Below are 57,671 nucleotides of genomic sequence, written 5' to 3' on the forward strand. Positions count from 1 at the left end.
CGCTGCGGGCCGCGCTGGCGGACGTGGTGGAACGGCACGAGAGCCTGCGCACCGTCTTCGCCGAGGACGGACACGGCCCGCACCAGATCGTCCTCGGACCGCGGCGGGACGCGCCCGGCCTGAAGGTGGTCCCCACCACCGAGGAGAACCTGCGGGCCGACCTGGAGGCCGAGGCCGCCCACCCCTTCGACCTCGCGCGGACACCCCCGGTGCACGCCCGTCTTCTCGCCCTCGACGAACGCACGCACGTCCTGCTGCTGGTGGTCCACCACATCGCCATGGACGGCTGGTCGGTCCGCCCACTGGTGCGCGACCTGGCCACCGCCTACGCCGCCCGGCGACGCGGCGCGGCCCCGGAACTGCCCGCACCGCGCGTGCAGTACGCCGACTACACCCTGTGGCAGCACGGAGAACTCGGTTCCGAGGACGACCCGGACAGCGCGATCGCCGCTCAGCTGGCCTATTGGCGGGAGGTTCTGGAGGGGTCGCCGGAGGAGCTTGTGCTGCCTGCCGACCGGCCTCGTCCCGCTGTTGCCTCGCATCGTGGGGACAGTGTGCCGATCCTGGTGCCGCCGCGGGTGCACCGGCGGGTGGCGCAGTTGGCGCGGGAGCACCGGGCGACTCCCTTCATGGTGGTGCACGCGGCGCTGGCGGCGCTGCTGACGCGGTTGGGTGCGGGCACGGATGTGCCGATCGGGTCTCCGGTGGCGGGGCGTACCGACGACGCGCTGGACGATCTGGTGGGGTTCTTCGTGAACACGCTGGTGCTGCGGACCGACACCTCGGGTGATCCGAGTTTCGCGGAGTTGCTGGAGCGGGTGCGGGCCGTCGATCTGGGGGCCTACGCGCACCAGGACCTCCCCTTCGAACGACTGGTGGAGGTACTCAACCCGGCACGCTCACTGGCCCGCCACCCGCTGTTCCAGGTGCTGCTGGCCTTCAACAACGGCACGGTGCACGCCGACGTCCCCGCCGACCGGGCCTCGGACGTCCTGGTCCGGCCCATGACGGTAGAGACCTCGGCGGCCAAGTTCGACCTGTCGCTGTCCTTCAACGAGGACCGGGCGGCCGACGGCTCGGCGGCGGGCATCCGGGGCGTGCTGGAGTACAGCACCGACCTGTTCGACGAGGACACGGCCCACAGGATCGTCCGGTACTTCCTCCGGCTGCTCGGCGCGGCGGTCGAGCGGCCCCACACACCGCTGACCGGGATCCCGGTCCTGAGCGAGCGGGAGCGGAACGAACTGCTCGTCCGGCGCAACGACACGGCTCGCGCACCGTCCCGGGTCCCGCCGCTGCGGCGCTTCGAGGAACAGGCCGCCCGGACCCCGCACGCCACGGCCCTGGTCGACGGCGAGGAGCGGATCGACTACGCCGGACTCGACGAGCGGGCCAACCGGCTGGCCGCACTGCTGTCGGAGAACGGCCCGGCACGGCGCGGACCGGTCGCGGTCGCGCTGCGACGCGGCGCCCTGCTGCCGGCGGTGCTGCTCGCCGTCTGGAAGGCGGGGCTGCACTACCTGCCCCTGGACCCCGGACATCCCAAGGACCGGCTGGCGGACATCCTCGCCGACTGCGCGCCGGGGTGCGTGGTCACCACCGCGGACCTCGCCGGGGACCTTCCGGCCGGCCCGGCCCCGCTGCTCGTCCTGGACGACCCGGACACCGCCCGGCGGCTGGCCGCCCTGCCCGGCACCCCACCGGCCGGGGCCGCCCATGCCCGGGAACACCCGGAAGAACTGGCCTACACCATCTACACCTCCGGTTCCACCGGCCGGCCCAAGGGCGTCATGGTGACCAGGGCCGGCGTGGCCAACTTCCTCGCCGACATGACCGAGCGGCTGGACATGGGGCCGAACGACCGGCTGCTGGCGGTCACGACGGTCTCCTTCGACATCGCCGTCCTGGAACTCCTCGCCCCCCTGCTCACCGGCGGCTCGGTCGTCCTGGCCGACGGCACGGCCCAGCGCGACCCCGCGGCCGTGAGATCCCTGTGCGCCCGTGAGGGCGTGACGGTCGTACAGGCCACCCCCGGCTGGTGGCACGCCATGGCCGTGGACGGAGGCCTGGACATCACCGGCCTGCGGGTGCTCGTGGGGGGCGAGGCCCTGCCGGCCTCCCTGGCCCGCGCCCTCCTGGAACCCGGCCGCGCGCCGTCGGACGGACACCTGCTCAATCTCTACGGGCCGACGGAGACCACCGTCTGGTCCACCGCCGCCCGCATCACCACCGAAGCGCTGGACGCGCGCGGCGGATCGGTGCCCACGGGAACACCGATCGCCAACACGGCCGCCTATGTGCTGGACGCCGCGCTCCAGCCGGTGCCGGACGGAGTGCCGGGAGAGCTGTACATCGCCGGCGCGGGCGTGGCCCGCGGCTATCTGGGGCGGCCGGGGATGACCGCGGAGCGGTTTTCGGCCTGTCCGTTCGGGGGGCCGGGGGAGCGGATGTACCGCACCGGCGACCTGGCCCGCTGGCGGTCCGACGGAAACCTGGAGTACCTGGGCCGGACCGACGACCAGGTCAAGGTCCGCGGCTTCCGCATCGAGCTGGGCGAGGTCGAGAGGGCGCTGGCGGACGCTCCCGGGGTCGGCCGGGCCGCCGCGGCCGTGCGCCCGGACCCGGCCGGCTCCGCACGTCTGGTCGGTTATGTGGTGCCGGCGGCCGGGGTGGGGGAGCTGGACCGGGGTGCGGTGTCGGCGGCGGTGGCGGGGGTGCTGCCGGAGTACATGGTGCCTTCCGCCCTGGTGGTGCTGGAGGGCTTGCCGTTGACGGCCAACGGCAAGCTGGACCGGGCGGCGCTGCCGGTGCCGGAGTTCACGGTGGGGCGGGGGCCGGGGCGGGCGCCGCGGGGGCCGCGCGAGGAGATTCTGTGCGGGCTGTTCGCCGAGGTGCTCGGGGTGCCCGAGGTCGGTGTGGACGACGACTTCTTCGCCCTGGGCGGACACTCCCTGCTGGCCACCGGGCTGGTCGCACGTGTCCGCGGCACGCTCGGCGTCGAACTGGGCGTCCGGGAGGTCTTCGAGGCGCCGACGGTGGCGGGCCTGGACGCGGCGCTGTCCCGGGCGGAAGGCACCGGGGCCCGGCTGCGGCCGGCCGATCCGCGGCCCGGACGGCTGCCGCTGTCCTACGCCCAGCAGCGCCTGTGGTTCGTGCAGCAACTGGAGGGGCCCAGTGCCACGTACAACATCCCGCTGGCGCTGCGGCTGACCGGGCCCCTGGACGTGGCCGCGCTGCGGGCCGCGCTGGCGGACGTGGTGGAACGGCACGAGAGCCTGCGCACCGTCTTCGCCGAGGACGGACACGGCCCGCACCAGATCATCCTGCCCACCGCCGGCCACCCGGCCCCCTCCGTCGAACCGGTCCGCACCGACGAGGGGGAACTCCCCCGGATGCTGAGGGAGGCGGCCGACCACGCGTTCCGGCTGGACAGCGAACCACCGCTGCGCGCACACCTGTTCGCCACGGCACCCGACGAGCACGTCCTGCTGCTGGTCATGCACCACATCGCCACCGACGCCTGGTCACAGCGGCCGCTGATCACCGGCCTGGCCACCGCCTACGCCGCGCGCCACGCCGGTGAGGCGCCGGCCTGGCGGCCGCTGCCGGTCGGGTACGCCGACTACGCCCTGTGGCAGCGGGCCCGCCTGGGGGACGAGCGGGAGGCCGACAGCGAGCTGGCCGCTCAGCTGGCCTATTGGCGGGAGGTTCTGGAGGGGTCGCCGGAAGAGCTTGTGCTGCCTGCCGACCGGCCTCGTCCCGCTGTTGCCTCGCATCGTGGGGACAGTGTGCCGATCCTGGTGCCGGCGCGGGTGCACCGGCGGGTGGCGCGGTTGGCGCGGGAGCACCGGGCGACTCCCTTCATGGTGGTGCACGCGGCGCTGGCGGCGCTGCTGACGCGGTTGGGTGCGGGTACGGATGTGCCGATCGGGTCTCCGGTGGCGGGGCGTACCGACGACGCGCTGGACGATCTGGTGGGGTTCTTCGTGAACACGCTGGTGCTGCGGACCGACACCTCGGGTGATCCGAGTTTCGCGGAGTTGCTGGAGCGGGTGCGGTCCGTCGATCTGGGGGCCTACGCGCACCAGGACCTCCCCTTCGAACGACTGGTGGAACTCCGCGACCCCGAGCGCTCACTGGCCCGCCACCCGCTGTTCCAGGTGGCACTGAACTTCGACACGGCCGAGACGGCCGGAGCGCGCGAAGCCGCACCCGGGCCGGACGGGCTGGACGGACTGACGGTGAGCAGGGAACGGCTCGGGGTCACGACGTCGAAGTTCGACCTCACCTTCGCGCTCACGGAGGCACGCACCCGCGACGGTCGCGCCGACGGGCTGCGGGGGGTGCTGGAGTACAGCACCGACCTGTTCGACCGGAGCACCGCCCAGCGGCTGGTGGAGCGGTTCGTCCGCCTGCTGGAGGCCGTCGCGCAGGCGCCCGGCACCACCCTCGGCGAGATCGACGTCCTGCTGCCGGGCGAGCGCGAACTCCTGGAAGGAGCGTGGAGCGAACCCGACCCCGAACCGGAGACCGCCGGGCCCGTCCGGAGCGGTGCCCACTTCCCGGAGCTGTTCGAGAAGCAGGCCGCCCTCACCCCGCACGCGCCGGCGGTCCGGGACGGCGACCTGGAGGTCACCTACGCCGAACTGAACGCCCGGGCCAACCGGCTGGCCCGACTGCTCGCCGCAAGGGGAGCCGGGCCCGAGACCACCGTCGCGGTCCTGCTGCCGCGCGGCGTCGAGCTGATCACCGCACTGGTGGCGGTCCAGAAGGCCGGGGCCGCGTACGTCCCCATGGACACCGGGCTGCCCACCGAGCGGATCGCCCACATGCTGGACGACGCCGGCCCGGCGCTCGTCGTGACCCTGGCCGGGACGCGGGAGGCGCTTCCGGCCGGACCGGTCCCCGTGCTCTGCCTGGACGCCCCGGACACCGGGACCGCGCTCGCCGGCCTCGACGCCGCCGACCGCCGCGTGCCGGCCGGGGAGCGCAACCCGGCCTATGTCGTCTACACCTCCGGGTCCACCGGCACACCGAAGGGCGTCGTGATCGAGCAGCGGTCCCTGGCGGCCTTCCTGGTTCGCTCGGCCGCCCGGTACCGCGGCGCCGCGGGAACCGCGCTGCTGCACGGCTCCCCGGCCTTCGACCTCACGGTGACCACGCTGTTCACCCCGCTGATCGCCGGCGGCCGCATCGTGGTGGCGGACCTGGACGCGGCGGAGGACGACGCCCCGGACAGGCCCGACCTGCTGAAGGTCACACCGTCCCACCTCGCGTTCCTGGACGGCATCGCCTCCTGGGCGGCTCCCACCGCCGATCTGGTCGTCGGGGGCGAGCAGCTCACCGCAGCGCGACTGGCCCGGCTGCGCCGGGCGCGTCCCGGAACGCGGGTCTACAACGACTACGGGCCGACCGAGGCGACCGTCAGCTGCGCGGACTTCGTCCTGGAACCGGGGGCCGAGCCGCCCGCGGACATCGTGCCGATCGGACGCCCCCTGGCGGGCCACCGGCTGTTCGTTCTGGACGCCGCACTCCAGCCGGTGCCGATCGGCGTCCCCGGAGAGCTGTACATCGCCGGCGTGGGCCTGGCCCGCGGCTATCTGGGGCGGCCGGGGATGACCGCGGAGCGGTTCGTGGCCTGTCCGTTCGGGGAGCCGGGGAAGCCGGGGGAGCGGATGTACCGCACCGGCGACCTGGCCCGCCGGCGGCCCGACGGAAACCTGGAGTACCTGGGCCGGACCGACGAGCAGGTCAAGGTCCGCGGCTTCCGCATCGAGCCGGGAGAGATCGAGGCGGCGCTGCTCGAACGCCCGGAGGTCGGCCGGGCCGCCGTCGTCCTGCGGGAGGAGCGGCTGGTCGCCTACGTGGAGGTCCCACCGGCCGCGTTCGACGAGGCCGCGCTCCGGGAACGGCTCGTCGCCCGGCTGCCGCGGTACATGGTCCCGTCCGCGATCGTCCGGCTGGACGGCCTGCCGCTGGCTCCCGGCGGGAAGCTCGACCACAAGGCGCTGCCGCAGCCCCCGGCGCCCGCGGACAAGGACCCGCACGGCCACCGGGCACCGCGGGACGCCTGGGAGCGGGTGCTGTGCGAGGCGTTCGGGGAGGTGCTCGGCGTCGCGCGGGTCGGCGCGGACGACGACTTCTTCATGCTCGGCGGCGACAGCATCGGCTCCATCCAGCTCGTCGGCCGGGTACGCAGGGTGGGCGGCCGTATAACCGTCCGCGACGTCTTCGAACGGCGTACGCCGGCCGCGCTCGCCGACCGCTCCCGGGAGAGCGCCCCGGCCTCCGGCGTCCTCGGCGGCCGGGCCGACGGCCCGGTGCCGCCGACGCCGGTCAGCTCCTGGCTGGCCGAGCGGGGCGGCGCGGTCGAGGGCTACAACCAGTCCGTGCTGCTGCGTGTGCCGGCGGAATCGCGCGAGACCGTTCCGGCCGGTGCCCTCCAGGCGCTGCTGGACCACCACGACGCGCTGCGGATGCGGGCCGAACCGGCGGCCGGACACTGGCGGATGGAGATCGGCGAGGCGGGCGGCGTGGACGCGGCCGCCCTCCTGGAGCGGGTGCCGGCCGCGGACGTCCCGCAGGAGGAACTGGACCGGCTGATCCGCGCGCGCTGCGCCGCGGCCCGCGAACGGCTCGCCCCCGGCGAGGGCCGCATGCTGCGCGCCGTCTGGTTCGACAGGGGGGCGCAGGAGCCGGGGTACCTCGCGCTCGTCGCCCACCACCTGGTCGTGGACGGGGTGTCCTGGCGCATCCTCACCGCCGACCTCGGCGAGGCGTGGCAGGCCGTCGCCGACGGCCGGGAGCCCCGGCTCGACCGGGTGGGCACCCCGCTGAGGATCTGGGCGCAGCGGCTGTCGGAACTCGCCGGCGACCCGCGCCGCATCGAGCAGTGCGCCTACTGGGAGGAGCAGTCGGCGCGGCCCTGGGAGGCCGGGAGGATCGACCCGGCCGTGGACGACAGAAGCACCGAGGGGGCGCTCTCCCTCACCCTCCCCGCCGAAGCCACCCGGGCCGTGCTGGGGCCGGTGCCCGCCGCGCTGGGCACCGAGGTGACCGCGGTCCTGCTGGGGGCGTTCGCCGCCGCCGTGCGGCGGTGGCGGCCCGCGGAGGCGACGGACGCAGTCACGGTGGGGCTGGAGGGCCACGGCCGCGAGGAGGAGATCGTCCCCGGGGCCGACCTCTCCCGCACGGTCGGCTGGTTCACCGCCGCCCACCCGGTCCGGGTCCCGGCCGCCGGGCCGGACGACGAGCGGGCCGGCGTACTGCGGTCGGTCGGCGAGGTACTGGACCGCGTACCGGACGCCGGCCTCGGCTACGGCATGCTGCGGTACCTCAATCCGCGGACCCGGGAACGGCTCGCCTCCCGCCCCGCACCGCGCTACGGCTTCAACTACCTGGGGCGGTTCGGCGGATCGGGCGGCGGCAGGGACGGGGCGGACGAAACCGCGGAGACCTTCGACTGGTCACCGGTGGGCAGCGGCGTCGCGGGCCAGCCCGGCGGACTCCCGCTCGCTCACGAGATCGAGGTCAACGCGGTCGCCGCGGACGGCCCCGGCGGCCCCCGCCTGATCGCCACCTGGTCCTGGGCCGGCCGGCTGCACCGGGAGGAGGATGTCCGCGAACTGGCGGAACTGTGGTTCCGGGAACTGCGCGAACTGGCCTCCGCCGAGTGGACCCCGGCCACGCCCCGGCTCCCCGCGTCCCGGCCCCCGGCGGCCGCGGAACCGGAAGCCGCCGGCCCTCTGGTCGAACTCTCCGACACCGAACTCGACCAGCTCGAAGCAGAGTGGAAGGCACAGTGATGAGCCGATCCCTGCAGGACGTCCTGCCCCTTTCCCCGCTGCAGGAGGGGCTGCTCTTCCACAGCGAGTACGTCGGCGACGAGGCCGTCGACGTCTACACCGTCCAGAACGAGGTGGAGCTGCACGGCCCGCTGGACGTGCCGGCGCTGCGCGCGGCCGCCGAGGCGCTGCTGCGGCGCCACGACAACCTCCGGGCGGGCTTCGCGACCCGCGCCCTGAAGGACCCGGTGCAGTTCGTCCCCAGGGAGGTCGACCTCCCCTGGGAGGAGGCCGACCTGCGCGCGGCCGCCGACCCGGAGGCGGAGGCGGCACGACGGCTGGACGAGCACCGCTGGCGCCGCTTCCGGCCCTCCAAACCGCCGCTGGTGCGGTTCCTGCTGCTGCGCACGGCGGAGGACCGCCACCGGTTCGCCCTCACCAACCACCACATCCTGCTGGACGGTTGGTCGATGCCGATGCTCCTGCGCGAACTCATGCTGCTCTACCGCACCGGCGGCGACACCTCCGTCCTGCCGCCGGTGCGCCGCTACCGGGACTACCTGGCCTGGCTGGGCCGGCGGGACGAGCGGGCCGCACGGGACGCCTGGCGGCAGGCGCTGGAGGGGCTGAGCGAGCCCACCCTCCTCGCCCCGCGGGCCGAGCGGGCCGCGGAGGCGCCGCGGTGGCTGGACTTCGAACTGCCCGCGGCGGTCTCGGCCGGGCTGACGGAGGCCGCCCGCGGCGCCGGCCTCACCCTCAACACCGTCGTACAGGGGCTGTGGGCGCTGGCCCTCGCCCGCACCACCGGCAGCCAGGACGTGGTGTACGGGGTGGTCGTCTCCGGCCGGCCGCCGGAGCTGGACGGCGTCGAGTCCATGATCGGCCTGTTCGCCAACACCCTCCCGCTACGGGCCCGGATGCCCGTGGACGAACCACTGACGGACTTCCTGCGGCGGTTGCAGCGCGAGCAGAGCGCCCTTCTGGACCACCAGCACCTGCGGCTGGCCGACATCCAGAACCTGGCCGGCCGGGGCGAACTGTTCGACTCGATGATGGCGTTCGAGAACTACCCGGCCGGGCCCGCGGAGGAACCCGCCGGCGGATTCCCCGTCACGCCGCAACGCGTGCGCGTGGCGGCCTCGAAGATGCGCGACGCCATGCACTACCCGCTCGGCCTGCTCGCCTCCCCCGGCCCGCCGATGCGGTTCCGCATCGGCCACCGGCCCAGCGCGGTGACGTCCCGCCGGGCAGCCGCCCTGCGCGATCGCCTGCTGAAGCTCGCCGACGCCTTCCTGGAGACGCCGAACCTGCCCCTGGGCCGGCTCGACGTCCTCGACGACGCCGAGCGAACCCTGGTGCTGGAGAAGTTCAACGACACCGCACGCGAGGTCGAGGACACCACCGCCACCGAGCTGTTCCTCGGGCAGGCCGCCCGCACCCCCGAACGGATCGCCGTGGAGACGGCCGACCGCGGCATCGACTACGCCCGGCTCGCCGACCACTCGGGACGGCTGGCCCGTCTGCTGGTGGAGCGCGGAGCACGGATCGAGCGCTTCGTCGCACTGGCACTGCCGCGCTCGCCGGAACTGGTCGAGGCCGCGCTGGCGGTGTGGCAGACCGGTGCCGCCTACATACCGATCGACCCCGGCCATCCGGCCGACCGGCTCGCCCGGCTGCTGCGGGAGGCCGAGCCGCTCCTCACCGTCACCACCGCGGACCTGGCCGGCCGGCTGCCGGCCGGTCTCCCGCTGCTGATCCTGGACTCCCCGGAGACGGCCACCGCGCTGGAGGCGCTGCCCGGCGGCCCGCTGGGCGACGGCGAGCGCCCCTCGCCGCCGGATCCGGGGAACGCCGCGTACGCCATCTACACCTCCGGCTCGACCGGCCGGCCCAAGGGCGTGGTGGCCACTCACCGGTCCCTCGTCGGCTACCTGCTGCGCGGGTCCGAGGAGTACCCCGCCGACGGGCGCTCCCTGGTGCACTCGCCGGTCTCCTTCGACCTCACGGTCGGAGCCCTCTACGTTCCGCTGGTCAGCGGGGGCACGGTCCGCCTCGCCTCACTGGAGGACGAGCCGGTCCTGCGTCCCGGCGAGACGCCCCCGGACTTCATGAAGGCGACCCCCAGCCACCTTTCGATGCTCGAGGAACTGCCGGAGGCGGTGAGCCCGGCCAAGGCGATCACTTTCGGCGGCGAACAGCTCACCGGCCGGCACCTGCGGCACTGGCGCGCCGGCCGCCCGGACGTCACCGTCTACAACGTCTACGGGCCCACCGAGACGACCGTGAACTGCTCCGAGCACAGAATCGCCCCGCACGAGCCGGTCGGCGACGGCCCGGTGCCCATCGGCCGGCCGCTGTGGAACACCCGCCTGTACGTCCTCGGCCCCGGCCTGGTCCCGGTGCCGGTCGGCGTCCCCGGAGAGCTGTACGTCGCCGGCTCCGGCCTGGCCCGCGGCTACCTCCGCGACCCGGGCAGGACCGCCGAGCGGTTCGTGGCCTGCCCGTTCGGGGGGCCGGGGGAGCGGATGTACCGCACCGGCGACCTGGTGCGGTGGAACGGGGAAGGCCTGCTGGAGTACCTCGGCCGGGCGGACGACCAGATCAGCCTGCGGGGTTTCCGGGTGGAACCCGGAGAGGTGGAGGCGGCGCTGGCGGCCCATCCCGCCGTCCGCCGGGCCGTGGTGGTGGTGCGGGAGGACGGGGCGGGCGACGCCCGGCTGGTCGGCTACGCCGTCCCCGCCGGGGAGGGCGCGTCCCCCTCCGCCCCGGCCGGGTCCGGCACCGCACTGCCCACGGAACGGATCATGGAGCATCTGCGCCGGGTACTGCCGCCTTACATGGTGCCCTCACACCTGGTCGGGATGCCCGCACTGCCCGTCACGCGCAACGGCAAGATCGACCGCTCCGCGCTGCCGGAACCCGCCGTCGAGGGCGCCTTCGCCGGAGGACTGCCCAGGTCCCCGCGCGAGGAGATCCTGTGCGGGCTGTTCGCCGAGGTGCTCCGGCGCCCACTGGTCTCCATCGACGACGACTTCTTCGCTCTGGGCGGGCACTCCCTGCTGGTCACCCGGCTGATCAGCAGGGTGCGGGCGACCCTGGACGCGGAGGTCTCGGTGCGCGGTTTCTTCGAGCACCCCACGGTGAGATCCCTGTCCGCGCTGCTGGACACCCGCGGCCGCGGCCGCCCGCCGGTGAGACCGGTGCCGCGCCCGGAGCGCGTTCCGCTCTCGTACGCCCAGCAGCGGCTGTGGATCCTGCACCGGCTCACCGGCCCGAACTCCGTCTACAACATCCACCGGGCCCTGCGGCTGGACGGCGAGCTCGACGTCGGTGCGCTGGCGGCCGCGCTGCGCGACGTGGTGGAGCGGCACGAGAGCCTGCGCACCGTCTTCGCCGAGGACGAGGAGGGCCCGTTCCAGAGGGTGCTGCCGGTCCGGGAGGCGGGCGAGCCCCTCACCGTTGTCCCGGTCGCCGGGGAGGATGTGGACCGCACCGCCGACGAGCTGGCGGCCCACCACTTCGACCTGGAATCCGAACCGCCGATGCGTGCCTGGCTGCTGGAGAGCGGGCCGTGCTCCCGGGTGCTCGTGCTGGTCGTGCACCACATCGCCAGCGACGGCTGGTCGGGCAGGAGGCTCCTGCGCGATCTGTTCACCGCCTACGGCGCACGCCGCGAGGGCCGGGCCCCGGACTGGCGGCCGCTGCCGGTCCAGTACGTGGACTACGCCCTGTGGCAGCGGCGGTTCCTCGGTGAGGCGGACGACCCCGGCAGTACCGCCGCCGCCCAGCTGGGCTACTGGGAACAGCGGTTGGCCGGTCTTCCGGAGGAGCTGCGGCTGCCGGCCGACCGGCCGCGCCCGGCCGAGCCGTCCCACACCGGCGGCCAGGTCTGGCTGTCGCTGCCCGCGGCGGTCCACTCCGCCGTGGTCGATCTGGCCCGGACGTGCCGGGCGAGCGTGTTCATGGTCGTCCAGGCCGCCGTCGCGGCCTTCCTCACCCGGATGGGCGCCGGGGAGGACATCCCCGTCGGCACCCCGGTGGCCGGGCGCACCGACGAGGCGGTGGAGGACCTGGTCGGATTCTTCGTCAACACCCTGGTCCTGCGGACCGACACCTCGGGCGACCCCACGTTCGCCGAGCTCGTCGGGCGGGTCCGCGAGACCGCGCTGGCCGCCTACGCGCACCAGGACCTCCCCTTCGAACAACTGGTGGAGCGTCTGAGCCCGGCCCGTTCGCTCGGCCGGCACCCGCTCTTCCAGGTCGCGCTTTCCTGCAACAACACCGAGGAGCAGGCCGGGCGACAGGGCTCCCCGCCCCCGGGGCTCACCGTCGGGGCACACCAGGTGGAGACCGCGCGGTCGAAGTTCGACCTGATGTTCACCTTCCTGGAGAACCATGGAGAGGACGGCCGGCCGGCCGGGATCGAGACCGCTCTGGAGTACGACGCCGACCTCTTCGACCGGGAGACCGCGCGGGACCTGCTGGAGAGGTTCGGCCGGATGCTCGCCCTCTGGACGGCGGACCCGGGCGGCCCTGTCGGAGCCCGGGAACTGCTCGCGGCCGGGGAGCGGCACACGGTCCTGGCCGAGTGGAACGCCACCCGGCGCGCGGACCTGGTCGCGACGCTGCCGGAGATGTTCCAGGAGCAGGCGGCCCGGACCCCTGGCGCCACGGCACTCGAACACGGCGGACGCAGCCTGACGTACGCCGAGCTCAACGCCCGGGCCAACCGGCTGGCCAGGGTGCTGGTCCGGCACGGCGTCGGCCCCGAACGCCGGGTGGCCCTGCTGATGCCGCGCTCCGTCGGGCAGATCACCGCGCTGCTGTCGGTGCTCAAGGCCGGCGGCGTCCTCGTACCGGTGGACCCGGGCTACCCGGACGAGCGCATCGGCTTCATGCTGCGCGACAGCGCCCCCACGCTGGTCCTGGCGGCCGAGCCGTACGCGGCGGGGCGCGGGGAGATCGCGGGGTTCCCCGTCCTGATCCCCGCCGGGGAGCAGACCGGGGAGCAGACCGGGGAGCAGACCGGGGAGCAGACCGGGGTGGCGCCGGCCGGACCGTCCGCGGCCGATCTCACCGACGACGACCGGACCGCCCCCCTGACCGCCGGCAACGCCGCGTACGTCGTCTACACCTCCGGCTCCACGGGCCGTCCCAAGGGCGTGGTGACCGAGCACCGCGGCCTGCTGTCGCTGGCCGTGGCGCAGCGGGAGCGGTACCCGGTGGAGGCGGGCAGCCGCGTGCTGCAGCTCGCGTCGCCGTCCTTCGACGGCGCGGTGCTGGAACTGCTGATGGCGCTCACCACCGGAGGGACCCTGGTCCTGCCCGACCAGCCGGTCCTGGCCGGGGAACCGCTCGGAGAGACCCTGGCCGCGCGGCGGATCAGCCACGCCTTCATTCCGCCGGCGGCGCTGACCGGTCTCACCCCCGAGGGCCTGGACGGCCTGCGCTGCCTCGTCGTCGGAGGCGAGGCGGTCACGGCCTCGGTCGTGGACCGCTGGGCGCCCGGCCGGCGCATGCTCAACATCTACGGCCCGACCGAAGCCACCGCTGTCACCCTGACCAGCCGGGCCCTGTCCCCCGGCGGCCCGCCGCCCCCCATCGGCACCCCGGTGCCCAACACCCGGGTCTATGTGCTCGACGAGAGGCTGCGGCCGACTCCCCCCGGGGTGACGGGCGAGCTGTACCTGGCCGGCGCCTCGCTGGCGCGCGGCTACGGAAACCGCCCGGGACTCACCGCGACCCGGTACGTCGGCTGCCCGTTCGGAGAAGCGGGGGAGCGGATGTACCGCACCGGCGACCTGGCGCGGTGGGACCGGGAGGGGCGCGTCCACTATGTGGGCCGCGCGGACGAGCAGATCAAACTGCGCGGCTTCCGGATCGAGCCCGGCGAGATCCAGGCCCGGCTCACCGAGCACGCCGCGGTGCGGGAGGCGGCCGTCGTCCTGCGGGAGGGCGGGCAGGGTGAGCGGCGCCTGGTGGCCTACGCGGTGCCGACGGAGGGCCCGCCCCGTCCCACCGCCGCGGAACTGCGGGCCCACCTGGCCGCTCTCGTACCGCCCTACATGCTGCCCTCGGCCTATGTGGTGATGGACGCCCTTCCGGCCAACGCCAACGGCAAACTCGACCGGGACGCCCTGCCGGAACCGGAACCGGAACCGCTCGCCGGGGAAGGCGGCCGGCCGCCCCGCGACGAAAGGGAGGCCGCGCTGTGCGAGCTGTTCGCCGAGGTGCTGGAGCGCGAGTGGATCGGCGCCGACGACGGGTTCTTCGAGCACGGAGGACACTCGCTGCTGGCCACCCGGCTGGTCGGGCGGATCCGCGAGCGGCTGGGCGTACCCGTCGCCGCGCGGGACCTGTTCGAGGCGCCCACGGCGGCCGGCCTGGCCGAGCGCATCGGACGGGGCGCCGAGCGCCGAGCCCCGGCACCCCTGCTGACGCTGCGGGGGCGGGGCGGCCGGCCGCCGCTGTTCTGCGTCCACCCGGCCGTCGGCCTGGGGTGGGCGTACGCGGGCCTCCTGCAAGAACTCCCCGCGGACGTCCCGCTGTACGCGCTGCAGGCCCGTACGCCCGCCGACGGCGGCGAACTGCCGAGCGACATCGAGGAGATGGCCGGCGACTACGTCCGGCTGATCCGCTCCGTCCGGCCGCACGGGCCGTACCGGCTGCTCGGCTGGTCGCTGGGGGGCCACGTGGCCCACGCCATGGCCGGGCTGCTGGAGCGTGACGGCGAACGGGTGGAGCTGCTCGCCATGCTGGACGCCTACCCTCCCCGCCGCACGAAGGCCCCCGGGCAGGAGGAGGGGGCGGCGGAGGCGGCGGAGGCCGAGATCATCGCGGCCAACCTGCGGGAGTCGGGGTTCGAGTGGGACGAGGCGGAGCTGCGGGAGGGGCGCTTCCCGATGGAGCGGTTCCGCGCCCACCTGCGCGGGACGGACAGCTCGCTCGGCCATCTCGACGACGGCGAACTGACGGCGGTCAAGGACGTCTACGTCAACAACGTACGGCTCATGCGGTCCTTCGTCCCCGGGCGTGTCCGCTGCGGGATCGTCCTGATGACCGCGGAGCGCTCCCGCAGCCTCGACCCGGAGACGTGGAACGCCCACACCGAGGAGGGCGTCCGGGTGCACCGCGTCGACGCCGCCCACACGACCATGCTCACCGAACCGGCGTCGGCCGCCGAGGTCGGCCGCGTCCTGGCACACCAGTTGGACTCCCTCCGGGGAGCACACACGAAGAAACGAGAGGTGTGAACGATGACCAACCCCTTCGACGACTCCGAGGGCACCTTCCACGTCCTGGTCAACGACGAGGGCCAGCACTCGCTGTGGCCGAACTTCGTCGAGATCCCGGCGGGATGGCAGGCGGTGGTCAACGACCGTCCGCGCCAGGAGTGCCTGGACTACATCGAGGAGAACTGGACCGACATGCGGCCCAAGAGCCTCATCGAGGCCATGGCGGCCCACGAGAAGGCCGCGGCCGAGTGACCGGGGCCGGGTGACCGGGCGGGCGGGGCCGCCGCGGCCCCGCCCGCCCGTCCCGCCGTCCGCCGGGCCGTGGTGGTGCGGGAGGACCGGGCGGACGCCCCCTCCGGCCGCGCACCGCGGAAGACGACCATCCACGAACGGTCCACCGGGCCGCCGACGACTTTCGAGGAAGCCTTCGATGCCGACGACACGGATCAACGGGATCCTTCTGGACCACGACCGCACCGGAAGCGGTCCCCCCGTCCTCATGATCATGGGAAGCGGCGCAGCCAAGTCGGCCTGGCACCTGCACCAGGTGCCCGCGCTGGTCGCCGAGGGCTTCGAGGTCGTCACGTTCACCAACCGCGGCATCCCTCCCAGCGGAGGAGATCCCGGCTTCACCCTCGGCGACATGGCGGCCGACACCATCGGCCTGATCGAGCACCTCGGCATCGGCCCCTGCTCGATCGTGGGGATGTCTCTGGGCGCCAGAGTCGCGCGGGAGGTCGCCCGCACCCGTCCCGACCTGGTCTCCCGGCTCGTCCTCGTGGCACCGCGCGGCCGCCTGGACCGGATGAGGGCGGCCGGCAACGCCGCCGAGATCGCCCTCGCCGACAGCGGCGTCACCCTGCCGCCGCGCTACCGCGCGGTGATGCGGGCGGTGCAGAACCTCTCTCCGCGGACGCTCGCGGACGACCAGCGGATCGCCGACTGGCTGGACATCTTCGAACTGGCGGTGACCGACGGGCCCGGCGTGCGCACCCAACTGGACCTCAGCGCGGTGGAGGACCGCCTCGAGGACCTGACCGGCATCACCGCCTCCTGCCGGGTGATCGCCTTCGCGGACGACATCGTGGCGCCGCCGCACCTGGCGGAAGAGATCGCCAAGACCCTGCCCCGGGCCGACTGCCACGTCGTCCCCCACTGCGGCCACTACGGCTACCTGGAGCGGCCCGACCAGGTCAACCGGCTCATCACGGAATTCCTCCGAGCACCCGCGACCACACAGGAGTGAAAGAGCACACCATGGAACCGAACACTCCCCGGCGGCCCGCCGAGATCAGCCCGGGCAGCCACTCGCTCCCCGCCACCGCCGACGGCCTGGCCGAGTTCCTCCAGGACTCCGAGCGGATCGCCGGACTCCTGGCAGCCCACAAGGCGCTGGCCCTGCGCGGCTTCGGGGTCGGTCCGCAGGAGCTGGAGAAGATCATGCCGCTCCTGCTGCCGGACCGGCTGGCGTACGTCTTCGGCAACTCGCCGCGCACCAAGGTGGGCCGCAACGTGTACACCTCCACGGAGTACCCGCGGGAGTTCACCATCTCGATGCACAGCGAGATGTCCTACGCCGCCCAGTGGCCCGCCCGGCTGCTCTTCTACTGCGAGCGGGCGGCCGGCAGCGGGGGCGCCACGCCGGTGGTGGACAACGCCGTCTGGTACCGGGCGCTGGACCCGGAGGTCCGCGAGGCCTTCGCCGGCGGCCTGCGCTACACCCAGAACCTGCACGGGGGGCGGGGGCTGGGCAAGAGCTGGCAGGACACCTTCGAGACCGAGGACCGCCACGAGGTCGAGGCCTACCTCTCCCGAAGCGGCGCCACCTGGCGGTGGAACGCGCGCGGCGGGCTGCGGGTCAGTCACGTCCGGCCCGCGACGGTCACGCACCCGGAGACCGGGGAAACGCTGTGGTTCAACCAGTCCGACCAGTGGCACCCGGCCACGCTCGGCGACGAGGCCGCCGCCGCGCTGACGGAGATGCTGCCCCCGGAGGAACTGCCCCAGTCGGTGACCTTCGCCGACGGCACCCCGATACCGGCCGACCACGTGCGGCAGGTGCGCGACCGCGGACTGGAGCACGCGGTGGACAACGACTGGCGGGCCGGAGACCTCATGCTCGTCGACAACGTCCAGGCGGCGCACGGCCGCAGGCCGTTCACCGGCGAGCGCCGGGTCCTGGTCGCCATGTCGGACTAGACGCCATGTCGGACCAGGCGGTACGCCGCGCGCCGGCACCCTCCCCACCGAACCGAGGAAGGCCAGACGGATGAGCATCGCACTCGCCGACGTGGAAGGCGTGAACCAGCACGAGACCGAGTTCCTCTACGACGAGATCTTCACCCGGCGCGGTTACCTGCCCAAGACGCTGCACCTGCCGGAGGACCCCGTCGTCTTCGACGTGGGCGCCAACATCGGCGTGTACACGCTCTTCGTGAAGTCGGAGAGACCCGGCGCCGCGGTCTACTCCTTCGAACCGGTCCCCGAGGTGTACGAGGTCATGTGCCGCAACCGGGAGCGACACGGCGTGGCGGGGCTGGCCTGCCCCTACGGTCTCGCCGAGAAGGAGCAGGAGGTCGAGTTCACCCACTACCCGGGCTATTCGACCATGTCCACGCGCAGCACCCTGGCGGACACCGAGGCGGAGAAGACGTTCGTCAGGGGGCAGGTGCCGACCGGCCATCCGCCGGAGGCCGAGCAGATGCTGGACGAACTGCTGGCCTACAGGTTCCGGGAGCGGACGGTGCGCTGCCGGCTCCGTCCGCTCTCCGCGTTCCTCGACGAGCACCCCGTGGAGCGGATCGACATGCTGAAGATCGACGTCCAGCGCGGCGAGCTGGAGGTGCTGCGGGGCATCGGGGAACGGCACTGGCCGCTGGTGCGCCAGCTCGCGGTGGAGGTGCACGACAGCCCCGGCGGCGCCACCGCCGGCCGGCTCCGGACGGTGACCGAAGGGCTGGAGCGGCGGGGGTTTTGTGTCGAGGCCGTGCAGGAGGAGCAGTACGCGGGCAGTGACCGCCACTTTGTGTTCGCAGTCTCGGAGCGCCACGGCGACCGGGGCACGGCGGGGGAGTCCTGAGAGGCGCGACCCGTTCGAAAGCCGGGCGCCCCGCCGCGCGCAACGCCCCGGGCGGCAGGACCGGACCGACCACCCCACAACCCCTTTGGAGGGACGGCATGAACCCCGAGAGCCGCTTCGAACTGTCCGATGCCGAACGTGCCGACGTGGCGCTCCTGGCGGACGAGCTGATGCGCACGCCCCCAGGCCTGGTGGACGGACTGGAGTGGCTCGACCGGTGCCGCGGCCTCTCCTGCCACCTGCCCGCCCGCCTCCGGAACCGGCTCCGGGCCTTTCGCCACGACCCGGGCCGCGCGGGCATGTTGCTCATACGCAACCTGCCCGAGGCCGACTCCGTGCCGCCCACCCCGCAGGAGAGCGACTCGGTGGAACGGAGAGCCACGCTGAGCGCCTCGGTGCTCTGCGCCGTGGCCATGGAACTGGGCGAGGTCGTCGCCTACCGCAACGAGAAGCGGGGGGCGCTCGTCCAGAACGTGGTGCCCGTGCCCGGCCGGGAGGCCCAGCAGTCCAACGCCGGCTCCGTCCCGCTGGAGATGCACATCGAGAACGCCTTCCACCCCCACCGCCCCGACTACGTCGGGCTGCTCTGCGTCCGCAGCGACCACGACCTGGCCGCCGGACTGCGGGTCGCCTGCGTCCGCGCCGCGATGGAGCACCTGGACGCCGGGACGCGCCAGACCCTGCGGCGGCCCCTGTTCCTCACCGAACCACCGCCTTCCTTCGACCGGCCGGACAGCGGGACCAAACCGCACGCCGTGCTCACCGGCGACGCGGAGGACCCGGACATCCGCGTCGACTTCCACGCCACCCATTCCACGGACCCGTGGGGCAAGCAGGCCATGGAGGCGCTGGAGGACGCCGTCCGAGCGGTCTCCGAGGAGATCGTCCTGGCACCGGCCGACCTGGTGTTCGTGGACAACCGCGTCACGCTGCACGGGCGCACGGCCTTCACCCCGCGCTACGACGGCGAGGACCGCTGGCTTCAGCGGGCCTTCGTCCACCTCGACCACCGCCGCTCCCGGGCCGTGCGCTCGCCGCACGGACACGTGCTGAACTGATGGCGGCGGACGGAGTGATCCACGTCGTCGGTCTGCACAAGCGGTTCGGAGCCGTCCAGGCCCTCCGGGGCGTGGACCTGACCGTGGCCCGGGGCGAGGTCATGGGGCTCCTGGGACACAACGGGGCGGGGAAGACCACCCTCGTCAACATCCTGTCCACCCTGATGCCCCCTACGGCGGGTACGGCCTCGGTCGCCGGCTTCGACGTGGCCGGGCGCCCGGAGGAGGTGCGCCGCCGCATCGGGGTCACGGGACAGTTCGCCTCGCTCGACGAACAGCTGTCCGGCCACGACAACCTCGTCCTGGTCGCCCGTCTGTGCGGAGCCTCCCGGGCGCGGGCCGGACGACGGGCGGACGAACTGCTGGAGGCCTTCGGGCTCGGTGACGCCGGCAAGCGGAAGGCGGTGACCTACTCGGGAGGCATGCGCCGCCGGCTGGATCTGGCACTGGGACTGGTCGGACGCCCCGAGATCCTGTTCCTGGACGAGCCGACCGTCGGGCTGGACCCTCCCAGCCGCATCGGGCTGTGGGAGATGGTCGGGGAACTCACCCGCGGCGGTACGACCGTCCTGCTCACCACGCAGTACCTGGAGGAGGCGGACCGGCTCGCCGACCGCATCACCGTCCTGGAGGCCGGCCGGGTCCTCGTCTCCGGGACGGCGGCCGAGCTGAAGTCGCGGGCCGGCGGTGGTTTCATCTCCTTCAGGCTGGAAGCGCACGGGGATCCGGCCGTGGCCGCCGAAGCCCTGCGCCTGGCCGGGCTCCCCCCGGGCGCGGAGACCGCGCGGGGCGAGCTGACCGTACCGGCGGAGGGTTCCGCGGACCTGGCCACGGTGATCCGGGTGCTGGACGCCGTCGGGCAGAACGTGACCGAGATCCGCCACTCGGAGCCCTCCCTGGACGACGTCTACCTCGCTCTGACCGGCGCGCGGTCCCGTGATCTTGTACCGGCGGGGCCGCCGCGCCGGGCGGGCGTCGCGAGGGCGCGGCGGCACACCGCGGACCCGCGGGAGACCGTGTGAACGGGCCGCGGACGACGGCGCCCCCGGCCGGCCTCCCGGCACGGCCGCACGGCCCGCGCCGGGAGCCGGCGGGCAGGGCCGCGCAGCTGTGGGTCCTCACCGTCCGTCAGATCCGCCTGGTGTACGCCGACAGCAGGGTCGTGCTGTTCAGCGTGGCCCAGCCGGTGGTGATGCTGTTGCTGATCAGCCAGGTCTTCGGCAGCCTGGCGGACCGGTCGATCCTTCCGCGGGGCGTGTCCTACATCGAGTTCCTCCTGCCGGCCCTGCTGGTCACCACCGGGATCGGCACTTCGCAGTCCGCGGGAGTGGGCCTGGTGCGGGACATGGAGGGCGGGATGGTGCGCCGCTTCCGCGTGCTCCCGCTGTCGCTGCCGCTGGTTCTGGTGGCGCGATCGATCGCCGACCTGACCCGCTCGGGGATGCAACTGCTGGTCCTGGTGGTCAGCGGCCACCTGCTGTTCGGGTACCGGGCCGGGGGAGGGGCGGGGGGCCTGGTGGCGGCGCTGCTGCTGTCCACTCTGGTGATCTGGGCCCTGATCTGGATCTTCATAGCCCTGGCCGCGTGGCTGCGCAAGGTGGAGGTGCTTTCCAGCATCGGCTTCTTCGTCAACTTTCCGCTGATGTTCGCCTCCAGCGCGTTCGTGCCGACCGAGGTGCTGCCCGGCTGGCTGGCCGCCGTCGCCACCGTCAACCCCGTGAGCCACGCGGTGGAGGCGTCCCGTGGCCTCGCGCTCGAAGGGCAGGCCGGAAGCGAGGTGCCGGCGGCGCTGTGCGCGGGCCTGGGGCTGATGCTGGCGATGATGCTGCTCGCCTTCCGGGCCTTCCGCCGACCGCCCGAGGAGTGACCGCATCCGGTCAGAGCACGGAACGACGCCTCCTGCGCCACCACACGATGCCGATCGTCAGGACCGCCGCCACGCCCAGCAGTACCCACAGGATCCTGGTGATCGTGGCCTCGGCCTCGCGCACGGAGGCCGAGGCCAGCGCCCCAGCCGACACGTAGAGGGCGGACCACATCGAGGCTCCGGCGAGGGAGGCGGGAAGGAAGCGGATGTAGCGGACCGAGCCCACCCCGGCGGTCGCCGGAGTGAGGGTGCGGACGACGGGCAGCAGCCTGGTCAGGAAGACGGCGGCCGCTCCGTGCCGGTGGAAGAGAGTCTGGGCGCGGTCCCAGTGCCGCTGGCCGATCCGCCGGACCAGACGTGTCTCGCGCAGCCGCTCCCCGTAGCGGATACCGAGGAAGTACCCGAGGTGGTCACCGGCCGAACTGCTGACCGCCACGACGAGGAAGAGGGTCAGCAGTGAACGTGTCCCCTCCGTTCCGGCGCTCAGCACCAGTACCGCGACCTCGCCGGGGACGAACATGCCCGCCCCGAGACCGGATTCCGCGAAGGCGAACACCGAGGCTAATGCGAACCTGGAGGTCGGATCCATCTCCGACACCGCTGTCAGTACATCGTGGATCCATGCCATGGCAGTTCTGGGCCGCCTCTCCTCAAACGTGTTGCTCGGGTACGTTTTCCGCCGCGCGGGATGTGAACACCGGTTCCGGTGATGCCCGCTCCCCGGAACCGCCGCGACTCTCCCCGGGAGAGTCGAAACGATTTTCGGACGGACGTCGAATGAAGGGATCCCATGTGGCATGAGTCGTCCCGACTTTCGTGTGGACCGGGGTCCCGCGCTCGGGTGGACAGTTGAGCGGATTCCCGCTTCTGCCGGAAACACCCCCGTCCGAGGGGGAGTCTGTCCGGGAGGGGGTGAATATGCGCCAATGTACCAGGCGGTCCACCGGAGTGTCTCCCGCTGCGGGGCGCCCCATCTCCCGGGCCCGGTTCCCGCCGTCCTGAGTCCGCGGGGTGTGAACGGCCACGGAATGAGCCGGCCCGGAAAATCCCCGCGGAGATGAACCGCGGTTCGCCGGGCTCGTGCGGCCGGCGGCAAGGAGAAAGGAGCGTCCCGCTCGCCGCGGGTAATCGAAGGAAATCCTTCACCGAAAGCGCTCTTGACGGGGAATGGAACTCCTGACAGGGTGCAACGGTGCCACTGCGGACCGGATTTGCAGTGCGCCGGTTTCCCGGAATTCCGTCGGTCGTGCATGTCCGTGCCGGTGGACGGGGCTGCGGGCCGTTTGCGGGCAGCGGAGTACATCTGCCTCGCACACGGTACGGGTGATCGGCGATGAGACCCATCGAATGACCGGAATCGAATGACCGGATTGGTGGAAATGCAGGCGGACATATTGGCGGAGACGGATTCCTACCTGCCGTCCATGACCCTCGAAGAATATCTGCGCGATGTGGTGCCGGCCCAGAAGGTCCTGAAGGCGACCGTGGACTTCGGCCGCCCGGGTGCCGACAAGGCGCTGAGGGCACTGGCGGCCACGACCACGGAATTCGACTCCGACGACACCGGACGCGGTGACTCCTACCGCCGGGCCCAGCAGGACCCGTCGGTCCGCTGGCGGGGCATGCGGCAACTCCTGGAGTGGGCCGCCCCGCCGGAGGCGGCGCGGCCCCGCACCGTCCTGGACGTTCTCGGCGGGGACGGGACCGTCGCGCGTGCCGTCCACGAGTACGCCCCCGACCTGCGTGGCCGTCTGAACATCCTGACGGGGGACCTCTCCGGCGACATGGTCGAACGAGCCCTCGCCCGGGGCCTGCCCGCCGTCCGGCAGGCGGCGGACCACCTCTTCCTGGGGGACGGCACGGTCGATGCGACGCTGCTCGCCTACGGAACCCACCACATCGCCCCGCAGGACAGACTCAACGCGGTCACCGAGGCCCTGCGCGTCGTCAGGCCCGGGGGCCGGGTCGTCCTGCACGACTTCGACACCACCAGCCCCATGGCGGAATTCTTCGCCGATGTCGTTCACCCCCACACCGCGGCGGGCCACGACTACCCGCACTTCTCACGCGAGTCGCTGGCCGGACTCTTCGAGGAGGCGGGAGCACCGGCGCGCGTCGTCGACATGTACGACCCGCTGGTCGTCCGCGGCGGCACGGAGGAGGAGGCGCGGCGGCGCATGTGCGCGTATGTCGCCGACATGTACGGAGTCGGGGAGTACTTCGGCACGCTGGGCGGGACCGACGCCTGCTGGCGGGTTCTGGAGCGGTACTTCGGACACGAGGAGTACCTTGCGGGCCTGCCCGCGGAAACCGGCTTCCCCCCGGCCCCCTTCGTCCACCGCTCGCAGGGCGTGTACGCCGCCGAGTTGCCCCGTGCGGCGATGGTCGCGGTCGCGCGCAGAGCCGTGTGACCACATGGCCGGAAACCCCTTCGAAGCGGGCGGCGGCCGCTCGTCGGCCGACCGGGGCCGCCGGGAACCCGCGCGGCCGCCGGGAGCCACGGCGGCCGAGGAGGCCGAGGAGGCTGAGGAGGCCGGGGTGTGCCCGGCACCGTCACGACCCCGCCCGTTGTGGCGCCGCACCGTCGACGGGGACGCCCAGCCGGCCGGCCACGGTGGTGAGGGCCGCCCCCAGCGGGAGCGCGACCCGGGTGAGGGCGTGCCGGTCGCCCCGGGTCGGATCCCGGTTGACGATCAGCACCGGCTTTCCCTCGTCGGCCGCCTGGCGGACGAACCGGAGCCCGGACATCACCGTCAGCGAGGAGCCCAGGACCAGCAGCGAGGACGCCTCGCGGACCAGCCTGCGGCAGTGCTCGACCCGCGGTGGCGGAACGGTCTCGCCGAAGAACACCACATCCGGTTTGAGGACGCCGCCGCAGACCGCGCAGGGCACCACGGAGAAGTCCCCGACCTGTTCGTCGGTGAGGTCGGCGTCACCGTCCGGGTTGATCCCCGCGGCCACCGGCTCGAAGCCGGCGTTGGCCTCCTCCAGCCGCCGGGCGAGTTCGCTGCGCGGGCCGAGGGCGCCGCAGGACAGGCAGACGACCCGGGCCAGACTTCCGTGGAGCTCCACGACCCCCTCGCTGCCGGCGGCCTGGTGCAGGCCGTCGACGTTCTGGGTGATCACACCCGAGAGCAGCCCGTGCCGCCCGAGGGCGGCCACGGCCCGGTGCCCGGCGTTGGGGCGGGCGCGGCCGAAGGTGCGCCAGCCGAGATGGCTGCGCGCCCAGTACCGGCGCCGGGCCCGGGCACTGGCGGTGAAGTCCTGGTAGGTCATCGGAGTGTGCCTGCTCAGACTTCCGTCCACGCCCCGGTAGTCGGGGATCCCCGACTCCGTGGAGATGCCCGCCCCGCTGAGCACCAGCACACCGCCGGTGCTCAGCGCATCGGCGACCGGCGCCAGGTCCGTGGTGCCCGGCGGCAGGTCCCCGGTGGGTGTCCAGCTCAAGGTGGGGCGTACGCGCATGTCGCCAGGGTACGGAACGGGCCGCGTCCGGTCGCTCCCACCGGTCGGCGGACGGGCGGAAAGGAGGACGGGGCAGGGGAAACGGGCGCCAGGGAAGCCGGCGCCGGCCCAGCCCCGGTCAACTGGTTCGACACCGTCAACGAGACCCAGGTGCTCGCCGGCCAGCGGGAGTTCCGGGGACTCCTCGGACAGGCCGGCATCCCGCACGAGTGGCACGAGGAGCCCGGCGGGCACGTATTCCGCGACTACATGTTCCGGCGCGACCTCGACGGCATCATCGCCCGACTCCGCAGGGCGTAGCCGGCCGGGCGGTGACGCGACGGGCCCGGCCGGGTGGTCCGCAGTGCCGTGACGGGGGAGCGTCCGCGGAGCCGTCCGCGGGTCCGTCGAAGGGGCGCGGCGTCCGGGGGTGTCCGGGCAGCGCCCTGTCAGTTCAGCAGCAGGGCGCTGTCCCACGACGTCGCCGGCGCGGCCCCCGTGGCGTAGGTGTGAAGGGCCAGGGCGATCCCCGCGGCTCCTTCCAGGAACCCGGGGCGGTCGAGGTCGCGCGGCGCGAGCGTGTGGCGGTACCGGTAGCCGAACGGCGCCCCCGCGTCGAACCGGTCCACGACCCGCGCCGCCAGTGCGTCGGCGTCAGCCCGGTAGTCCTGGTCGGGGCTGTCGTGTGCCATGCGCAGCACGATCTGGAGCAGCCCCGCCCAGCCGTGACAGAGCGCGGAGTCGCGGACCAGTTCATCGCGCGCCGCGGCCAGCGCGCCGCGGACGGCGGCATGGGCGTCGGCCCGCCAGTCCGCACGGTCCAGCGCGACGCCCGCCAGGTGGACGGCACGCGCCGTGCCCGCGGCCCCGTAGCACCACGAGTCCCGTCCGCGCCCGGGCAGCTCTCCTCCCTTGAGGCAGGTCAGTGTCACCAGATGCGGCCAGCGCGGTCCGGCCCCGTCGGTCGTGCGCCAGTGGGACAGCAGCGCCATGATCCGCTCGATGGCCTCGTCCTGGCGGGCCACCCGGAACCCGGCCCGCCGGGCGACGGAGAGGAGCGCCAAGGGCCCGCAGACGCCGTGTGCGAGGCCGATGTTGAGATGCTCCGCCAACCCGTGCTCCAGACCGTCGGTGATCCACCACGCGGGCAGCCGGGTCCCGTGTCGCGTGACCTCGTCCGCGGTGGCCACCGCCACCAGTGACTCGAGGACCTCGGCCAGTGCGTCCCCCGCCGCCTGCCGTGCCTCCGGTTCGGCCGCCGACTCGTACCGGGCGAGCAGATAGCGGCCGATCCCGGCGGTGCCGCCGAGAACGTCGTACCGGTCCCAGGCGCCCACCGGTTCGCCGGCGTGCACCCTGTGCAGATCGGCTCGCGCGCGCTCGCGCGCCTGGTCGGTGATGTGCCGGTCCAGCCCGGACAGCATGCCGGCGTAGCCGCCGAATCCGGTGGCCGCGGCCTGCCCGGCGAACGCGAGTGCGACCATGCCGCCGAACAGCGACTGGGGCAGCAGCCGGATGCCGCTGCCGAGGGCCGCGGACAGGTGCGCGTGCGCCCGGCCGCGCGACCTCGGTGTGCGTACGGCCAGTTCCGAGAACAGCAGGCTTACTCCGGGGTGGCCGTCGGAGAGCAGAAGGGGATCCCACACGGGCTGCGGATCGCCCGGATAGCGCATGAGGTTGTCCGGCGCGCCCGCGGCCTGTGCCACCCGGCCCGGATCGGCGAGCCGTTCGGCGATCTCGGCCACGATCCCGGCGGCCGCCTCCCGGTGGGCCGGGGCCCGGTCAGCGGGGGTCGAGACGGATGACGGCACGGAAACTCTCCAGTTCCTGCAGCAGATGACGGACCTCCGCGCGCCGGTGCGCGGGCAGGTCACCGACGCGCACCACCTCGCCGGCGTCCAGCCGGCCCAGCACCTCGGCGGCCTCGAGGCCGGCGGTGCCGGACGAGACGTTGCCGTTCGCCGCGTACCTGCGGGCGCCCTCGCCGGGCGCGGCCAGCAGGGGCGCACACGCCCGGACGGGGGTGTCGTCGTCCAGCGGCCGCGGTTTCGCGGGCGGCTCGGTCGGCCAGAACCCGCCGGCCGTTTCGACCCGCAGGGCCAAAGCGGTGGCCCGGTCGGTGAACCGGTCCTCGTCCAGGCAGTGCGCGAACGCGTCCAGGGCGTCGCCGAGGGCGGTGGGCAGCTCGCCCGACAACTGCCCGTCCGGACCGGCGTCCGGGGTGAACAACGGCGCCGTCGCCCGCGGACGGGTGCCCCGCAGCAGATCCTTGATCTCGTAGTACGGCCGGTGTTCACGGCGGGGGATCCCCACGTTGACGCTGGTCGCGGGCTCGTCGCCGGCGCTCTCCCCGACGTGGTGGTACCGCGACGGCCAGTACAGCAGGTCCCCCGGCTCGACCTCGGCGACGAAGGAGGAGTCCAGGTAAGGCCGGTAGTCCAGCACCGTGTGCACCGGCTCGGTCCACGGGCGCTCGTCCCAGAACCGCATCCGCTTGGTGCCCCGTACGCAGAACATGAACGTGGCGAAGCGGTCCTGGTGCACGCCGACGGGACTGTGCTCGTAGGAGCCGTGGAACATCGTGGAGCCCGCGCTGTGCGCGGGCCGGCCGACGCGCTCCCACAGGCCGGCGTAGAACCGCTGCGCACGCTCCCACAGGGGGTGGGAGAACGCGTGGAACAGGTGGACCACGAGGGCGTAACGCTGTCCCTCCAGCCGCTCGGCCATACGCCGCTCGTAGCCGTCGAACGAACGGTCCGACCGTTTTGGCAGGCAGTCGCGCGGCTGTGTCTGCTGCCGCCGCTCGACGAGGAGCTGGACATTGCGCGGCACGGCGAGCGGGTGCGGCGGCAGGGTGCCCAGCACGGCGGACTCGAACACCTCCGCCTCCGCGAAGGGCCCACTGCCGACGCCCTTGTACAGCACGGGTCCGCGGTCCCAGAACCGGTCGACGAAGACGTCCCAGTCCAGCGACTTCTCCACGGTCAGTGTCATCCGGCAGGCACCTCCACCACGTCGATGCCGCGCAGCCGGTACAGCTTGTCCAGCAGCGCGAGCACGCCCTGATCGCCATCGCCATCGCCATCGTCATCGCCGTCGCCGCCGGCTCCCATGGCGCGCAGCACGTCGGCGACGCCGGTCTCCTCGCCGTCGCCCAGTGCGGGGTACACCCGGTCGCTCGCGGCTCTCGGCAGGGAGAAGACGTTCCCGTTGACCGCCCACACCACCTGTCCGGGCCCGTCGGGCATGCGGACGATCTCGCCGGTCCGCCGGATCCGGGTGTGCCGGGTCAGCGGGACGCCCTCCCGCGGTACCGGGATCGGTTCCAGACCGGCCGCGGACCGCAGCGCCGCCCAGCGCACGCGCAGCGTCCTGTTCAGCTGCTCGCTGCCCACGAGCGTGCGCAGCTCGTCACCGAGGGCGGTCAGGTGCGACAGCGCCCCGTCCTCGTCGTCGACGCGCGATCCGCCGCCGAAGGGGAAGTACGGCACGGTCTCGTCGTGGCCGCGCCGGCCGTGCACCAGATCGGCGAGCAGGTCCCGCAGGGCGGTGAAGGGCAGCCGCCGGTCGACCGGAATCCGCAGGCGCAGCGCCACACACCGCTCGCGGTAGACGTCCACGTGCCGCCGGTCGCCCGGCCAGTACAGCAACTCGCCGGCCCCGGCGCTCATGGTGCGCGCACCCTCCGGGCCGTGTTCCGGGCCGGCGATCCCGGCCGGCGGGGGACCACCGCTCTCGTCCCACAGCCGCACCTCCATACGCCCCCGCAGCACCCAGGTCAGCGCCGCGTGCGTGGGCTCCGCGGCGGCGCCGGTGTGCTCGGTGAACCGGTCGCCGACCAGCACTTCGGCGGTCACCGGGAGGTTCGGCCAGCCGACCTCCCGCCACAGCCCGCTGACCGCGGCGCGCACGGCGGACCAGAGCGCGAAGTCCAGGAGCAGCGGCTGACGCACGGACAACAGGTAGCCCTGCCCGTGCACGTCGGAGTCCAGCCGGTCGAGGTAGTCGTCGAGGGTCCGGTCGCCGGTGTCCGGCAGGAGTGCGCCCGGCGCGCGCAGCCAGCCGTCGCCGACCAGCAGACGGACATCGGGCATCACCCAGAACCGGGTGCCGGCGCGGAACGGGGCACACGACCGGACGGTCAGGGCGTACATCTCGCAGGGCCCGGCCGGAGGCCGGGCAGGCAGCCGGGCCGGCTGCCTGCCCCAGTACCGCTGCCCGAACAAGGCCCAGTCGACGTCGCCGGGCGACTGCCGCGTCCCGGTGGTCGCAGTGGGCAGGGTGGTCATGACGCCTCCCTCTTCGCCAGGGGGAACCGCTGCCGGATCCGTTCGGTGTAGTCCGCCAGGGGCTCCATGCCCATCGCGGCGCGCCGGCGGTCCACGTCCTGCGGCTCCTCGATCGGATACGGCACCAGCTCGCCGGCCACGGCCTCGAACTTGGTGCCGTACACCTGGGGGACCTCGTCGGCGAGGCACAGTTCGTCGGTCAGGTACGCGACCTCGCGCCAGGGCAGATCACCGTCCGCCGCCGCCTGCCGCATCAGCTCCAGGCAGTGCCGGCGGAAGTCCAGGTGGTCCCTCGCGTGCTGCACGAGACGGCTCGCCGCGGAGGCGGCCGCGACGCCCACCATCCCGCGGCCCGGCCAGCCGTGTTCGGCCACCACGGTGGCCAGCCACGTGATGCCGGCGTCGGTCAGCGACCGCAGACGGCGCTCCGTCGCGGAGTCGGCCATTCCGTCCTGCGCCCACGGCATCCGCAGAGCGCCGTCGAGCCGGTCCAGCCGCAGCAGCCGGCGGCGGATCTGCCCCGCCTGGGTGGGCTCGACCGGTACCTCGGGGGCGTCCACCGCGTCGATGCGCAGTCGTACCTTCTCCCGGTCCCAGATGTAGGTGATCCGCCTGCCCGCCTCCGGCCAGTCGAAGCCGGCCCGGCCCTCGGCGGGGCTCTCCAGGTGCAGCCGCACACCGAGCGACTCGTCGGTGACGACATGCTCGGCCACATCGTCGAAGACATGCTCCACCGCGTCCCGGAGCGCGACCCCGAGACCGGCGAGCACCAGATTCGAGCACTCCAGGAGTTCCGGCAGCGGTGGCCGGCCCCCTTCGGGCTCGGGCCGGGCCGCGACCCTGGCCGTGGCGAAGGGCCGCGGCGGCGGCTCCACCCGCAGCACCGGTCCGCCCTCCAGCGAACGCACGAAGTAGGGCACGTCCATGCGCCGGAGCTGGTCGAGCTCCGCCCGGTCGAAGTGGACGTCCGCCTCGGCGGGGACCGGTGCGGCACCGCCGCCGGACAGCCACCGTGGCACCAGTGCGTCGAAGTACCGGAAGGTCGGCTGCCGCAGCACCCGGACGTAGTGACCCGCGGTGGCGGCCGACAGGAACCGCCGGAGCGCCGGCCGCTGCCGGCACATCAGGGTCCAGGCGTCGAACATGCCGCGCAGCATCGCCGGCAGGTAGGGGCCGTACCCGGCCCGGCCGCCGGTGTCCGCGACCACGGTCCGGGTCTCGGTCCTGGCGTAGGGCCGGCGCCGGCGGTGCAGGCGCAGCGTTCCGTCCGGGGCCTCGTGCCAGCACACCGGCGGGCCCTCGGCGCTGCACCACCGCGGCGTGGCCTCCAGGCCGACGTGGTGCTGGTCGATCTCGGCGGTCGGGTCGTACAGCAGGCCCGTGTCGTAGAGCCGGGCGACACGGCAGAAGTAGATCTCCAGATCGATGGGGTACAGCAGCGGTTCGCGCTCGCCGGGCCTGCTTCCGGTCACCACGTTGCCGCCGATCAGGTCGGTGACCCCGAAGCCGAACATCGCGGCGGTCAGCGAGCCGGTGCGGTGCCAGAACCGCACCGCCTCCCGCGGCGACAGCCGCGTGCCGGTCAGCCGCCACGGGCCGGAGGAGCGGATCGGTCCCCACTGGGCCGGCGGCTCGATCCATTCCTGCCACAGGTAGCCCGGGCGGGCGCCGGACCAGCACGTCAGCACCGGAAGGCGGACCTCTCCGGACGCCCTGGGCGAGTTGTTCAGCAACTCGAACACCGATGCCGGCGGGCCGGAACCGCCGCACGCGGTGAACAGCAGCTCACCGGAGGCGGGCCGTGGCTTGTACGCCACCCGGCCGCCGCCGGCACAGTCGAGGCGTAACACCCGTTGCCGGCCGTTGTGGGTTTCCTCGCCGTGTGCCCACAGACCGACGACCGGTCCCCGGAAGGCCGGGGTGTCGGGCCAGCAGGTGCTCATGTCCCGCTGCAGCCGGTCCAGGAAGAGCGTCAGGAACGCCTCGCAGCGTGCCGCCCACTCCGGCACCCGGTCACGGGCGTACCGTGCCCGTCCGGTGGCGCAGGCCACGAACGCCTCGGACACCACCGGCCCGAAGAGATCGGCGTTGACCACGTCCAGCACGCCGGGGGCCACGACCGTCGCGTGGCGACGCGCCGCAAGGACGCACCAGCCGTCCAGCGTCTCCAGCATCTCCAGCAGCGGCGCGAAGCGATCGTCCCGGAGCGCGTGCGCGAGCATGCGCGCGTCCGCCGTGCCACCGAGCAGCCGGTCCTCCACCACCGTCCCCTCCGGGCCGGCCGTGACGACCGGGGGGAACAGTCCGCCCGCGGCACCTTCACGGACCGCGGCGACCACTCGCCGTGCCACCGGCGGAAGTTCGGCCGAGGCGTCCGGGCAGGCCTCTCCGGCCGGAACACCCATTTCCCACAGCGGCTCGATGTCCGCCGGCACATCCGACAAGGTCCGCCCTCTCCACTCACCGACGCGGGGTGCTCGGATCCCTCCGGGTGGTGCCGTCGGCCGACGGCACCACCCGGGCCGTGTCAGCAGCAGTAGAAGCCCGCACACGAACCACAGGCGGTACCGCTGCCCGAGTTCGTCGGTGACGCCAGAGGCGGGATCTCCTGCTCCAGATCGCCGATCACCAGGTCGAACACCTCGTCGGCGTGCTGCTCGGGGGCGGTCTGGTCCTTCTCCTGGAGTGTTTGCATGAACGTTCCTCTCAGTCGAGTAACGGATGCGCCGTTCGATACCACCGGAGCATCCGGACCACGTCAAGGGGGCGTGGTGTCACCATGTGTGGTCGACCGGACCCCTGGAGTGGGGACTTGTGGGTGCGAAAACAGGGGTGCGCAGGGGGGGCGCGCCCAGGGCGGCGGGTCCACCCGGTCGAGCCGCGGGTGTTCCGACCATGGGGATCAGGACCGCGGGAAGGCCGCCGAAGCCCGCCGGGCCGGTGTGCCGTCCTCGTCCGGGACCGGCATCGCCCGTCAGGAGCGGTCGAGCCAGGCCCGGCACAGCCACCAGGCGTCGACGGCCCCGAAGGTCCCGGCCGGGTCGATCCCGGTGACGCCGGAGAAGCGCTGGATCCGGTTGCGCACCGTGTTGGGGTGGACGAACAGCCGCCCGGCCGCCGCCGGCACATCCCGGTCGGCCTCCAGCCAGGCGCGGACGGCCAGGGCGACCGGCTCGGCGTTCGCGCCCAGCCCGGCCAGCGCCGCCCCGTGGCGGTCCAGGAGCACCGCCGCCAGGTCGGCCCGGTCCACCACCGCTGCCAGCGCCGCCACCTCGGCGACGTGCACCACGCCGGACCGCCCCGCCGACTCGGCCGCCGTGAGAGCGTCCACCGCGAGACGCCGTACGAGTGCCAGCCCTTCCGGCTCACCGGGGCCGGCGAGCCCGGCAGCCGCTCCCGGCCGGACCACGGCGCGGGCGGTGCGGTCCGGGGGCCGCCGGGCGTGCACGGCGACCAGCAGGCCGTCCACCAGCGCGGACAGCGACCGGGCGCCCGGGTCGCGGGGCGCGCGGTCCGGGACGGCCGCGACCTGGGCGTCCTCCGGCCGGGCGACCAGCACCCACAGCCCGCCCGCCGCCGGCAGGCCCGCCTCGGCGGCCGCCAGCGCCGCCGCCGAACCGCCGGCGAACAGCCGCCGCAGCAGCGCCGCGTCCCGCTCACCGCTCGGCGGCCCCTGGCCGGCCCCGGTGGCGCGATGGGCGGTGATCAGCCGGACCCGTACGGCCTCGGCCCAGTCGTCGTACAGCTCCCGTGCGTCCAGCAGCCGTTCGGGCGCCACCCCCGCCGATCCCGCCAGCTCCCGGGCGCGGGACCAGATCGCACGCTCGGCCACGTGCACGGCCGCGAGCACGGCCTCGATGGACACGCCCTGGCGGGCGCGCGTCACCGCCAGCTCCTCCACGAACGACAGCTCCGCCTCCGTCGGCCCCCGGCGGGCCGCCAGCGCCCGGGTGGCAGCGGCCAGCAGCGCGCGGGTGTGCCCGGCGATGTCGGCGGCGGGCAGGGCCGCGATCTCCTGCACCATCGTGCGGACGGCGGCCACGACCGAGGGCAGCATGTCGTCCTCGCCGACGACCCGCTCGATGAGGTCGACCACCGGGGGCCAGTCGTCGCGCGTGTGCATCCCGCCATCCTGCCCGCCCTTGTGGCCGGGAACAACGCGGGGGCCGAAACGGGTGACGCACGCCATGTCCCGGCCGGTGGGCCGCACCTACGGTTGGGTCCCACCACAAACCGACCGCCGCCGTCGCCCCGCCGTCCCGACGGCCCGGACGCGCCTCCGCTCCCGCCGGCCGCCCCGCCCGCGCGCGGTGACCGGCGCTCGCCCGCAGCCCTCCCGTACCGCCCCAGGAGACGCCACCATGCCCCCTCCCCGCCGTGTCGCCGTGATCGGCGCCGGAGCGGCCGGTCTCGCCGCCACCAAGGCACTCCTCGACGCCGGCCTCGACACCGTCACCTACGAGAAGGGCGACCGGCCCGGAGGGCTGTGGGCCCGCGACAACAGCAGCGGTCTGTCGCCCGCCTACGCATCGCTGCACCTCAACACCAGCAAGGGCCGCACCCAGTTCGCGGACTTCCCCATGCCGGCCTCGTGGCCGGACTACCCCTCGGCCGACCTCGTGGCCGGCTACCTCGCCGACTACGCGCGGACCTTCGGCCTCGTCCCGCACATCCGCTACGGCACCACGGTCGTCTCCGTCGAACGCGAGGACGAGGACGAGGACGAGGACGAGGACGAGGACGAGGACGAGGCGGAGACCACCGCAGGGCATCCGCGGCCGGCCCGCCCCGCGGCCGGGGACCCGCCGGGCACCGGACACGCCTGGCGCGTCACCACCGACACCGGCGACACCGCCCGCTACGACGCCGTCGTGGTCGCCAACGGCCACAACTGGGACCCCCGGCTGCCCGAACCGGGCTACCCCGGCGGCTTCTCCGGAACCAGCATCCACGCGCACGAGTACCGCACCGCCGAGATCTTCCGCGACCGCCGGGTGCTTGTCGTCGGCATGGGCAACTCCGCCATGGACATCGCCGTCGACGCCTCGTACACCGCCCGCGGACCGGTACTGCTCTCGGCCCGCCGCGGGGTGCACATCGTCCCCAAGTACCTGTTCGGCCGTCCGGCCGACGCGACCGGCGGCGCCCTGTCCGTCCTGCCCTGGCGGATCCGGCAGCGAATCGCCGAGACCCTCCTCAGGCTGGCCGTGGGACCCCCGCAGCGCTACGGGCTCCCCGCCCCCGCCGGCGGCCTCTTCCAGAACCACCCCACCGTCAGCGACACCATCCTGCACCGCCTCACCCACGGCGAGGTGGCAGCACGCCCCGGCATCGACCGCTTCGACGGGGACCGGGTCGTCTTCACCGACGGCCGCTCCGACCCGGTCGACGTCATCGTCTGGGCCACCGGGTACCGGGTCACCGTCCCCTTCCTCCCCACCCGCTGGACGGGCGGGGACCCCGAGCGGCTGCCCCTGTACAAGAGGGTGTTCCACCTGGACGACCCCGATCTCGCCTTCATCGGGCTGATGCAGTCGACCGGCGCCGCCCTCCCCGTCGTCGAGGCACAGGCCAAACTGGCCGCCGCCCACCTGTCCGGCGCCTACGCACTCCCCCCGGCGGCGGAGCGGCGGCGCTCCACCGACCGCGATCTGCGCGACGCCACCGCACGCTGGGGGAGCGACCGCAGGCCGCGGATGCGGATCGACTTCGACCGCTACCTGGCCGACCTGTCCCGGGAGACGAAGGCCGGACGCGCCCGCGCGCGCCGCGCCGCCGGCCGCCGGGCCGCACCGGCCCCCCGCGCGCAGAACACCGAGGAGAGCACCGTATGAACACCGGCCCCCACGCCGCCGCCACCGCCCGCACTTCCCCCGGGGCCGCTCTCGCCGCCCTGCTGGGCGGCGGCCGCCGCGACGCGCGCGGCCTGCGCGTTCTCGTCACGGGCGCGTCCGGCACCTTCGGCCGGGCGCTCTCCGCCCGGCTCGCGGAGCTCGGCGCGCACGTCGTCGGTCTGGACCTCGCCCCCGGGCCGGACGACCCGGTCGAGGTCCTGGCCTGCGACATCACCGACGACGACGCCGTGTCCGGCGCGGTGGCGGGCGCCCTCGCCCGGCTCGGCGGCCTGGACCTGCTGATCAACAACGCGGGGATCGGCGGGCCCGCTCCGGCCGAACTCCCGCCCGGTCCCGAGGTCCGCCGCCAGCTCGACATCAACCTGCTCGGCACCTGGCGCGTGACGGCCGCCTGCGTGGACGCCCTCGTGGCCTCCCGGGGCCGGGTCGTCATGCTCTCCTCGCGGATGGCCGTCCTGCAGCTGCCCCTGGCGGCCGCGTACGGCGCCTCCAAGCGCGCGCTGGTGGCGTACGCCGACGCGCTCCGACTGGAGATCGGCACCCATGTCGGTGTCAGCTGCGTCTACCCCTCGGCGGTGCGCAGCCCCATCCACGACTCGACCGCCGCGGCCGGGCTGTCACTGGAGGGGATGAGCCGGTACGAGCCGCTGGAAGGCGTGGTGGAGACGGTGCTCCAAGCCGGGCTCGGCCGCCGGGTCCGCCGCGACCTGGCCACCACCCGGCGGGGAGCGGTGGAGATCTTCCTGGCCCGCCATCTGCCGTCGCTGACCGACCGGATCGTCGCCCGCACCCTGGCCGGCCGCGTCCGGTCCGGCGCCCTCGACGGCGCGGAGCCGGCCGCCGGTGTCGTCCGGCGCCACGGAGGCCGGCCGTGACCGCCGTCCCCGCCCTCCCCGGCCCGCCGGCGCGGGAGGCCGCCGAGCCGGCCGGACCCCCGCGGCGGGCGCGGGCCGGCGACCTCGTGGCGTACGCCACCGGCTCGGTCGGCATGGGCGTGTGGGTCACCGTCCCCGGGCTGCTCCTGCTGTACTTCCTCACCCACACACTGGGCGTCTCGCCGTTCCTGGCCGGACTGACGCTTTTGGTGCCGAAGATCGTCGACGCGGTGGTCCACCCGCTGCTGGGCACGCTCTCCGACCGGCAGGCCCGCCGCGCCGGGCACCGGCGGGGCATGCTCCGCTGGGGACTGCTGCTGCCGCTCTCCCTGGCGGCCCTGTTCACCGTGCCCGCCGGTCTCACCGGGCCGGGGGCCGCGCTGTGGGTCGGCGGCTGGTTCATCGCCGGCAACCTGCTCTTCGCGTGCTTCCAGGTGCCGTATCTGACGACACCCTCCGACCTGCGGATCGGCTACCACGAGCGCACCCGGGTCTTCATGTTCCGGATGCTCTTCCTGACCCTGGGACTGCTCGCCTCCGGGGTCGCCGCACCGGCCCTGGTCGCCTCGGGGGGCCGCGGGGACTACTCCCGGATGGCGGCGCTGCTGGCGGTGGGCATGGCCGCCTCCGGGGTGATCGGCCTCGCCGGCGTCCGGCGGCTCACCGGCCGCTGCGGCTTCCGCCCGCCCGGCGGGCACGCGCACTCCGTCCTCGCGGACCTGCGCCTGGCCGGGCGGGACCGCGACTTCCGGGCGCTGGTGCTCTCCTACCTGTTCACCGGGACCACCACGCACCTCTTCCTCGCGGCGCTGCCCTTCTACACCCGGTACGTCTTCGGGGACGGCGGTCTCACCACCGTCTTCATGGGCGGCTTCCTCGCCCCGGCCGTGATCGCCGGGCCCGGCTGGCTGTGGCTGTCGCGCCGGGTGGGCAAGCAGCGCGGACTGCTGCTGGCGCAGGGGGCGTTCATCGCCGGTTCGCTGGCACTGCTGCTGGGCGGATCGGCCGGCGTGGCCTTCACGGTCGTGGTGGTGGTGACCCTCGGCACCGCCTTCGCCGGGCTGCAGCTGCTGGCCTTCTCGATGGTGCCGGACGCGGTGGCCGCGGCGGAGACCCGGGGCACGGCCCGCGCCGGCGCGTACACCGGCGTCTGGACGGCCACCGAGGCGACGGGGACGGCCCTCGGGCCCTATGTGTACTCCGCGGCCCTCGCCGTCGGCGGCTTCGTCGCCACCACGGAGGGGCACACCGTGGCGCAGCCGGACTCCGCGCTCACGGCACTGCTCCTGGGCTTCACCGTCCTGCCCGCCGCGCTGATGGCCGTCGCCGTCGCCTTCCAGCGACGCTGCGGCCTGGACGAGGCCGCGCGTCGCTGACCGGGGGGTCCGCGTCCGGGACGGGGTGAGGGGCGCGGAGGTCCGTCGCCCGCCGAACGGCCGGCATCCCGGCCGGGCGCGGGGCGGCGCGGGATCAGCCCCTCCGGAAGAACTCCACCTCCGCCAGGGCCAGGTGACGGCCCTCGGTCAGGTCGACGGCCGAGCGCAGGACCAGACGTACCGTCTTCACGTCGCTGATCCCGAGGGGGAACGTCTGCGGGCCCGGTTTGTCACCGAGGGTGAGCTTCTCGCGGTGCCTCGTGCCGTCCTGCCCCGTCACCTCCAGGTCCACACGGAGTGCGCGTGCCTGGCGGGCGTAATCCTCGGGGGACTTGGACGCACCGTTGATGATGATCATATCGACCAGCCGGAACGGCTCGCGGAAGGTGTAGGTCACCGAGGCGCCCGGTGCGGGCGCGCCCCAGTAGCGGTTGCTCACCCCGTCCGTGGTGTTCACCGCCGGGTGCCGGGGGACCTCGGCGCTCGCCTCGATGCCCACCGGGGTCACGGGCCTGGGTTTGCCCATCTTGTCCCGGGCGTCCTCGAACGCGGTGCGCCCGGCCGGCAGCAGCAGGAGAGCGCCCGCGCACACGGCCGCCACCGCGGCCAGGGTCACCAGGAACCGCACCGCCCGGCCCGAGCCCGCCCGCGCCCGGCGGCGCGGCGGCCACACGGTCCGCCACCACGGCGGCGGGGCGGGCTCGGCGGCGGGGTTCAGCGCTGCCGCGCAGCGCCGGCAGAACCGGCGGCCCGGCGGGTTGGGTGCGCCGCAGGCGTGACAGGGCGTCCCCGCCGCCTCGTCCGGCACCGCCGCGGGGCGTACGACGGGGCGCGGGGCCACCGGCTTCGCGGGGCGCACGGGCACCACGGGGTCCGGCGCCGTCGCCCCGGGGGCGGGGGCGGGGGCGGGATCGGGGGCAGGGGCCGGAGCCGGGGTCGGGGGCTCGGTGCGGTCCAGGCCGGGGCCGGTCCGCGGGGGAGGGCCCGTGCCCTCCTCCCGGCCGGGGTCGGCGCCGGGGCCCGCGCCGCTTCCGGTGGGCGCGGGCTTCTCCGCCGGAGGCGGCGCGGGTGCGGGTGCGGGTGCGGGCTCCGGCGCGGGTGCGGGCTCCGGTCGCCTGTCCGGAGCGGGCGGGGTGTCCGACCAGCCCAGGTAGGCGCCGCAGCTGCCGCAGAAGTCGTCTCCGGGGCCGTTGGACGTCCCGCACGCGGGACACACGTGCACGACGTCACCTCCCTTCGTCGGCGGGCGGACCGGGCAGGACCTCCACCCGGCAGACGGTGTGCACCGGGCACATGGCCCGGACGATCTCGCGGACCCGGTCCGGGTCCACCCTCCTGCCGCGGTCCGGCCACACCCGGACCAGGGGCCCGGCGGATGGTTCGGGCGGGAGGTCGGCACCGGCGGTGCTCGACCAGGACGCCCCGCCGTCCCCGGTCACCTCGGCGTGTACGCCGAGCGCGAGCCGCAGGCCCTCGACCAGGCCGCGCCCGGTGCCGCGCCACCGGTGCAGTTCCACCGCGCGGACGACCGCCTCGCGGCGCGACTCCACGGGCCACCGCGGGTCGTCGGCGGCGCCCACCCACGACGCCAGCCAGGTCAGGAAGTCGGCCGGAGCCACCCGGGGGTCGAGGTAGGCGGGCAGGTTGTCGAGGGTCGCGAAGACCGGCGCGAGGACGGTGTCGAGGCCGGCGGTGAACCGCTGCGCGAAGTCGTCCTCGGCGTACAGGGCGGGCAGTTGCCCGCCGATCGGGTATCTGCTCGGCAGTCCGGGTACGGCGGCGCGGCTCATCCCCGTGCCTCCGGCTCGACGGCCGTGACGGCCGTGACGGCCACCTGGTGCTGGTGGGAGAAGACCAGTGCGCCCGCGGCCACGTCGACGCGGTCCGCCGGCGCGCCCCGCCGCCCGGTGACCGGGTCGGCGGGGAACAGCCGGACGTCCTCCACCAGCGCGTTTCCGGTGGCGCGTTGCAGCACGCCGAAGACCTCCCCGTACTGCACCGGCCGCCCGAACGGCCAGCCGGTGCCGTCGGGGCCGCCGCGCAGCGGGTCGAGGTACCCGAACAGCGCGGCGAGCGCCTCGTCGCGCACCCGGTCGGTGTCGTCCGGCGCCGCCGAGAGCCGGGCCACCACGGTGACGCCCTGGTAGACCGGCGGCTCCACGACGAGGCGGGTACCGATCAGGCGCCGCTCGTCCAGACTCGCGGTGATCGCCCGGAGCACCTGCTCGGAGGGGATGAGCTGCTCGAAGCGGAGCCGGCCGTCCTCGTCGGCGACCGCGTCCGGCACCACCAGGACCCGTACCGCGCCCGCGCCGCCGGCGGGCAGGCAGCGGACCCGGCGCACGGAGGGCGCCGCCTGGCGGCCGATGATCTCGTAGTCCTCGGCGGTCACCGCGCGCTCCTGCATCCGCAGCGCGTCCGGCGCGCGCAGCTTGGCGTTGTCGACGGTCTCGCCGGCGACGCCGCCGCGCGCCGCCTCCCGGTTGACGACCCGCGCGACGTACGGAACGGAGCTGCGCAGTACACAGATCGCGCCGCGGGCGACGTTGCCCGCCGGGCCGCCGCCGGTGCGGTAGCGGGCCACCCGCACCCGGGCGCCCTTGGGCGGCACGGCGCCGCACTGCCGCAGCGTGCCGTCCGGCTCGCGCAGCACGGGCGGGAAGCCGAACTCGCCGGTGGTGGCGTCCACCCGGACATGCCGGTCGGCGGGCCCGGAACGGCCGAAGTGCTCCACCACATCCCAGCGCTGCCACCCCTCGCCCGAGGAGACCTCCACCACGGGTGGCTCGCGGTCGAGGAGGACCGGTGGGCGGCCGAGCCGGAACGTCTGTCCGGCGACCCCCTCCGAAGTGCCGAGCGGCACGTCGGTCACGGTCTCGGCGTGCTCGACGGACATGGTGCCGCCCACGGTGAACACGGCCGCCTCGCGCACCGTCGGGGACTGGGAGTAGAACGGCTGGCCCGGCTCCGCCTCGGTGACGCGGCAGCGCAGCCAGCCGGCCCGCGCCCCACCGATCACCGAAGCGGTGTGCCCGGCCGGTACGTACACGATGACCTCGCCGGGCCGGTTCAGCCCGCCGGTGGTGTCGGTGCCGGTCTCGCACACCTGCCAGCCGCCGCCGTTCCACGCCTCCCACACCAGCGGGGGCTGGCGCGGGTCCACGCCGACGCCCTCCACGCGGCTGTCCAGCCGCACCGCGACGATGCAGCGCGGCACCGCCGTCGGCAGGCCGAACAGCAGCGCGTCGCCCGGCTCCGGCGCCGCCTGGAAACACCGCACGTCGCGGCCCTCGGCGAGCGTGCCGGTCCGGTCGGTCTGGTCGCCGGTCCGGGGTGCGGTCACCAGTCGCGTCAGTTCGCTCGGCGCGATGCGCAGTTCGTCCGTGGTCGTGAACACCACGGCCTCGTCGATCTCGCCGCGCGCGGTGGTCACCTCGGTGCCCGCGGGCAGTGCCACCGTGTCGGGCTGCGGCGCCGACAGGTGGAAGTCGACCTCCGCCACGGCCGCGGCCGGCGGGAACAGGCGGACGCCCAGCAGGTCGAGGAAGGCGGTGTAGTTCTTGTCCGGGACCCGGTTCAGCCGGTACAGCAGCTGGTCCACGAGGTGGGCGAACGTCTCGATCAGGGTGACGCCCGGATCGGAGACGTTGTGGTCGGTCCACTCCGGCGCGCGCTGCCGCACGTACCGCTTCGCCTCGTCGACGAGCTGCTGGAAGCGCCGGTCGTCCAGATTGGGGGAGGGCAGGGCCATCAGTCGGCGCCCCTCTCCCCGGCCCCCTCGTCGGAGGGGATCGTGTAGAAGGGGAAGACCAGGTTGCGCCGGTCGTTGGTGGAGCGCACGGTGTAGCGCACGTCGATGTAGAGGGTGCCGGCCTCGACGGTGTCGAAGGCGACCACCACGTCGTCCACCGCGATGCGCGGCTCCCACCGCTGGAGGGCCTCGCGCACCTGCTGTGCGACGCGCCCGGCGGTGGCGCCGTCGCCGGGGGCGAAGACGTAGTCGTGGATGCCGCAGCCGAACTCGGGGCGCATGGGGCGCTCGCCGGGCGCGGTGCCGAGCACCAGGCGGATCGCCTCCTCGATCTCCCGGTCCTTCTCGACCATGCCGATCCCGCCGGTCGGCCCGACCCGCAGCGGGAACGCCCAGCCGCGGCCGATGAACCGCTCGCTCATCACGCGCCCCCGATCAGGACGTTCACGGCGCCGGTCAGGACCGTGGCGCCGCACACGCTCCGCCCGCGCGCCCGCGCGGCCGGCAGACCGCCGATGAGCACCGTGCCCGCGGCGAGCGCGGCCGGGTCGGGCTTGATCACGTTGGTCGGTCCCAGGGCCGCGTGCTGGGGGATGGGGCAGACGACCAGGCTGCCCACGACGGCGGCGGGGCGTCCGCCGATCAGCACGCGCGCCACCGCCGCGGCGGCGCCGGGCGGCGGGGCGGTGATCCGGCCACCGTGGTCGGTGGGGTCGCCGGTGCGGGCTGCGGCTGGCATGCGGTGCTCCTCGGGGAATGTCGGGTGAGGGTGGACAAGGGTCAGTTGATCCGGATGAGCCGGGCCTTGAGGACGCCGAGCAGACCGCCGTCGACGGTGACGTCCGAGCTGCCGGTGACGCTGACCGAACGGCCGCCGACCTTCACCCCGGCGCTGCCGTTGATGTCCACGTTCCGGCCCGACACGCTCACGTCGCCCCGCCCCGCGTCCAGGGTGATGCCCCTGTCGTCGAGCCGGACGGAGGTGAGGGGCTGCCGGCCCGTCCCGGAGCGCACCGCCAGCTCGATCCGGCCTTGCCGGTCGTCGAGGAAGACCTCCAGGCGTCCGTCACCGGTGGTGAGCCGCACTCCGGACGGACCCGGGGCCCTCGCGTCCAGCAGCTCCACCCGGTGTCCCGAACGCGACACCACCGAACGGCGGTTGACCTTCCCGCTGGTGCCGTCGACCAGCGGCACGTCGTGGGGCGAGGGCCGGTCCACACCGTTGTAGAGCCCGCCGATGACGTACGGGCTGTCCAGCAGGCCCTGCTCGAAGCCGACCAGGACCTCGTCGTTGACCTCCGGGCTGACCACGCCCCCGCCGCCCCTGCCGCCCCACTGCACGGTGCGCACCCAGTCGGTGACGTAGGTGTCGTCCAGCCAGGGGAACCTCAGCCGTACCGCGCCGCGTTCGGCGCCGTCCGGCTCGCGCACGTCCGTCACCACGCCGATCGCCAGACCCGGCATGCGCGGGCCGCGGGACGGCGCGTTGGCGCCGGTCACCAGGCCGGTCAGGGAGCGGTCCGGGCTGGCGCTGACCCACACCGTCGTCCGGTACCCGCCGTGCGGGTCCAGGACATGCTGCACCGCCGTGGCCGTGTAGCGGCCGGAGAACGCCTGCCCGACGTTGCCGAGCGCCACGGGCCTGCCCGCCCGCAGCAGGGGATTGCCCTCGGCCACCGCCTCCAGCTCGGCGAAGCCCGCAGCGACCTGCGCGGCCGCGGAGCCCGCGACCGCCGTCGTCTCGGCCTGGGTGCGGTACGGGGTGTCCGTGACGGTCAGTTTGGCCGCCTTGCCGAACCGGGCGCTCATCGCCGGACTCAGGCCCGGGACCGCCGTCTCGCTGTCCACCGACGGATGCCGGGACACCAGCGGCCGCTTCGTGGTGACGTCCCAGCCGCGCACCTCCACCGACGACGCCCCGTCCGCGGCCGAGAGCGAGGCCCGCAGTGCCAGCAGGTTCCGGCCGTACTCCAGCACCATCGGGTTCCGTGTGGCCGGGGTCGAGACAGAGGGCGCGCCGGAGGCCGGCCGCGGCCGGGTGAACTGGAGCAGACCCTGGTCGTCGACGTGCACCTGTGCCCCGCTCTCGCCCGCCAGGTACTGCAGGAAGTCCCAGTCGGAGATGTTCGCCTGCGACAGCTGCCGGTAGGTGACCGGTGCGGCCTGCACGGTTCCGCAGGTCAGTCCGGCCCCGGCGGCCACCTTGCGGACGATCGCCGCGGCCGTCATGTTCCGGTAGGCCACCACCTTCCGGCCCCGCTGGAGGCGGTGCGCCCTGGAGTAGGCGCGCACCACCGTGAACGAGCCCGTGCGGTCGCGGTCCACCTCCAGGGCCGTCACCTCGCCGTCGAACAGCCGCTCGCGCGCCTGTCCGGACACGGTCACCACCGAAACCCGCAGCGGGGTGCCGATGGTGATGCCGGTCGCCTTCAGGAACTCGTGGTCGGGGTCGCGGAAGGTGAGCTGTGCCGCGTCGGGCAGCCCTACGTTCTCGTCCACCACGCAGCTCACCAGCTGGGCGGCCCAGACGGGCGGAAGCGGGGCGGGCGTCTCCACGACGGGGTCCGCCGCGAAGGACCGGCCGCCCCGCGCCTCGGATGTGGTCACCGCTCCTCCTCGCCCCCCGCGTCCCGCAGCCCCGGCACCACCAGCTCGGTGCCGGGTACGAGCGCCATCGGGTCGTCGATTCCGTTCGCCTCCGCGATGGCCCGCCAGGCCGTCGCGTCGCCGTACTCGCGCCAGGCCAGCAGGGCCAGGCTGTCGCCCGCCACCACGGTGTGCGTGCTGCGGGCGGCGCGCGCGCCGGACGTCGGGTTCTGACCCGGCGGGTCGACACTCGCCTCCTCGATCGACAGCGCGCAGGTGGCCCGCAGCGGCCTGCCGTCGACGTCGAACAGCGTGTACGTCACCGACAGGCTGGAGAGGACCCCGTCGAACGAGGTCGTCCGCGCGGTGCCCCACTCGAACCGCACCCACGGGCTGGCCGGCTTCTCGCGGCTCAGGCTGGCCGGGGTCGGCACGCACGCCTTCATCAGCTTCTCCACGGCCTGTTCCACGGAGTCGTCGTGGGTGGCGGTCGCGTCCAGGAACACCTCCAGGCTCAGCGTGCGCGGGCCGCTGCCGACGAACTCGGGCAGCGCCGACTGCCCCGCCATCCGGGACGGGGAACGGCGCCACTCGGTGGTCTTCTGCAACTGCAGGGTGGAGGGGTTGAACTGGAGGTCGAGCCGGGCGATCGTCCCGCCGGGCTTCGCGCCGACCGAGGCCGGGGGTTCCTTCAGGGTCAGCTGGGCCCTGGCCCGGCCGGCGCGGACCGCTGGGGACATGTGGGGATCTCCTTTCCGGGAGCGGGAACGGGGGCGTGAACGAGGGCGTCTGGGGGGAGGCGTGCGTGAGCGCGCGTCAGGAGGGGCGCAGCCCCTCGTGGGCGATCTCCAGGGTCTCCACCGCCGCCTGGGAACTGGAGGGATCGAAGGACGGCCCCTGCCAGCGCACCGGGACGATCCCGAACACCTGCCAGCCGACGATCGGGGTCAGGTCCGGTCTCAGCGCCACGATCTCGCCCTCCTTGGGTTCCACCCGCCGCAGCGTCTCGTCGAGCCAGCGGCCGATCTTCACCGTGTCCGCGGTGACCGGCCGGGTGAGCGTGATGTTCGACCAGGTCACACGCCCGGGCAGGTTCCAGGTGAAGCCGTTGTTGCCGCCCTCGGCGTAGCTCTCGATCTCGACCTCGGCACCCATGCCGGAGCAGGTGTGGAAGGCGCCCAGGTCGTCGCCGCCGATCGCGAGCCGGAAGAACACGCTCGTCGCGAAGATGCTGTCCGTCATCGGTCCGTCGTCCGTCCTTCGTTCCGTTCCTTCAGCGGCGTCCGTCGTAGGGGCGGCCCGTGCGCTCCCGGCCGCGCCGCAGTTCGGTACGGAGCAGCCGGGCCATCGGGTCGAGCAGGCGGCGCGCCAGGTCGTCCAGGTCGAGGCCGGGGTCCTGCGGCACCTCGGGGGGACGGGCCGTGCCCCTGCCGGATACGGACGGCGCGGAGGGGGCGGGCGGTGCGGACGGCGCGGAGGCCGACCGCGGCCGGCCGCGCGCCGGTACCTCCCTGGCCGGCACACCCGCGGGCACGGCGGCGCGGCCGGTGCCCGTGGCGGTGCGCTGGACCGGTCCCGCCGCCCGGCCGGTCCCGCCGCCCGCCGCCGGGCCGCGGACCGGAGCCGGCCCGGGGACCGGCGCGGCGTTCCGTGGCCGGACCACGGGGATGTTCCCCGCCGGTGCCGGTGCCGGTGCCGGTGTGGTCGGCGGGCGGTCGGCGAACGCCGGCGTCTGCGGGCCGGCCGCCGGCAGGGAGCGCGCCGGCACGGCGGGGGCCGGGGCCGCCCCGGAGGTCTGTCCGCGGGGCGGCGCGGGCCGGACGACCGGGACACGCCGGCCGGGACCGGAAGACCCGGCGCCCCTGGAGCCGGACGCCTTGGGACCGGGAGGCACGGGCACGGACGCGGCCCGCTGGATTCGCGGTCCCGCAGACCGTACGGGCTTGCCCGCGGTCGGCGCGGAGTGGTCCCGGGAGGCGGCCGGTGCGTCGGACCAGCGCGCCGCCACCACGGGAGTACGTCCACCGGGGCGGGAGACGGAGGGCTCCGCCGCCCCTTGCGGAACCCGGGTCTTCAGGGTGAGCGGGCGCGCGGTGAGCAGCGCAAGGGTGCGGTGCGCTGCCGGTGCGGTGTGCGAGTGCGACCCGGAGGGTGTCACGGTGAGGGGGCGCGGGCCGGCGACGGTCCGGGCGACGACGGCCGGGCCCGGCGCGGCGGGGGGCCGCCGGCTTCCGGAGCCCGGCCCGCCGCGCGCCGCACCGGGCCGCCGTGCGCTCCCCGCCGGGCCTTCCCCGCCCGCGGTGCCGACGGAGCCCCCCGGAGCCGGCTGGTGGGGGACGACGGACGGGGCCGGCGTCACCAGCGGCGTGGCGGGCCCGTTTCGGTGGCTCACGGGTCCGGACGGCGCGGTGTCCCCGGTGGGGGAGAGGTCTGCGGGACCACGCCGGGAGCCGTCCGTTCCCAGCAGCGGCGCACCCGCACCGCCGCCTCCCGGCGCGGGCGGTACGGCGGGCGGTACGGCGGGCGGTGCGGTTTCGGCGGACTCCCGGCCCCGGCGCGCCGGAGCGTGCCGGAGGTCCGGCCCGTGCGCCGTGCGGGAGGCGCGGTCACCGGATGGGAGGGAGCCGGACGGTTCGGCGCTCGGCGGCAGCGCGGACAGCGGTGCGCCCAGGCCGCCGCGCGTACGTGCCCCGGTCCGCCCCGCGCCCGGGCCCCGGCGCGGGGCGTCGTGGGCCGCTCCCCCCGCGTCGCCGTCGGACGGATCCGGTGCGCCGTCCGGTGCGCCGTCCGTGCGGCGCTGGACGACGGGCAGCGCCGGACCGGGCGCGGCTCCGGCGCCGGGCGCGGGCGATGTGGTCGGCGCCGCTGCCGGGGTCGGGCCGGGCTCCGTCAGCGACACGGCGGTGGGGGGCAGCCCGCTCAGCGGGGCGCCCAGGGGCGCGCGGCTTGCCGCGCGCGCGGTGGCGTGCTGCCCGGGAGCGGCTGAGCGCGCCCTCGCCTCGCCCGGTGCGGTCGAACCGGCGCCGGGTGCGTCGGGGGGCGTACCGGCGCCGGGTGCCGGAGCGGCGGCGGGCGGCAGGGCGGGGAGGCGGCGCGCCGGTCCGACCGGGCGCCGGGCCACGGTCGGAGAAGAATCGACCGGACGTGCCCGGACGAGCGGGCGGGACGCCTCGGAGCCGGCCGTGACGGCCGTCCCCGGCCGCCTGCCGCCCCGGGTGAGCCGTGGCTCCGCGACCGCCGCCGTGGCCGCCGTAGCCGTCGCCGCCGTCTGCCGGCCGGCCGGTTCGGAAGGTGCGGACCCACCGGGAGCGGGCCGGGTCGCGCTCCCGTCAGTGGCTGCGGCCGGGAGCACGGCCACGCGCCGTACCAGCGGGATCTCCGGAACGGCTGGCCGGGGGCCGCCGTCGGCGGGGGCCACGACCGGACCGGTGGCGGGCCTCGCCGCCCGCTGGACGCGGGGAGGCGACGGGGAGAACACGGCGGGTGAGCCCGTGGAGGTGAGCCCACGGGGGCGCGGCGCATCGGCCGGACCGCCCTTCCCGGCGGGGCCGTCGTCACCGCCGTCGTCACCGCCGTCGCCGGGGCGCGCCACGGCCGGCTCCCGCCCCGAGCCCGCGCTCGCGGACGGAAGGGGCGGGGCGGCCGGAGAGGAGGGAGCGGCCGGAGCAGTGGCCGGACGGGCCGGGCCGTCCGCGGCTCCGGCCTCCGACGCGCCCTCCCACGGGCCGTCGGCCTCCCGCGGGCGCACTGCCCGCAGCAGCAGCGGCCCCCCGCCTTCGCGGGCATGCCGGGGGGCGGCCGGGCGGGCGACACCGCGCACCAGACCGGCCGGGGCCGTGGGCAGCACGGCATGGCCGAGACCGGTGCCGAACGACGGATTCCGCCAGGCGGCCAGGCCCGCGCGGAAGGCCAGGCCGTCACTGACACCGAGCGGTGCGCGTGCCACGGTGAGCTCCGGTGGCGCGGTACGGCGCCAGCCGCCGTCCCAGTCGCCGGGCACGGAGGAGACCGGCCCGCCGGGCGCGCCCCGGTCCGGACCGCCTCTTTCGGGCGGACCGCCGGGGCGGGCGGTCCGCCCGGGAGGGGCGGTCCGGCGGCGCAGCCTGCCCCACCATGCCATGAGCTCAACCGCCTTCGTTCACACGGGTGTTGATACGGGCGATCTCGGCCACCCACTGCCGTCGTTCGTCATGGGTCAGGTCGAGGATCTCCTCGCGTGGCCAGTGGAAGTGGTAGGCGATGTACGCGATCTCCTCCCGGAGCCGGGGAAGGGCGTACGTCACGATTCCCCCAGGCGCCCACCCGAGAGGTCGACCTCGAAGCCACCCTCGCAGTGCGGGCAGGTCACCGCCGCCCGGGTGTGGCCCTCGCTGTTGACGCGGCGGTAGAAGTCCTGGAGGAAGGCGACGTCGGTGGCGTACATCCGCTCCACGACCCCGGCGTGCACATCGGTGACCGTGCCGATCCGGGTGATCACCTGACTCAGCAGCACCACGCTCAGGTACGCCGGGTTCTCCTTGACCCGCAGATCGATCTGGGGCCGCAGCTCGTCGCGGGCGGTGGCCAGGCGCATCGCGCCGTGGCGGTGCACCGTGCCCGCCTCGTCGACGTAGCCGCGCGGCAGCTCGAACTCGAACTCGGTGCGCAGCCCGTGGTCCTCTCCGGGCGGCGAGGCGGCGGCGGGGGCCGCCGCCGTCTGCTCCGCGGCCGGGGCGGGCGCCGTCACCTGGAGGATCTCCTCCAGATTGCCCGCCGTCACCGTACGGCGTCTCATTCGACGATGATCTCCTCGAACACGATCGTGACGGACTCGGTGGCCGGAGACGACTCGCCGGCCTTCAGGGACGGGCCCTCCCACCTGGAGGCCCAGCCCTGCATCAGCTGGATGCGGCGGACCGTGTTGCCCTCGGAGTCCTTGATCTCGATGGTGAGGTTCTGCCGTGCGGAGTTCACGGCGCCGTTGTTCAGGGTTTCCTTGATCCAACTGGTGAACTCGCTGCTCTGGTCGAGTCCCCGGGTGATCGTGATCTCCCCGGCCTGCCGGGCGCCGGGCTGCTTGCGGATGATCTGCTTGCCCTCCGCGCTGACCTGCTTGACCTCGACGACCTCCTCCTCGACGGTCAGCCCGCTGATCTCCTGGACCGACTCGACCAGGTAGCCGCCGAGCTGCACGCCGAAGACATGGGTGGAAAGAGCATCGCCCACTGCCATGACTGTTGGTCACCTTTCCTTGCGGACCCGTGGGTCACTCGTCGATGAGGCTGGTGCTGTCGGAGAACTGGGCCAGCCGGAACACCACGAACTCCGCGGGCTTGACCGGCGAGACGCCGATCTCGCAGACGACCCGGCCCTGGTCGATGGACTCCTGCGGGTTGTTGTCGCGGTCGCACTTCACATAGAACGCCTCCTCGGCGGTGCGTCCGAACAGCGCGCCCCGGCGCCACTCCTCGGTGAGGAACGCGGTGACGTTGCGCCGGATGCTGGACCACAGCCGGTCGTCGTTCGGCTCGAAGACCACCCACTGGGTGCCCAGGAGGATCGACTCCTCCAGGTAGTTGAACAGGCGGCGTACGTTCAGGTAGCGCCAGGCCGGGTCGGAGGAGAGGGTGCGGGCGCCCCACACCCGGATGCCCCGGCCGGGAAAGGCCCTCACACAGTTCACGCCGATCGGGTTCAGCAGGTCCTGCTCGCCCTTGCTGAGCCGGAACTCCAGGTCCACCGCGCCGCGGACCACCTCGTTGGCGGGCGCCTTGTGCACGCCGCGCTCGGCGTCGCTGCGCGCCCACACCCCGGCGATGTGGCCGCTCGGCGGGACGGCGGCGTTGCGTCCGGCGGCCGGGTCGAAGACCCGCACCCACGGGTAGTAGAGGGCCGCGTACCGGGAGTCGTAGCCCGCCTCGTCGTTGCGCCAGGCGCGCACCTGCTGGGCGGTCAGCCCGGGCGGTGTGTCCAGGACGGCCACCCGGTCGCCCATCTGCTCGCAGTGCGAGATCACCGCCAGCTGCACGGTGCGCACACCCTCGGCGTCGATGTCGCCGCGCCGGTAGGCGCTCATCAGGTCCGGCACCGCGACCATGGTGATCTCGTCGATGGTCTCCAGGCCGCCGAACCCGGTGCGGGCCGCGGGGTCGCCGACGTACTCGGACGCGTCGAGGCGGGACACCTCGCCGGAGCCGGGCGCGGTGGGCGCGGTGGGCGCGGCCGGGGCGCCGGGCAGCGCCACGGTCTGGTTGGCGGGCCTGCTCTGGCCGGTGCCCCGCTGTTCGGTGACCTCGATCAGCTTGGAGGCGCGGGCCTGGCTGACCAGGTACCCCTTGACGTTCTTGCGGCTGGACGCCTCGTACGTCTCGGCCACCTGGTCGCCCTGGCGGACCAGGACCTTGAAGCGGTCCTGCGGCGGGTCCTCACCGTCCGCGTCGGCGATCTCCACCGACACCCCCGAGACACCCGGGCGGGCCGCGATGAGGAAGCCGCCGATCTCCGCCGGCTCCGCCACCGGGTCCTCCTGCCGCGCGCCGCCGTCGGACGCCGGCGCGGAGGCGTCCTCGGCGGAACCGCCGATCCGCACGATGTACGCGGCGCCGCCGCCGTTGGAGAAGTACCCGTGGACCGCGTGGGCCAGGTAGGTGCCCTCGGTGAAGCCGCCGAAGGTCTGGGTGTACTGATCCCAGTTGGTGACCAGCGTCGGCGTGTGGAACGGGCCGCTCCCGGCGAACCCGACGAACGCGGCGACGGCGGTGCCGACCCCTTCGATCGGGCGGGCACCGGACTGCACCTCCTCCACGTACACGCCCGGGGTGAGGTACGTCGGCATGCTCGCTCCTTAAGCGTTCTTGCAGGTCACCTGTGTCCAGGGCGAGTCTGCGCGGTGGGTCCGGCCCGGGGACAGGGACCCGCGGCCCTGCGCGGGGGCAGGACAACTGCCCTCCCGGACTCCCCGCGCCGGCCGCCCGGCACCGGTCACACCTTGCCCCGCACGACGAGTTCGTTGAGGATGCGCTCGAACGTGACGGGGTCCCGCCCGGTCGCGTTGTTGCCGGTGTAGCCGAAGGTGGCCGGCCAGGGGCGGTCATCGGGGGACTTGCGCTTGTACTTGTCCAGGTGCGCCAGGAACGACTTGGCCGTGTTGGGCGGCAGCTTCGTCCCGGTCCGCATGGCGCCGACGGCCGCGTCCCCCAGCAGCGCGTACATGTGTTCCTCGAAGAACTTGCGCTGTTTGGCCTTGTCGTTCCCGACCGCCACGTCGTCCAGCATGTGCTTGTAGACGGTAGTGGCCAGTCCGTCGAGGTGGAGGACCAGGTCCCTCTCCTTCTGCCGCTCCTGTTCGGCCGCCTGCTGGAGCTGCTCCCGCTGCTCGGGTGTGGCGTTGCCGGGCGCCAGCCGGGTCGGGTCGAGGGGGGGATAGACGACCTCGGCGACGTGCGGCCTGGTGCCCCACGCCGTCCCCGTCTTCTTCCCGATGTGGCCGGTGCTGGCGAGCGAGGTGATGTCGAACCAGGCCTGTTCGACGCGCTGGTCGTCGAAGACGACGATGTCCGGCCGGGTGTGGCCGTGCGTGACCTGGGTGGCGATCGTCCAGCCGGCCGGCAGGTGGCCCCTGATCTCGTTGAGCCTGGCCGTGACGAGCGCCTCCACGGCGTAGCCGAACGCCGTGTGCAGGAACGCGGTCTTCGAGCGGTCGCTCATGTAGGCGTTGACCACCTGGTACCAGCGTTCGATGTACCCGTTGTTGGTGACCGGTACGTGGTCGGGGCTGGCGATGATGGTCTCGGCCGCGTTCTCCACCAGGTCCCCCAGCGCCCTCCCGAACGCGTCCAGGGAGTTCGTGGACTGCTTGTACCACGCGATGGCCCGCTGCACCGGGGTGTCCTCACCGGCCTTCCGCCCTGCCCCGGCGGCGGTCGCCTCCGCCTGCCGGACGGGGGCCGGACCCGCGAGCGCGCGGCGCGCGTTGGCCTCGGCGGCCCGCTCGAAGCGGTCGCCGGGGTCGCTGACGCGCAGTCCGTCACCGCGGTCCGTGCCCGTGACCGCGCCGTGCCGCTGCTGGATGACATGGGTGAGTTCATGCGCGAGGGTGTGCCTGTCGGCGCCGCCGTCGCCGATGACGACGTGCCGGCCGGAGGTGTAGGCGCGGGCGCCGATCTCGGCGGCGGACCGCCGGGCGGCCGCGCCGGTGTGCAGGCGGACGTCGGAGAAGTCGGCGCCGAGCCGGGCCTCCATCTCCTCACGCAGCGGCGCGTCGAGCGGCCGTCCGGGCCCGCGCAGCACCTGGTGGACGGTGGAGCGCTGCACCGGCGCCGCGCCGCCCCACTCCCGGTCGCCGTCGGCCTCGCACCGGGCACGCTGGACCATGCGGGTGACTGCGGCGTTGCCGGCCGACGCCTGGAGGCCGAGCAGGCCGGCCGGGGGCGCCGCGGCGCCCCCGGCCGGCGATGAGGTGGTCGCCCGTCCCGTCCGGGGCCGGCCGGCCCGCCGCTGGGCCGATTGATCCGGTTCGTGGGTCTGCACGTGACGCGCCTTCCGGTTCGCTGGTCGGGGCCGTACCAAGGCCACCGGCGCGCGGAGCGGGGGGCAAGGGACGGGAGGGCGGCGGCCGGGCTCTCCTCTTGCCCTTCGGGGCCGCCCGCACGGGTCCGGTGGGTGGCGGCGGACCCGCGCGGCCCGCCCCTCACGCGTCGGCGGCCTCCGCCAGGTACGGCCCGAACTCGCCCGCCAGGACCAGCCGGCCCAGCTTGCGGTACTCCTGCGCGACCGCCCTGACCACCTGCCGCATCGTCAGCGGCCCCCCTGCCTCCGCCGCGAGGTAGGCGGCCGTCACCGCGCAGGCCCGGATCGAGCCGCCGGCCATCTCGAAGCGGTCCGCGCAGAAGGCGAGGTCCAGATCGCCGTCCCGGGGCAGCACCCCGCCCAGGCACCGCTCCCACAGGGCCAGGCGCTGCCCTGCGTCGGGCACGGGGAAGTCGGCCACCACGTCCAGGCGGCGGGTGAACGCCTCGTCCAGGTTGGCCCGCAGGTTGGTGGTGAGCACCGCGATCCCGTCGAAGGACTCCATGCGCTGCAGCAGATACGCCGACTCGATGTTGGCGTGCCGGTCGTGGGCGTCCCTCACCTCCGAGCGTTTGCCGAAGATCGCGTCGGCCTCGTCGAAGAGCAGTACCGCGTTGACGGCCGACGCCTCGGTGAAGATCCGCTCCAGGTTCTTCTCGGTCTCCCCGACGTACTTGTCGACCACCGTGGACAGGTCCACCACGTACAGGTCCATGCCCAGGTCGGCGGCGACCACCTCGGCCGACATGGTCTTGCCGGTGCCCGACTCGCCGGCGAACAGCGCGATCACCCCGCGCCCCCGGCCGCCGCCGGGCCGCATCCCCCACCGCCCGAGCACCTGCTCGCGGTGACGGGCGCGCAGCGCCAGCTCGCGCAGCCGCCGGTGGGTGGCCGGCGGGAGGACCAGGTCGTCCCAGCCGACGCCGGGCTCCACCCGGCGGGCGAGTCGGTCCAGTCCCGCACCGTTCTGGGCGCGCACGGCGGCCCGCAGGTCGTCGGGGTCCACCGGGCGGCCCGCCAGGGCTGCGGTGCGGGTCGCCACGTCGGCGGCGCGGCGCAGCTGCCCGGAGTCCAGGCGGTGCGCGGCGACCGCCCGGGCCAGCGCCTCGGTGCCGTCGGCCGCGGAGCCGGCCGCGCGGTCGCCGACGGCGGCCCGCTCCAGGGCGTGCCGCCAGCGCTCGGCCTGCCGCTCGGGGGACGGTGCCGGAACGGTCAGGACGACGGGGGTGTCGGCCGCCCACGCCGGGTCCCAGTCGGTGGTGCCGTGCGTCAGCAGCGGGATCCCCCGCAGCGCACCGCACAACGCCGCCAGTATCCGGGCCCGCTCCCCGGGCTTGTCGGGCAGTGCCTCCAGGGGGCCGAGGACGACCCCGGAACCGGTCAGGCGGGCTTCGAGGGCGGCCACCCGGGCGAGGGCCGGCACGTCGCCGGAGCGCCGGGCGAGCGCCGCCGCGTCCAGGACGAGCGGACGCGGCCCGGCCGCGCGCAGGGCGGCCACGGCCAGCCCTCCGGCGTCGCCGCCCCGGTCGCGCAGGTGGACCAGGCCGGCACCGGTCCCGGCCGCGGCGGCCGCTGCGCGGATCTGCGCCGCCTCGGCGGTCGGGTCCTCCCACGCCTCGCCGAGCACCCCGGCGAGCCGGGTGTCGGGTCGCGCGTCGCCCAGCAGGTGCCCGGTGACCCGGTCGGGTACGGCCAGGACACGGGACAGCGGTGGCCGTTCCGGCTCGGTGACCTCCAGCAGACCGCCCTCCACCAGCGGCGCTCCGGGGGCGAGCCGGAAACGGGCGGGGGACGCCCCGGCGAGCCCGCACAGCTCCAGGGCGAGCCCGACCGTGGGCCGGCGGCGCGTCAGGTCGTCGTTGAGGTAGCCGTAGAGCCGCTCGAACCGCGCGTCCAGATCGGGCGCCACCGCGATCAGCAGCAGGTCCAGGTCCAGCGGGGACAGTCCGAACCGCGCGGCGAGGCCGCCGAGGACGGAACCGGCCGGCGGATGCCAGGGGTCGTGGGCGGGCAGGCCGAGGCCGCCCGGCTCGTCCAGGATGCGGGCGGCCGCCTCGGGGGTGAGGTACTGGCCCCGGTAGGGGTCGTCGGGGTCGGGGTCGGTGGCGCGGCGGGACGCCACCGCGTGCCGCACCCGCTCCTCCACCGCGCGGAGCCGCGCCCACACATGCTCCACGCCGACGCCGACGACGGCGGTGGCCTCGGCGGCGGTCCGCGGGGCGGTTTCGGCGGTGTGCGTCACGGCCGGCGCTCCCCCCGGCGGCGCCGGGCGGGCGCGGACGGCCGCTCGCGTGGACCGGCGAAGCCCTCCGGTCCCGGATCGCCCACCTCCGTGTAGCGCAGCCGCCGTCCCGCCGGCTCCCCGTCCCCGTGCCGGACGGCGGAGCGCACGGCGAGCCCTTCGGTGACCGGCGGCGCGACGGTGCGGCTCACTCCGGCGAGCGGCGCCCTCACCCGCACCTTGAGCGAGACCTTCAGCTCCCCGCCGAGCGCCGACCACACCTCGGAGACGGCCGGTACGTCGTCCCCCGCCCCCACGGTCTCCAGTCCCACGGTCAGGCCGAGTTCGGCGAGCGTGCCGGTGAGCAGCCGCGCGGGCAGGGTGTCGGCGGCCACCAGGCGGGCGAGTACCTGCGAGAGCAGCCGGTGCTCGTCCTGCGGGCGGCTCGCCCAGGCCGTGACCAGGTACGTCAGCTCGAACCAGCGCGGCGGGGTGCGCCGCGCCACGAGGTGTCCGTCCGCGTCGTACACCTCTCCGGTGCCGCTGCCGCGCCGGGCGGTGTCCTCGCGGATGTCGTACAGGAAGACGCAGACCGCCGGGCCGGTGCGGCGCGCCGCCCAGTCCCGGGTGGGGGCGTCGAAGACCACCTCGACGCCCGACGCCTCCAGGCCGGACTCGCCCAGCAGACGGCGCAGCCCCTCGTCGACCTCGTGGATCACCGGCGGGTCACCTCGCCGGGCGGCTGCACACTGCCGCTGACCACCAGGAAGTCGGTCCTCACCGCCGAGAACCCGGGACCGGTGGCGGTGATGGTGCGCGGCCCGGTCCGGTCCTTGGCGAGGATGAGCAGCTGGCCGATGAACGTGCCGTCCGGCTCCGGCACGGTCGGCGCCGCCGACGCGGTGATGCCCGGCTTCCAGGTGAACCGCACCGGCACTCCCGGCGGGAAGTCCCGGCCGCGCACCGAGGTGACGAATCCGGGCTTGCCGATCTCGGGCACCGCCACGATGCGCGGCTGGAGGACGCGCAGCCGCTGCCGGGCGGTGTTGTCGCGCCGGTCGGCGTCCGTTCCGGTGGTGGTGAGCTCACCGGTGACGCGGCCGGTCAGCGCCCTGTCGGGGCTGAGGACGACCCGGACGACGGTGTTCGCACCCGGGGCCAGGTCCGGCAGCGCACACGTCCAGGAGCGGTCGCAGCCCGGCGGCGGCCCGTTGTGCGGGACGTCCCGGGGCAGGCCGATGCGCAGCCGCAGCCCGGTCGCCAGGGCGTTGCGGCCGTTGCGGACGGTGTACGTCACCACGACGCGCCCGCCGACGTAGCCGGGGTTCGGCTGGGCCGTGACACGGACCCCGGGCCCGGCCTCGGGCTCGTCCGGCGCCGGGGGCACGGCGGGCGGTGGATCGGCGGGCGGAGGACTGGTGGGCGGTTCCGGGGGCGGGGCCGCGCGTACCGGCACCACGGTTCGGCCCGAGTTGTCGGCGGGCCGCGGGTCCAGGACGGTGCCGGTGACCGACCAGCCGACCGGTGCGTCGCCGGGGGCGGTCCCGGTGAGGGTGACGTCCACCGGGACGGTGGTGCCGGGCGGCACCACGCCGATGTCGCACTGGAGGGCGGCGGCGTCGCAGGTGCCGCCGGGCCGGGTCAGCCGGGTGATCCGCACGCCGGGCGGCGGTGCGGCGGTCAGCCGGGTGCCGGGGGAGGCGGCCGGGCCGTTGTTCACGACGTCCACGCGGACCGTGGCGGAACGGCCCACGGCTACCCCGGGCACGGTGCCGGGTGCGCGGACCGCGAGGTCCACGGACTGCTGCACGGCGGGTTCCTTCTGCCGGCCCGGCAGCCCGGCGGTGAGCGGGGTGAGGCGGCCGGAGGCGATCTCCACCAGATGCAGTTTCTCGGGGCTGTTGGCCGGGAGGGCGGCGCGCGAGCTGAACACCAGATGCCTGCCGTCGGCCGTCCAGGCGGCGTCACGCGGCTGGAACGGGCCGGTGGCCGAGGTGTCCGGCAGCTCCCGGCGGCAGGCGCCGGGAAGGCCGCGGGCGGCGTCGGGCAGCAGCACGCGGCAGTCGTCGCCCGACGGGGAGGTCAGCAGGATGCCGTTGCGTTCGTCGGTCCGGCCGCCGCCGTTCTTCCGGTTGAAGGCGACGGTGCGCCCGTCCGGTGAGAACGCCGGGCTGTCGTCGACGACCTCGCAGTCGCCCGGGCAGATCTCGGCGCTCAGGTCGCGCTGCCGGTCCAGGTCGTCCACGGGCACGGTCCAGACGTGCTTGCTGCCGCCCCTCCCGTCGATCACGTGGTCGCGGGTGAAGGCCAGGGTGGCGCCGTCGGGGGACCAGGCGGGCTGGGCGTCGCCGCCTGCGCCCTGTCCGCCGGGCGGGACGATCTCGCCGCGGATCGCGCCGGTCGCCGCGTCCGCGATCAGGATGCGGCCGGGGCCGGGGTCCTGATCGGTGCCGCCCGGAGAGGTCCGGGTGAAGGCGAGGTGCCTGCCGTCCGGGGAGAGCGTCGGGTCGGTGTCCCGGTCTCCCGGGCCACGCCCCGTGAGCGGCAGGGGCGCCGCGCCGGTCCCGTCGGCGTCCGCCGTCCAGATCCGCTGGATGCGGCTGCCGGGGTCGCCCTCGAAGCGGGTCACCACGATCCGGCGGCCGTCGGGCGTGTAGTTCTGCCGCTCGGTCCACGGGTCGTACCCGGGGTCGGGCCGGAACAGCGGGTCCTCGGCGGGGTCGGTCTCGGTGTCGGCCCTCGGGTCCTCCCTGAGGATCGTCAGCCCCAGGTCCCTGGGGTCGGCCCCGTCCAGCCGGACGTCCTGCAGCGTCACCGTGTTCGGGCCGGAGGCCGAGGTGCGCTCCACCACCGCGCTCCCGCCGTCGAGGGGGCCGAGCCAGGTGGGGGAGAGGACCTCCCGGTCCTCGCTGAGCACCAGTGAGGGGACCCGGTCGGAGCGCGCGGGCACCCGGAACACGTGGTCCCAGTCGCCTTCGCACTCACAGGTGGTCTCGGGGCTCAGGAACAGCACCTCGTCCCCGCCGGGCAGCCACGCCGCTCCGTGGGCACGCCACCCCGCCTGCGCGCCTTCGAGCAGCGGCTCGTCGGTGCGCCCGTCCGTCACGCGCAGCCGGGGGCCGTTCTGCCCGGCGGCTGTGGCGGTGTACGCGATCAGGTCCCGGTGGGCGGGGTCACCGGCCGGGTTCCACACCGGCTCGGTCGCCTCGCCGTCGGCGGGGTCGGTGATCCGGGAGGCGGGGCCGCCGGCCAGAGGCCGTACGTAGAGCTGCCGGCCGGCTCCCGGGCCGCTGTCGCCGGAGTACGCCAGGCGCAGTCCGTCCGGGGAGACCGTCGGGTGCTCCTCGTCCGAGGGGGTGTCGGTGAGCCGCGTCAGGCCGGTGCCGTCGGTGCGCACCAGCCACAGGTCGCGCTGCTCGCGGCCGCCCGGGCCGCCGGGTTCGGCCGAGTCGAACACCACGGCCCGGCCGTCCGGCGTCAGCCGGGGGTGCGCGGCGTCCCGGCCGCCGGTGAGACGGCGTACCGAGCCGTCGGCGGACCGCAGGTAGATCTGGGGGTCCTTCTCGTCACGGCGGCTCGCGAACACCATCGCGTCGCCCAGGGCGGACGGCTGGACGTCGAAGTGGGCCGGGCCCTCGCCGAACAGCGGTGCGCTGGAGGTGTCGCCGGTGACCCGGCCGAGGCTGCGGTGCCGGGTGCCGGCG

At 74.7% G+C, this 57,671-nt stretch carries 38 protein-coding genes and 1 pseudogene (1 of these 39 cut by a window edge); 14 read left to right on the plus strand and 25 right to left on the minus strand.

Translation table 11 applies throughout. The annotated features are described in order from the left end of the window. The 9 genes from CUT83_RS27730 to CUT83_RS27770 all read left to right on the plus strand — a co-directional run. Positions 1 to 7,805, plus strand: a 7,805-nt coding sequence (locus tag CUT83_RS27730; protein ID WP_173915161.1) for a non-ribosomal peptide synthetase, incomplete at its 5' end; no start/stop codon positions are given. Further along, a complete protein-coding gene (locus CUT83_RS27735; protein ID WP_101258559.1) occupies positions 7,805 to 15,037 on the plus strand; it encodes a non-ribosomal peptide synthetase in 7,233 nt (2,410 codons plus the stop codon). The genes CUT83_RS27730 and CUT83_RS27735, both read left to right, overlap by 1 nt. Before the next feature lie 3 nt (positions 15,038 to 15,040). Next, the gene (locus tag CUT83_RS27740) at positions 15,041 to 15,271 is read left to right on the plus strand and encodes an MbtH family protein (RefSeq protein WP_101258560.1); all 231 of its coding nucleotides are present in this window, start codon (positions 15,041 to 15,043) and stop codon (positions 15,269 to 15,271) included. 178 nt (positions 15,272 to 15,449) lie between these two features. Beyond that, positions 15,450 to 16,265 (plus strand): alpha/beta fold hydrolase, encoded by an 816-nt coding sequence (locus tag CUT83_RS27745; protein WP_101258561.1) that lies wholly within the window; start codon positions 15,450 to 15,452, stop codon positions 16,263 to 16,265. 11 nt (positions 16,266 to 16,276) lie between these two features. Further along, positions 16,277 to 17,218, plus strand: a complete 942-nt coding sequence (locus tag CUT83_RS27750; protein ID WP_101258562.1) for a TauD/TfdA family dioxygenase — start codon at positions 16,277 to 16,279, stop codon at positions 17,216 to 17,218. Positions 17,219 to 17,288: 70 nt separating this feature from the next. After that, entirely contained in the window at positions 17,289 to 18,098 is an 810-nt protein-coding gene (locus CUT83_RS27755; RefSeq protein ID WP_101258563.1) for an FkbM family methyltransferase, read from the plus strand. Between the two features lie 98 nt (positions 18,099 to 18,196). Then, the gene (locus CUT83_RS27760; RefSeq protein ID WP_101258564.1) at positions 18,197 to 19,156 is read left to right on the plus strand and encodes a TauD/TfdA family dioxygenase; all 960 of its coding nucleotides are present in this window, start codon (positions 18,197 to 18,199) and stop codon (positions 19,154 to 19,156) included. After that, positions 19,156 to 20,178, plus strand: coding sequence for an ATP-binding cassette domain-containing protein (locus CUT83_RS27765; RefSeq protein WP_101258565.1), 1,023 nt, complete (start codon positions 19,156 to 19,158; stop codon positions 20,176 to 20,178). Before CUT83_RS27760 ends, CUT83_RS27765 begins: the two co-directional genes overlap by 1 nt. Further along, positions 20,175 to 21,023 carry an ABC transporter permease gene (locus CUT83_RS27770; protein ID WP_101258566.1) on the plus strand — a complete coding sequence of 283 codons (849 nt, stop codon included), beginning with the start codon at positions 20,175 to 20,177 and terminating at the stop codon, positions 21,021 to 21,023. The genes CUT83_RS27765 and CUT83_RS27770 overlap by 4 nt, the downstream gene beginning before the upstream one ends. Before the next feature lie 10 nt (positions 21,024 to 21,033). Here the strand turns inward: CUT83_RS27770 and CUT83_RS27775 are convergent, their stop codons facing one another. Further along, positions 21,034 to 21,612, minus strand: a complete 579-nt coding sequence (locus CUT83_RS27775; RefSeq protein ID WP_240957636.1) for a DedA family protein — start codon at positions 21,610 to 21,612, stop codon at positions 21,034 to 21,036. Between the two features lie 835 nt (positions 21,613 to 22,447). Between CUT83_RS27775 and CUT83_RS27780 the strand changes: the two genes are divergently transcribed. Beyond that, positions 22,448 to 23,434: a class I SAM-dependent methyltransferase gene (locus tag CUT83_RS27780; protein ID WP_206282569.1), complete on the plus strand. Its 987-nt coding sequence runs from the start codon at positions 22,448 to 22,450 to the stop codon at positions 23,432 to 23,434. A gap of 142 nt (positions 23,435 to 23,576) precedes the next feature. Here CUT83_RS27780 and CUT83_RS27785 read toward each other — a convergent pair whose 3' ends face one another. Beyond that, positions 23,577 to 24,488: an NAD-dependent protein deacetylase gene (locus CUT83_RS27785; protein WP_101258569.1), complete on the minus strand. Its 912-nt coding sequence runs from the start codon at positions 24,486 to 24,488 to the stop codon at positions 23,577 to 23,579. 96 nt (positions 24,489 to 24,584) lie between these two features. Here CUT83_RS27785 and CUT83_RS27790 point away from each other — a divergent pair. Continuing rightward, positions 24,585 to 24,788 (plus strand): annotated as a pseudogene (locus CUT83_RS27790) (esterase); the annotation flags it as partial. 128 nt (positions 24,789 to 24,916) lie between these two features. Here CUT83_RS27790 and CUT83_RS29705 read toward each other — a convergent pair. The 6 genes from CUT83_RS29705 to CUT83_RS27810 all read right to left on the minus strand — a co-directional run bounded on the left by CUT83_RS29705 (position 24,917) and on the right by CUT83_RS27810 (position 32,879). After that, positions 24,917 to 26,278 (minus strand): lanthionine synthetase C family protein, encoded by a 1,362-nt coding sequence (locus CUT83_RS29705; RefSeq protein WP_107490872.1) that lies wholly within the window; start codon positions 26,276 to 26,278, stop codon positions 24,917 to 24,919. Beyond that, the gene (locus tag CUT83_RS29710) at positions 26,250 to 27,461 is read right to left on the minus strand and encodes a JmjC domain-containing protein (protein WP_107490873.1); all 1,212 of its coding nucleotides are present in this window, start codon (positions 27,459 to 27,461) and stop codon (positions 26,250 to 26,252) included. Before CUT83_RS29710 ends, CUT83_RS29705 begins: the two co-directional genes overlap by 29 nt. Next, complete coding sequence (locus tag CUT83_RS27800) at positions 27,458 to 28,756, minus strand: hypothetical protein (RefSeq protein ID WP_101258570.1); 1,299 nt, start codon at positions 28,754 to 28,756, stop codon at positions 27,458 to 27,460. The genes CUT83_RS29710 and CUT83_RS27800 overlap by 4 nt, the downstream gene beginning before the upstream one ends. Further along, positions 28,753 to 31,191 carry a DUF6624 domain-containing protein gene (locus tag CUT83_RS27805; protein WP_240957643.1) on the minus strand — a complete coding sequence of 813 codons (2,439 nt, stop codon included), beginning with the start codon at positions 31,189 to 31,191 and terminating at the stop codon, positions 28,753 to 28,755. Before CUT83_RS27805 ends, CUT83_RS27800 begins: the two co-directional genes overlap by 4 nt. Before the next feature lie 92 nt (positions 31,192 to 31,283). Further along, positions 31,284 to 31,451, minus strand: a complete 168-nt coding sequence (locus CUT83_RS30435; protein WP_165869368.1) for a hypothetical protein — start codon at positions 31,449 to 31,451, stop codon at positions 31,284 to 31,286. Positions 31,452 to 31,730: 279 nt separating this feature from the next. Next, positions 31,731 to 32,879 carry a PucR family transcriptional regulator gene (locus tag CUT83_RS27810; protein ID WP_101258571.1) on the minus strand — a complete coding sequence of 383 codons (1,149 nt, stop codon included), beginning with the start codon at positions 32,877 to 32,879 and terminating at the stop codon, positions 31,731 to 31,733. A gap of 238 nt (positions 32,880 to 33,117) precedes the next feature. Between CUT83_RS27810 and CUT83_RS27815 the strand changes: the two genes are divergently transcribed. Genes CUT83_RS27815 through CUT83_RS27825 form a run of 3 tightly spaced genes read left to right on the plus strand, consistent with a single transcriptional unit; the run spans position 33,118 to position 36,862 of the window. Then, positions 33,118 to 34,590, plus strand: coding sequence for a flavin-containing monooxygenase (locus tag CUT83_RS27815; RefSeq protein WP_101258572.1), 1,473 nt, complete (start codon positions 33,118 to 33,120; stop codon positions 34,588 to 34,590). After that, the gene (locus tag CUT83_RS27820) at positions 34,587 to 35,486 is read left to right on the plus strand and encodes an SDR family NAD(P)-dependent oxidoreductase (protein ID WP_101258573.1); all 900 of its coding nucleotides are present in this window, start codon (positions 34,587 to 34,589) and stop codon (positions 35,484 to 35,486) included. Before CUT83_RS27815 ends, CUT83_RS27820 begins: the two co-directional genes overlap by 4 nt. Beyond that, positions 35,483 to 36,862 carry an MFS transporter gene (locus tag CUT83_RS27825; protein ID WP_101258574.1) on the plus strand — a complete coding sequence of 460 codons (1,380 nt, stop codon included), beginning with the start codon at positions 35,483 to 35,485 and terminating at the stop codon, positions 36,860 to 36,862. The genes CUT83_RS27820 and CUT83_RS27825 overlap by 4 nt, the downstream gene beginning before the upstream one ends. A 94-nt stretch (positions 36,863 to 36,956) precedes the next feature. On the opposite strand, the gene CUT83_RS31460 is transcribed toward CUT83_RS27825, so the two are convergent. The 17 genes from CUT83_RS31460 to CUT83_RS27905 all read right to left on the minus strand — a co-directional run. Then, on the minus strand, positions 36,957 to 38,084 hold the full coding sequence (locus tag CUT83_RS31460) for a zinc ribbon domain-containing protein (RefSeq protein ID WP_101258575.1): 1,128 nt from the start codon (positions 38,082 to 38,084) through the stop codon (positions 36,957 to 36,959). A gap of 4 nt (positions 38,085 to 38,088) precedes the next feature. Next, positions 38,089 to 38,652, minus strand: a complete 564-nt coding sequence (locus CUT83_RS27835) for a phage tail protein (RefSeq protein WP_101258576.1) — start codon at positions 38,650 to 38,652, stop codon at positions 38,089 to 38,091. Next, positions 38,649 to 40,613 carry a putative baseplate assembly protein gene (locus tag CUT83_RS27840; RefSeq protein WP_101258577.1) on the minus strand — a complete coding sequence of 655 codons (1,965 nt, stop codon included), beginning with the start codon at positions 40,611 to 40,613 and terminating at the stop codon, positions 38,649 to 38,651. The genes CUT83_RS27835 and CUT83_RS27840 overlap by 4 nt, the downstream gene beginning before the upstream one ends. After that, a complete protein-coding gene (locus CUT83_RS27845) occupies positions 40,613 to 41,035 on the minus strand; it encodes a GPW/gp25 family protein (protein ID WP_101258578.1) in 423 nt (140 codons plus the stop codon). Before CUT83_RS27845 ends, CUT83_RS27840 begins: the two co-directional genes overlap by 1 nt. Then, entirely contained in the window at positions 41,035 to 41,352 is a 318-nt protein-coding gene (locus CUT83_RS27850) for a PAAR domain-containing protein (protein ID WP_101258579.1), read from the minus strand. Before CUT83_RS27850 ends, CUT83_RS27845 begins: the two co-directional genes overlap by 1 nt. A 41-nt stretch (positions 41,353 to 41,393) precedes the next feature. Beyond that, positions 41,394 to 43,220 (minus strand): VgrG-related protein, encoded by a 1,827-nt coding sequence (locus CUT83_RS27855; protein ID WP_101258580.1) that lies wholly within the window; start codon positions 43,218 to 43,220, stop codon positions 41,394 to 41,396. Further along, on the minus strand, positions 43,217 to 43,939 hold the full coding sequence (locus tag CUT83_RS27860; RefSeq protein WP_101258581.1) for a CIS tube protein: 723 nt from the start codon (positions 43,937 to 43,939) through the stop codon (positions 43,217 to 43,219). Before CUT83_RS27860 ends, CUT83_RS27855 begins: the two co-directional genes overlap by 4 nt. Positions 43,940 to 44,015: 76 nt before the next feature. After that, positions 44,016 to 44,441: a phage tail protein gene (locus tag CUT83_RS27865; protein ID WP_101258582.1), complete on the minus strand. Its 426-nt coding sequence runs from the start codon at positions 44,439 to 44,441 to the stop codon at positions 44,016 to 44,018. A 31-nt stretch (positions 44,442 to 44,472) separates the two neighbouring features. Further along, positions 44,473 to 44,604: a hypothetical protein gene (locus CUT83_RS31465; protein ID WP_277347721.1), complete on the minus strand. Its 132-nt coding sequence runs from the start codon at positions 44,602 to 44,604 to the stop codon at positions 44,473 to 44,475. Between the two features lie 2,719 nt (positions 44,605 to 47,323). Continuing rightward, the gene (locus tag CUT83_RS30440; protein WP_165869495.1) at positions 47,324 to 47,482 is read right to left on the minus strand and encodes a DUF6760 family protein; all 159 of its coding nucleotides are present in this window, start codon (positions 47,480 to 47,482) and stop codon (positions 47,324 to 47,326) included. Beyond that, on the minus strand, positions 47,479 to 47,973 hold the full coding sequence (locus CUT83_RS27875; protein WP_101258584.1) for a zinc-ribbon domain-containing protein: 495 nt from the start codon (positions 47,971 to 47,973) through the stop codon (positions 47,479 to 47,481). Before CUT83_RS27875 ends, CUT83_RS30440 begins: the two co-directional genes overlap by 4 nt. After that, complete coding sequence (locus CUT83_RS27880) at positions 47,970 to 48,410, minus strand: phage tail protein (RefSeq protein ID WP_093851372.1); 441 nt, start codon at positions 48,408 to 48,410, stop codon at positions 47,970 to 47,972. Before CUT83_RS27880 ends, CUT83_RS27875 begins: the two co-directional genes overlap by 4 nt. Before the next feature lie 34 nt (positions 48,411 to 48,444). Further along, a complete protein-coding gene (locus tag CUT83_RS27885; protein ID WP_101258585.1) occupies positions 48,445 to 50,013 on the minus strand; it encodes a phage tail sheath family protein in 1,569 nt (522 codons plus the stop codon). A gap of 146 nt (positions 50,014 to 50,159) precedes the next feature. Then, positions 50,160 to 51,707 (minus strand): eCIS core domain-containing protein, encoded by a 1,548-nt coding sequence (locus CUT83_RS31265; protein ID WP_241524835.1) that lies wholly within the window; start codon positions 51,705 to 51,707, stop codon positions 50,160 to 50,162. Between the two features lie 160 nt (positions 51,708 to 51,867). Continuing rightward, positions 51,868 to 53,922 carry an ATP-binding protein gene (locus CUT83_RS27895; RefSeq protein WP_241524837.1) on the minus strand — a complete coding sequence of 685 codons (2,055 nt, stop codon included), beginning with the start codon at positions 53,920 to 53,922 and terminating at the stop codon, positions 51,868 to 51,870. 62 nt (positions 53,923 to 53,984) lie between these two features. Further along, positions 53,985 to 54,686, minus strand: coding sequence for a Pvc16 family protein (locus CUT83_RS27900; RefSeq protein ID WP_101258587.1), 702 nt, complete (start codon positions 54,684 to 54,686; stop codon positions 53,985 to 53,987). Continuing rightward, on the minus strand, positions 54,683 to 57,671 hold the 3' portion of the coding sequence (locus CUT83_RS27905) for a DUF11 domain-containing protein (RefSeq protein WP_101258599.1). 107 nt of this gene lie beyond the right edge of the window; 2,989 of the gene's 3,096 nt are visible here — the last part of the coding sequence; its start codon lies beyond the right edge, outside the window; the stop codon is at positions 54,683 to 54,685. The genes CUT83_RS27900 and CUT83_RS27905 overlap by 4 nt, the downstream gene beginning before the upstream one ends.

Origin of the sequence: Streptomyces barkulensis, from assembly GCF_002843305.1 — a bacterium.
In the GTDB taxonomy this organism is placed as follows: domain Bacteria; phylum Actinomycetota; class Actinomycetes; order Streptomycetales; family Streptomycetaceae; genus Streptomyces; species Streptomyces barkulensis.

What these genes read in the sequence shown, in the direction of transcription:
- CUT83_RS27740 (WP_101258560.1), top strand. Translation starts at nt 15,041, where the DNA reads ATGACCAACCCCTTCGACGACTCCGAGGGCACCTTCCACGTCCTGGTC.
- CUT83_RS27865 (WP_101258582.1), bottom strand. Translation starts at nt 44,441, where the DNA reads ATGACGGACAGCATCTTCGCGACGAGCGTGTTCTTCCGGCTCGCGATC.
- CUT83_RS27840 (WP_101258577.1), bottom strand. Translation starts at nt 40,613, where the DNA reads ATGGCCCTGCCCTCCCCCAATCTGGACGACCGGCGCTTCCAGCAGCTC.
- CUT83_RS27800 (WP_101258570.1), bottom strand. Translation starts at nt 28,756, where the DNA reads ATGACCACCCTGCCCACTGCGACCACCGGGACGCGGCAGTCGCCCGGC.
- CUT83_RS27810 (WP_101258571.1), bottom strand. Translation starts at nt 32,879, where the DNA reads ATGCACACGCGCGACGACTGGCCCCCGGTGGTCGACCTCATCGAGCGG.
- CUT83_RS27750 (WP_101258562.1), top strand. Translation starts at nt 16,277, where the DNA reads ATGGAACCGAACACTCCCCGGCGGCCCGCCGAGATCAGCCCGGGCAGC.
- CUT83_RS27850 (WP_101258579.1), bottom strand. Translation starts at nt 41,352, where the DNA reads ATGCCAGCCGCAGCCCGCACCGGCGACCCCACCGACCACGGTGGCCGG.
- CUT83_RS27785 (WP_101258569.1), bottom strand. Translation starts at nt 24,488, where the DNA reads ATGCGCGTACGCCCCACCTTGAGCTGGACACCCACCGGGGACCTGCCG.
- CUT83_RS27745 (WP_101258561.1), top strand. Translation starts at nt 15,450, where the DNA reads ATGCCGACGACACGGATCAACGGGATCCTTCTGGACCACGACCGCACC.
- CUT83_RS27765 (WP_101258565.1), top strand. Translation starts at nt 19,156, where the DNA reads ATGGCGGCGGACGGAGTGATCCACGTCGTCGGTCTGCACAAGCGGTTC.
- CUT83_RS27775 (WP_240957636.1), bottom strand. Translation starts at nt 21,612, where the DNA reads ATGGATCCGACCTCCAGGTTCGCATTAGCCTCGGTGTTCGCCTTCGCG.
- CUT83_RS30435 (WP_165869368.1), bottom strand. Translation starts at nt 31,451, where the DNA reads ATGCAAACACTCCAGGAGAAGGACCAGACCGCCCCCGAGCAGCACGCC.
- CUT83_RS27760 (WP_101258564.1), top strand. Translation starts at nt 18,197, where the DNA reads ATGAACCCCGAGAGCCGCTTCGAACTGTCCGATGCCGAACGTGCCGAC.
- CUT83_RS27815 (WP_101258572.1), top strand. Translation starts at nt 33,118, where the DNA reads ATGCCCCCTCCCCGCCGTGTCGCCGTGATCGGCGCCGGAGCGGCCGGT.
- CUT83_RS27885 (WP_101258585.1), bottom strand. Translation starts at nt 50,013, where the DNA reads ATGCCGACGTACCTCACCCCGGGCGTGTACGTGGAGGAGGTGCAGTCC.
- CUT83_RS27820 (WP_101258573.1), top strand. Translation starts at nt 34,587, where the DNA reads ATGAACACCGGCCCCCACGCCGCCGCCACCGCCCGCACTTCCCCCGGG.
- CUT83_RS27835 (WP_101258576.1), bottom strand. Translation starts at nt 38,652, where the DNA reads ATGAGCCGCGCCGCCGTACCCGGACTGCCGAGCAGATACCCGATCGGC.
- CUT83_RS27860 (WP_101258581.1), bottom strand. Translation starts at nt 43,939, where the DNA reads ATGTCCCCAGCGGTCCGCGCCGGCCGGGCCAGGGCCCAGCTGACCCTG.
- CUT83_RS27845 (WP_101258578.1), bottom strand. Translation starts at nt 41,035, where the DNA reads ATGAGCGAGCGGTTCATCGGCCGCGGCTGGGCGTTCCCGCTGCGGGTC.
- CUT83_RS27755 (WP_101258563.1), top strand. Translation starts at nt 17,289, where the DNA reads ATGAGCATCGCACTCGCCGACGTGGAAGGCGTGAACCAGCACGAGACC.
- CUT83_RS27780 (WP_206282569.1), top strand. Translation starts at nt 22,448, where the DNA reads ATGACCCTCGAAGAATATCTGCGCGATGTGGTGCCGGCCCAGAAGGTC.
- CUT83_RS27880 (WP_093851372.1), bottom strand. Translation starts at nt 48,410, where the DNA reads ATGGCAGTGGGCGATGCTCTTTCCACCCATGTCTTCGGCGTGCAGCTC.
- CUT83_RS29710 (WP_107490873.1), bottom strand. Translation starts at nt 27,461, where the DNA reads ATGACACTGACCGTGGAGAAGTCGCTGGACTGGGACGTCTTCGTCGAC.
- CUT83_RS27735 (WP_101258559.1), top strand. Translation starts at nt 7,805, where the DNA reads ATGAGCCGATCCCTGCAGGACGTCCTGCCCCTTTCCCCGCTGCAGGAG.
- CUT83_RS27875 (WP_101258584.1), bottom strand. Translation starts at nt 47,973, where the DNA reads ATGAGACGCCGTACGGTGACGGCGGGCAATCTGGAGGAGATCCTCCAG.